Here is a 50,143-nt window from a genome sequence, read left to right as displayed (position 1 = left end):
CCTCTATTTCACCTCGAAGGGCCAAATTCGACAAAATAACGCCTCAAAAAGCCCTTATCCACCCGCCCGGCTTCTAAGGGAGACGGTTACGGCCATTAGACCCTTCGAATTAATGCAACGCGAGTGCTTAAAAGCCCCTTATTCACCTGCCCTACCTCCAAACGGAGTTGGCCGCTGACAAATTTGCTCGAGTTGAATGCAACGCGAGTGGGTTATTTCACACTGATAAGCCGAATTCGACGATATCGCGCCCCAAAAGGCCGTTATTCACCTGCCCAGCTGTCCCAAAGGGAACGGGGCTCAAAGAAAACACCCCGAAACAAGTCGGGGCGTTCCTTTGGTAAACTTAGCGCCGGGGCCGAAACGTTACTTCTCCGTCTGCTCTTTCCCCGTCTGCGCTGCTCTCTTCATGTAATCGTCATACCGCCCGTCGACTTCCTTGGCCATACTCCGGTACTTTCGGGTTTCCTCCACAATCGGGTCTAAATTCGTCTGGATGCGAATCTCGTATCTGGGCGACAACCTTCTCCGCTCTTCCCTTTTGCGTTCTTCCTCGCTCCCGATTTCTTGTTCCGTCAGCATCTCGCTAAGCTCTCTTTCCAGTTCTTTGTTATCGCTCATCAGATGACACTCCTTCCGGAAAATAGAGTATAGAGTATGGGAACCGGGTTCCTGCTACAATCCCGTTGCCCCCGCAGCCGAAACGACATCAAGCAGCTGCTGCTGAATTTTACCGTTGCTGGCGATCAGATTGCGGACTCCAATGTCATAAGGGTTGCCCGCGGTATCCGTCACTATTCCTCCCGACTCGGTGACGAGCAGCGCGCCGGCCGCCGTATCCCAGGCGTTGAGGTTTACCTCGTAATAGCCGCTCAGCCGGCCGGCCGCGACATAGGCCAGGTGCAGGGCGGCCGATCCTCCGGCCCGCAGGCTCCGTGCCCGGTCGGCCAGCGCCGTGATCCCCTTCAGATTGATGGGGGCGGCCACTTCGCGGTCCGGATTGAAGCCGATCGCGATGACGCTGTCGGCCAGGAGCGCCTCCTTCGAGACTCGTGTGGGATTGCCGTGCATATAAGCGCCCTTGCCTTTTTCGGCCACAAACATTTCGTCCCGCATCGGGTCGTATATGACCCCGATAATGACCTCACCCTTGTATGCCAATGCGATGGATACGCAAAAAAACGGGAATCCCTGCACGAAATTGGTCGTTCCGTCCACAGGGTCGATAATCCATAAGTACTCGGATTTCTTCGCTGCCGTTACAGCGGCAGCCGAAGCCTCCGCTCCGGGGGCCACGCCTTCTTCCCCCAGAATGTCATGGTCCGGAAAATGGGTCAGGATCAGCTTGCGGATCATCGTTTCCGCGCCCTTGTCCACATCGGTGACCAAATCCTGCGGCGAATATTTCGTGCTCAGATCCTTCACCGAACCGACACGGCTTTTGATCCATTCCCCCGCTTTCGCGGCGCTATTGATCGCCACCGCCATCGGACTTTTGCTGCCTACAACATAAGGAATACTAGGTTTCGATTCCAATGGTTTCACACTACTTTCTTCAATAATCTATAAGACCGGTGCAACGACTCTATAAATCTTCTAAAATTTCCCTTTTTAAAAATATACGCCGGTAGGGTTGCAAAGTTGCGCCTTTTTCCGACCTTCCGCCATAAAAGGGCCATGTCCGAAGTGTCTTCCATTATATAAAAAGTCCGCCCCGGCAAGGCTGGCCTCAGCCGCCCGGGAACGAACTTCTTGTCATTTTAAAGTCTCGGTTAAGCCCCTACGATATTATACCCGCCATCCACGTAAATCACTTCACCGGTTATACCGCGGGACAAGTGGCTGAGCAGGAACATCGCGGTATCCCCGACTTCCGCGGCGTCCGTCGTCTTGCGGAGCGGCGCCTTCTCTTCCACCTGTTTCAAAATAGAGTTGAAATCGCTGATGCCTTTTGCCGCCAGCGTACGGATCGGACCGGCGGAAATGGCGTTTACCCGGATGTTCCGGGGGCCCAGGTCGTTGGCCAAATAGCGGACGGAGGACTCCAATGCCGCCTTCGCGACGCCCATGACATTATAATTGCGCATCACGCGCTCCGAGCCCATATAGGTCATCGTCATAACGCTTCCGCCTTCGGTCATAAGCGGAGACAGCCGCTTCGACACGGCGACCAGGGAATAGACGCTGATATCGTTGGCGAGGGCAAACCCTTCGCGCGAAGTGTCCTGAAACTCGCCCGCCAAATCCTCCGCTTTGGCGAACGCGATGCTGTGAACCAGCCCGTGCAGTACCCCGAATTCCGTACGCAGCGTGTCGGCCAGTTTATCGATATCCTCGTCGGCCGTCACGTTGCAGGGCAGGATCAGCGAATTCGGTATGCTTTCCGCCAGCTTGCGCACCCGTCCTTCCACGCGTTCGCTCTCATATGTAAAGGCGAGGCGAGCCCCCTGCTCCGCCAGGCTCTGGGCGATCGCCCAGGCAATGCTGCGGTCATTGGCCACGCCCATGACGACGATATTTTTTCCCGCCAACAATTCTCCCATGAATAAAAGACCTCCTCATCAAAATACGTCCGGCTTCTTTGTGTCCAACTTACCTTATTTGCCCAACATTTTCAAGGCCGTAAGCTAAAGACTTACGGCCTGATTCGTACGCTGGCTCCATTCAGAATTTCCACCCCGTCGCCTTCATGGCGGGCCAGCTCCTCCATTAGAGCGAACAAAGCCCCGTCCTTGAGCTTCGCTTCAAGCATGACGTCGACGCGGTCCGTGCCGCTCGCGATCTTGCGCAGAAAATCCAGCAGCGGCCCGACAGCCACATGATCCGCGTGTCCCCGCGGATCGCTCACACTCTTGGGGCTGGAGGCGTGGATCTTCGGGGGCAGCGGATCGTCCTCGGGTGAGCCCGCCTGCGCGTAAGAACTTGTCCAAGTCCGCTTGATTCGAGGCCACAGCTCCGCCGGATCCTCCCCCTCGTTGTTCACCCACTGGTGGTGGATATCCAGAACCATCGGCAGTCCCAGCGCTTCCGCTATGGCCAGCGTCTCCGGGGCGTTGAAGGTTTTGTCGTCGTTTTCGAGCGTCAACCTTTCCTTCATTCGATCCGGCAGGGCCGCCGCGTTCTCCTTGAACCGCTCTCCCGCGGACAACTTGTCCCCGTAAGCGCCCCCGACGTGAATGTTGTTCTTGGCCCGCCCGTCCAGGCCCATCGCTTCCAGCATGCCGACATGGTACGCCATATCGCGAAGCGAGCTAGCCAGCACTTCCGGCCGAGGGGTGCTGAACACCGTGAAATGATCGGGATGGAAAGAGACGCGGATGCCGTGCTTTTTTACAAACTCCCCCACCTCGGCGAAGGATTGCTCCAATGCCGGAAAGGGATCCCAATCCGCAAGCGCCTCATGCGTCGCCAACGGAATGAGCTTGGAGGAAAAACGGTACACCATGATATCGTGGGCCACGTTATGACGCAACAGCCGCAGCGTGTTGTGCAGATTTTCCGCAGCAATCGACTCGAGCTTGCGAACGGCGGCCTCACGGTCCAGCAGGTTGCTAAACGTTTTGAACGTCATCGTCTTGGAGGGAGAAGCATTCGCTACGACCGTGGACATCGCGACATAACCGAACCGTACGATCACCGCGATTCGGCTTCCCCGAAGAACATTTCGTAAGCCAGCGCCGTCTGGACGGCGGACTCCTCTTCCGTCAGCGGTCTGATGAGCTGCAGCTCCACCGAAGTGACTTCTTCCCCGTTGAAATTGATCTCGGCCACACAGGCCGTTATCTTAACGATCGCCACCGCCTTGTTGGCGGGAGTGTAGGCGATCACCTTTTGCCCGGTGGGAAATACGCGCAAACCTTGCTTTAGCATTTTGCCGCGGCCGTACTCCAGCAGTTCGTATAGCTCCTGCTCGCTCTTAAACTTGCACACCGAGTTGAATTCCGTTTGAAAACCCATCGTCTATTCATCCTTTCGCTTTGGGAGTCTGACGTGGTGATTTAGTTTGTCGCCTATACGACCCCGTTCTCGAAGTCGAGGTTCTGCCGCATCTCGTACCGTTCCAGCGCGAGTCCGATCAAGCGGTCAAGCAGCGCTTCGTAGGAGACCCCGGTTTCGCGCCAAAGCAGCGGATACATGCTGAACGGGGTAAATCCGGGCATCGTATTCACTTCATTGACCAACAGACGGTTGCCGGATTTCGTCAGGAAAAAATCCGCCCGGCACAGTCCGTTTCCGGCGATCGCCTTGAACGCTTTGACGGCGAGGTCGCGGACGCGTTCCGCGATCTCCGTATCCAATGGAGCGGGAATCAGCATCTGCGATTTGCCGTCGAGATACTTCGCCTGGTAATCGTAGTATTCACCGGAGGAGACGATTTCTCCCGGTACGGAAGCGATCGGCTCGTCATTGCCCAGTACGCCGACCTCCACCTCGCGGGCGTCCACGAACTCTTCGACAATAACCTTGACGTCGTAACGGAAGGCATTCGCAACGGCCCCCAGCAGTTCTTCCCGCGTTCTTGCCTTGGAAATCCCGACGCTGGAACCGAGATTTGCCGGTTTGACAAAGCAAGGGTACCCCAGCTTCTCTTCCATGCCCTGGAGGAGGACATGACTGCTGCGTTCCCATTCGGCAGCGGTGAAGTAACAGTACTTACACTGCTCGAGCCCCGCCTCGGCGAACAGCTTCTTCATGATGACTTTGTCCATCCCCGCCGCCGAAGCGAGCACGCCGGCTCCAACATAAGGAAGGTTCGCCATCTCGAACAATCCCTGGATCGTACCGTCTTCCCCGTTGGTTCCGTGCAGCAGCGGAAAAGCGACGTCGATCGCCGGCTTCCCCTCGGCCAGCCCGCTAAACAATAAATTGATCGCTTCCGCCGTACCCCCGGCGGCCCGCTCCAGCTTCAGCTCTTCGAGCGCGGCAAAAGGAGCGTCCAGCTTGCCGCCGACTCTCCACTCGCCCCGCTTCGTAATATAAAAAGGAAGCAATTCGTATTTCGCGTAATCAAACGCTTTGGAAACCGCGAACGCCGTTTGCAGCGAAACTTCATGCTCCCCCGATTTTCCGCCGTAAATCAGCCCTACGGTCAATTTTTCCTGTCCCATGTGCAACCTCTTTTCAAATATGGTAAGGGTCGTTTACCTCACCCCTTAGTATGGTCAGAACCTGTCGGCAATATGGAAAAAACGATAAACGGTATTCTCGGTCCAGGCGTAGGAATCCCGATAATCCCAATACCTGTGCTTGCTTGGCACGGTGTGGGCGTTCACCAGCGGCATTCCCCCCGCGTCAAAGGCGGTGACGATAGTGCTGTGCTGATAAGCTCCGTCGCCGTCCCAATCGTAAATGATCACGTCGCCAAGCTGGAGCTGCTCCGGCCTGCTTACGAGCTCCGCCCGAAGTCCGGCGTCGCTGTGCGTCAAATAACGTTCCAGGGCATTGGCCACCGACCAGCTGTAGCTCCAGGCCTCCCGGCCCCCGAGATATCCCTTGTACCACCAGCCCGATTCTCTTTTTCCAGTATAGTTTATCGGGGCTCCCCCTGCAAAGAGGCACTGGGAGATGTAATTGGTGCAATCGACTTCGAACGCGGCAAATTCGGGGTTAAAACCGTCCCACCAGCGATCCGCATACAAAACTGCGTCCTCGCGCCGATAGGGATTGCTCCGAAGCCCTCCGCCGCCAAGGATGTCCCGGTTCAAAAAAGGCCTCGGCGAACGGCCCGCCTCCCCCTGCTGCCGGTAGTTCCTCCCCTCTTCCGCACCGGGTAAAACCGGAGGCGCGCTCCTTTCGGGTACGGGTTGAAAGACCCGCGTAACGCTCCAGCTCTCCCCTTCCCGCTGCAAGGTTAGCCGCTGTTTGACGATCCGTTCCTCCTGATGGCGGGCGCCGCCTTTTTCGTAATCCATTTTACGGGCCAGGAGCAGCTCGACTTCCATCTCCCCCTCACGGCGCTCGATTTCGCGAAGCAGCCGGGCCCGGGTTTCGCACCGGAGCGGCACGGCGCCGCGAGCCCGGTACCATTCGTCCAATTTTCGCTTCTGCTCCCCGCGGCGGAGCAAATAATCCAGGTCCGTAATCAAGGTGTGATCCGCCCGCATCCGGTAATCCACCTCATCCTGGTTGCTTTGATTCACATAAAGGGACAATGTTTTTTTCCAATCCTCCGCCATGGTCCGGTCTCCTCCTCGGATCTATTGCTATCAAAATACAGACTCCCTTGTCCTGCTTCCATTTCCCTGCGGATTTCCCACTACGGAAAGTATATGACCCCCGGGGGCCGAGTATGTGCTGAAAGCCTATACACGCGCACCGCTGCGCCAAATCGGCAGCTTGAATGGGAACAAAAAGTTCTTTACTCGTCGGCAGGAGGACGGTATACTTAATGTAGTGAGTTTTTGAAATTGTGTTTCATCTAGTGAAACAAGGAGGTCCAACCATGCCAAAGAATGATTTTTTCTCCAGCAGCCGGACGCTTGAAGTCGGCGGCAAGAGCTACCGCTATTATGACCTGCAAGCGTTGGAGCAGCAAGGACTCGGAAAGATCGGCAAACTGCCGTTTTCCATTAAAGTGCTGCTTGAGGCTGCCGTCCGTCAGTTTGACGGAAGAGCCATCACGGAAGAACATGTTAAGCAAATCGCCGGCTGGAGCGAAGGCCGAGATGAGAATAAGGAGATTCCGTTCATTCCCGCGCGTATCGTCCTGCAGGACTTCACGGGGGTTCCGGTCGTCGTCGATCTTGCCGCCATGCGCGACACCGTGAAGAAAGCCGGCGGGGATCCGAAACAGATCAACCCGCTCGTTCCCGTAGACCTGGTCATCGACCACTCGGTGATGGTCGACGCTTTCGGTACGCCGGAAGCGCTGGAATACAATATGAACGTTGAATTCGAACGCAATGAGGAACGCTACCGGTTTTTGCGCTGGGCGCAAACCGCGTTCAACAACTTCCGCGCCGTTCCGCCGGCAACCGGGATCGTACACCAGGTTAACCTGGAGTATCTCGCTTCCGTTGCCGCAACCAAGACGGTCGACGGTGAAACGGTCGTCTTCCCGGACTCTCTCGTCGGAACGGATTCCCATACGACGATGATCAACGGCCTCGGCGTCGTCGGCTGGGGGGTCGGCGGTATCGAAGCCGAAGCGGGCATGCTGGGACAGCCGCTGTATTTCGTTACGCCGGAAGTTATCGGCTTCAAGCTGACCGGCAGCCTGACGGAAGGCGCTACGGCGACCGACCTCGCCCTTACCGTTACACAAATGCTGCGCAAGAAGGGCGTTGTCGGCAAGTTCGTCGAATTCTACGGGCCGGGGCTGGCCAACATCAGCCTGGCGGACCGCGCAACGGTAGCCAACATGGCCCCGGAATACGGCGCGACGATCGGTTATTTCCCCGTCGATCAGGAAACGCTGGCTTACCTGCGCAGCACGGGCCGCTCCGAGGAACAAATCGCGCTGGTTGAAGCTTATTACAAAGCGCAGGGCATGTTCCGCACGAGCGAAACCGAAGATCCGGAATTCAGCGATCTCATCGAGCTGGATCTGGCCTCCGTCGTACCAAGCTTGGCTGGACCGAAGCGGCCGCAGGACCGGATTGAGCTGACCGAGATGAAGGACAGCTTCAACAGCATCATCCGGACGCCGGTGGACAAGGGCGGATACGGACTGAGCGACGAGAAGATCGAGCAGAAAGTGCCCGTGAAGCATCCGAACGGCGAGACCAGCGTGCTGTCGACGGGCGCCGTTGTTATTGCGGCGATTACGAGCTGTACGAACACCTCGAACCCGAGCGTTATGCTGGGAGCCGGCCTGCTGGCGAAAAAAGCCGTGGAACGCGGTCTCAAGAAGCCGGGCTACGTCAAGAGCAGCTTGACGCCGGGCTCCCTGGTCGTTACCGAATACCTGGCGAAAGCCGGGCTCATCGAGCCGCTGGAAGCGCTCGGGTTCCACGTCGCCGGCTACGGCTGCGCCACCTGTATCGGCAACTCGGGTCCGCTGCCGGACGAAGTCAGCGCGGCCATCGCCGAAAACGATATGACCGTGGCGGCCGTCCTGTCCGGGAACCGCAACTTTGAAGGCCGCGTTCATGCGCAGGTCAAAGCGAACTATCTCGCTTCGCCGCCGCTCGTTGTGGCCTACGCCCTGGCCGGTACGGTCAATATCGACCTGCAAAACGATCCGCTGGGCTATGACCAGAACGATCAGCCGGTATATCTGAAGGACATCTGGCCTTCTTCCGCGGAAATCAAGGAAGCGATCGGCCTGTCCGTCAGCCCGGAAATGTTCCGCGCCAAATACGAGAACGTATTTACGCAGAACGAGCGCTGGAACGCCATTCCGGTACCGGAAGGCGAACTGTACGAATGGGACGGGAAATCAACGTACATTCAGAATCCGCCATTCTTTGAGAAGCTCGGAGACGGCCTGCAGGATATCGCCGATATCCGCAGCGCTCGCGTGCTGGCCTTGCTCGGCGATTCCGTCACGACGGACCATATCTCGCCGGCAGGCAACATCTCGCCGACCAGTCCGGCCGGCATCTACCTGAGCGACCGCGGCGTCGCCCGCAAGGACTTCAACTCCTACGGCTCGCGCCGGGGGAACCATGAAGTCATGATGCGCGGCACGTTCGCCAACATCCGGATCCGCAACCAGGTGGCTCCGGGAACGGAAGGCGGCGTGACGAAGCATCTGCCGACGGACAGCGTTATGTCCATCTACGACGCTTCGATGAACTATCAAGCCGACGGACAGAACCTGGTCGTAATCGCCGGCAAAGAATACGGCACCGGCAGCTCCCGCGACTGGGCGGCCAAAGGCACCTATCTGCTCGGCGTCAAAGCCGTCATCGCCGAAAGCTTCGAGCGGATTCACCGCAGCAACCTGGTCGGCATGGGCGTTCTGCCGCTGCAGTTCCAGGAAGGCCACGGCTGGAAGACCCTCGGTATCGACGGAACCGAAGTGTTCGATATCGTCGGCCTCAGCAATGAAGTGAAGCCGGGGCAGCAGCTCACCGTCATCGCTACGCGCCAGGACGGCACGCAGTTCGAGTTCCCGGTCACCGCGCGTCTGGATAGCATGGTCGACGTGGACTACTACCATAACGGCGGCATTCTGCAAACCGTATTGCGCCAGATGATTCAAGGGAATAACTAAGCCGCGGTTCTGCGGTTCGCACCGCCCCTGAATTCTCTTTGTAACCTGAAAAGGCTGCCCTAAGGGCAGCCTTTTCTTTTACTTTAAAGAGCCTATGTGTACATGACAGGATGTCATACGGCGTCTCCCACCAGCATATCCCGACCTCCATCAGCATTGAATTCTCGACATGATCGAGGACTACTCATGGACGTTAAATGTCTTTTAATGTTTAGGCGTAATCCACCGGAATTGCTCCACCGACAATCCGAACTGGCGCAGCGTTTTAATGCTTACATGAAGACGGTCGAATACGATCTCACTGTTGCTCTCGTTAAGCGTATATTTTTTTCCGCCGACATCAAATTGAAATCCGGATGACTTCTCCTTCTCTACCTTTCCCCCCAAGGCCTCCGCTAGCGGAGTCAACGGAAGCCATGTGTTGTTATTCACGTCGGTGTAACCATAAGGGAGCAAAATGGTGCGGCCATCCACCGTTATGCTCGCTTCATAAACCGTTTCTTCTTGTACCTCAATAGCCGGAATCTCCGCGGGATCGATATTCGGTTCACGTTTTGCCGGGACGACCGTCTTCGTCACAGGAAGAGGTTCCGTATTCTTGTAAAACGATTCGATTTCCGCTTGCCCCGCCTTGTGTACTCGTCGGTCGGCCAAATTCAAGACATAGGATTTTCGTGTAGGCTCGTTATAGGAAATAAGCAGCCGGTTTCCTTTGGCGTCGTAAGCCTCCATCTTGGCCAAGGCAACCCGCTCCACCTTGTCCGTAGCCGGATTGAGGATCACGATTTCGCTTTGCTTCTCCGATTCACTGTACCATTGCACCAACAACCGGTTATCGGGAAGCCATAGGTACCACATGGACTTCGAGGTTTCATGCCATTTTCGCGACTCTCCGGTTTGCATATTTTTAATATAAAGCGTGTAGTTATTTCTTAGCTGGCTGCTGAGGTAGGACTTTTCCAAAGAAATACCGTACTTGCCGTCCGGGGAAGATTCGTATACACGCTGACGGGTCACCCGATCGGTAGAAGGGTCATAGAAATTCGTTATCAAGCCCTTTTGCACCTGATTTTGTCCCAAATACAACCTGCCGGATCGCTCATCGGGAAAAATATCCACGTACTTTTCAGGCAAAGCGCGCCAGCTTCCTTCCTTATCAACAAACAGTACCCGGCCTTCCATCGAACCGTTTCTCCAGGTTCTAGCGTTATAGTAGTCCCGTCCCGTTTGTTTATCGGTAAAGACCGGCTCAATCTGCCAGCCTTCATCGGACGCCGCGGAAGCGGAAACCGTAAATAAGCTGGCGGCCGAGGACAGGACCAGCCCAAACAGTAGCAAACATTTTAAATACAGTTTGTTTTGCATTGACTCTCATCCCTTACTTTCCCCTGAGAATTTTTTACAGTCTACTTCCTATAGACGGATTTCACCAGGGGAAAGTTTCAAAACGAGCCATGAAACCAAAAATCTAACGGACGCTATAGCCGCTATATCGGCAAAAAGCGCTCTTTCCGCAATCTAACGGACGTATTAGCGCCTATTCCCCTCCATTTCCATCAAAATGGTCGATGATCGCTTAAATAGCGGCTGCTATTTCCGTTAGATTTTAAAACCGGCCTTTTGTGCGGGAATAGCGGCTATTATTTCCCTTAGACATGATCCTCGGGCCGCTTAAGCCTTGCTATTAATTTTCACAAATAAAGCTCCCTCATGCACCAGGCTCCGCAACGGCCACCCAATGCCCGGGAACGATCTCCTGCAAGCGGGCACGCTCCACCTTGTAGAGGTCTTCTCCCGAGAACTCCCGCAGAGGGTCTCTTCTCTTCAGAGCCTCGGATTTAGGGTCGGGAAGGGGGATGGCCGAAAGCAGCGACTTCGTATAAGCATGCAGCGGATTGGAGTACAGCTCCTCGCTCTCCGCCAGCTCCACGATTCTCCCCCGGTACATCACGGCAACGCGATCACTGATATGCTTGACCATGGACAGATCGTGTGCGATGAACAAATACGTCAGCCCGAGCCGCCGCTGAAGCTCCTCCAGCAGTTGTACGATCTGCGACTGAATCGAAACGTCGAGCGCGGAGAGGGGTTCATCGCAGACAATAAACTTGGGATTCACAGCCAGCGCCCGGGCAATCCCAATCCTTTGCCTCTGTCCCCCGGAGAATTCGTGGGGATAGCGTTCCGCACTGGAAGGATTCAGACCGACCTGATCCAGAAGCTCCTCCACCCGCTTTCTCCGTTCTGCCCGGCTCCCGGCCAGCTTATGTACGTCCAGCGCCTCCCCGATAATGTCCAATACCTTAAGACGAGGATTCAAAGAAGCGTACGGATCCTGAAAAATAATCTGCATATCGCGCCGCAGCGTCTTCATCTCCGCCCGCGTCATCCGGTTTATCGCCATTCCGCGGTAAAGGATCTCCCCGCCCGTCGGCTGGTGAAGGCGGAGGATGGCGCGCCCGGTCGTGGATTTACCGCTGCCGGACTCACCCACCACCCCCAACGTTTCCCCCTCTCGGATGGAGAAACTGATATCGTCGACCGCCTTCAGCACCCTGCCGCGCCCAAGATCGAAATACTGCTTGAGCGATTTCACCTCGATCAGCGGTACGTCCGGCTCCGCGTTTTCCCGGCGGATCGGGGCGGGTTTCGCCTTCTTCGGCTCATTCAGGCGGGGCAAAGCATGGAGCAGCTTCCGGGTGTACGGATGGGACGGATGCTCAAAAATGCGCTCCGTTGTTCCCGTCTCGACCACCACCCCCTCCTTCATGACCACGACGCGGTCGCACATCCCGGCGACCACCCCGAAGTCATGCGTAATCAGGATGATCGAGGTACCCAAACGCTGCTGCATGTTCTTCATCAGGTCGAGGATTTGCGCTTGGATCGTCACATCGAGGGCCGTGGTCGGCTCGTCCGCGATCAGCAATGCCGGGCGGCAGGCCAGGGCGATCGCAATCATGACGCGCTGGCGCATCCCCCCGGAGAATTCATGGGGATATTGATCAAACCTCGTCTCACTGTCCCCGATTCCCACCCAATTCAGCATTTCGAGCGCCTGTTGTCTGGCTTCTTTCGCCGACAGATTCCGGTGTTTTATCAAGCTTTCGGAAATCTGTTCACCGATTTTCATCGTCGGATTCAACGAAGTCATCGGATCCTGGAAGATCATGCCCATATCCCGTCCCCGGATGCTCTCCATCTCTTTTTCCGAGTACTCGGCCAAATTTTTCCCCATAAACAGAATCTGTCCCTCTTTAATTTCCGAATTTGCGGAGGATAACAACCGCATAATCGCCCGGGCGGTCACGCTCTTGCCGCTCCCGGATTCGCCCACGATCCCCAACGTCTCTCCCTTCCCCACTTCAAAGCTGACGCCCCGGACGGCTTCCGTTTCTTGATGCCGGTTTCGGAAGGATACGGATAACCCTCGAACTTGCAATAACGGTTCCATGGTCACACCTGCCAATTCTACAATTCTATAATTTTGAAGCAAATTTAGTAATTGACATAAAAAACACCCTAAAATAATATATACTATATCGATCGGAATAATGCAATTATTGACAAATGAGGAGGCCTGTAAGCCTTGGAAATCGCGAAAGAACCCCAAATTCCCATTCGAAAAAATTCCAGGTTATCGCGCCGTGCCGGCACCGCCTTCAAAAAAATGACCCTGACTCCCGCGTCCAAATACCTGTTGCTGGTGCTGGGCGCTCCGGTTGCTCTTTATGTGCTCGGCTTATTCTTATACCGCAGGCGCCGTGATCCCTATAATGCGCTGCGAAAAGAGACCGAAAACGAGCTGCTTGCCTTGGGGCTCAAAGCCAAACTTAAAGCGGAGGCCGTCGATCAACTGGAACGGAAACATCGTTTCTTCGGACGGACGGTCAGCCGGGATCGGACGATGCGGGAAGCCGAGAAGATTTCCCATGAGCTGTTTCTCCAACAGGTCCGGGAAGAAACCGAAGCTAGGCTTGCGAGGAAGAACCTGACGCGAGAGGGTTATTTTCACACTTTTCAAAGCCTGTTGAATAACCCGGTATTTCTGGTCCTTACGTTAATTCCCGGGATTCTGATGTACATATGGATCTTTTTGCACAGTCAGCCTTATCTCAAATTCGTATTTGACCGATTGGTTATGAGCCTGTTCGTCATCTTGGGGGTTTCGGTACTGGTGTTTACCCTGCTTCACCTTTCGCCCATGAACCCCGCCGCGAACATTCTCGGAGAGACGGCCACGGAGGAACAAATCCGGCATTTCAACGAAATATACGGTCTCGATCAATCGTACCTTGCCCAACTTTGGAACACCTTGAAGGGTATCGTTACCTTCGATCTGGGCAAATCGTTCTCGGGCAACGAGCAGGTCACGGCGACCATCGCGCGCAAGTTTCCCGTTACGCTTACGCTGACGCTTATTTCGCTGGTCTTCGCCGTATTGATCGCCGTACCCGCCGGGATCCTGGCGGCGGCCAAACGAAATTCCTTCTGGGACTACTCCTTCATGTTTATCGCGTTGATCGGCTTATCGATCCCGAATTTCTGGCAGGGGCTCATCTTTATTTTGAATTTCTCGATCAAGCTCGATTGGCTCCCGGCCACCTTCAATCCGCAAAACGCGCTGTCTTATATCATGCCGACCATCGTGCTTGGAACGGGGCTCACCGCCGCGGTCGCCCGCATGACCCGCTCCTCCATGCTTGAGGTCATTCATGAGGACTATATTCTTACGGCCAAGGCTAAGGGTCTCGGCAGGCGGCAAGTTCTGTTAAAACATGCGGCACGCAATGGCGTCATCCCCGTCGTCACCGTGATCGGCCTGCAGTTCGGGGGGATGCTGGGCGGCTCGGCCGTGACGGAAAAAGTATTCAATATCAGCGGGATCGGCAGCTATATCGTGGACAAACAGTTCATCCCCGATATTCCCAGTATTTTGGGCGGCGTGATATACACGGCCATTACGATTTCACTGGTCAATGTCATCGTCGATATCTTGTACGCCTTTACCGATCCGCGTATCCGAACCAAGATGAAACAACAGTAAAGCAGGTGAAACCATGACCAATACAAGCTTGAAACTATCTCCGGAGTACAGGGATGCGGTCTTCTCCGGCATAGCGTCCTTGATCTTGACGGGGATACTGCTGGCAAACAGCTATGATGTTTCGAACCGGAGCCTTAAATTGCCGGGACTTATCCTATCCTTGGCCTACTTGTTCTTCACTGCGCTTCAGGCTGTCATCATTTTGTGCATCCGAAGGGATCTTCTGCGGCGGGGGAGCCTGCGTCGATCGACGCGAGCGCTCGGGTTTATTCAGCTGATCAGCCTGCTCGGGGGGAATTTGTTTACCGCCGTAACGGCCTTTCATTTGGTGAAGGAGCGCAAAAACACGGAATACACGCTGGCCGTCTATTCCTTTTTGACCGGCTTGTTCGTGATCGCGATCTCCGCCCTGAACCTGTTTAAGCCCTACGTATCGGACACCTTTCTTCCCGCCATGATCGGCTTGGTCGCGGTGTCCCTGGTTCACTTCGCGTCTCTGCTGATCGTCGCCAAGTACGCCGGCGGCGAGCAATCGCCCGCGTGGCTTGTATGGCCCGCCGGCCTGCTCATGCTGAGCTCCCTGACGGGCAATTTGTTCGCTCTTCTGCTCGGGGTGCAGCTCCTGCTTCGAGTCCGCAACGCCGGAGGCTTTTCACGGGGCAAATGGGAGGAAATCTGGGAAAAGCTCGTCGCCAATTCAACCGCGATGCTCGGCATGTTCTTCATCGTATTTCTGTTCTCCCTGTCGATTTGCAGCTATTTTACGTTTGACTACGCCATGGCGACGGAGAACAATTACGCCGCGATACTGCAGCATCCGAGTTTGACTTACCCGCTCGGGACGGATAATTTCGGCCGGTGTCTCTTCTCCCGGATTGTATTCGGAGCGAGGATCTCCTTGATCGTCGGCCTGATTTCCACCGCCATCCCCGTCGTGGTCGGCGGGATTTTAGGGGCCGTCTCCGGGTATTACGGGCGGCATACGGACAATATCATCATGCGCTGTCTGGATGTGCTGTACTCTATTCCGGGCATTCTGCTCGCCATTGCGATTATCGCCGCTTTTGGAGCCAACACGGTCAACCTGATTCTGGCCCTGAGCATCGGCTCGATTCCGACCTATGCCAGGACGATGCGCGCCAACGTCATGCTCGTCTCCACTCTGGAATATGTCGAAGCGGCGAGGGCTCTGGGCACCGGCGACCGGGTGATCATCTTTAAGCATATCGTTCCCAACTCCCTCGCCCCCATGATCGTCAAGGCTACCCTGACCATCGGGTCCGCCGTCATTTCAACCAGCAGTCTCAGCTTTCTGGGGCTCGGCGTTGAACCGCATATTCCGGAATGGGGCCACATTCTGAAACTCGGCAGCACTTATCTGGAGTCCCACTCCTATCTGGCGGTTTATCCCGGGCTGGCGATCATCGGCCTGGTTCTGGCCTTCAACTTTTTCGGAGACGGCCTAAGGGACGCACTGGATCCAAAACTCGGCTGAAGCCGGGTTATCGACATCGACCGCCTAGTTTAACTTGATTTAGCTCGATCCGTCCGGATGCTTTTCATTTTTCCCCATGAAAAATGAATTCATATAAAAATTAGAAGTGTGAGGAGGAACCACCGCTTATGAAGAAAAATCTGATGTTAGCCTTATTGATGACCGTCGCCCTGATCGCCGGCGGATGCTCGGTCCAAACCAAGTCCGATGTCGCAAACAAACCGAAAGACGCGGAAACGGAGGCGGTCACCGACTCGTCCCCCGTTGACATTGAGCTGCTGGGCATGAGCTCCAATGAATCGGATCTGAATATCATCCGGGATCAGTTAACCAAAAACGGATTTAACGTCAAACTCAACATTCAGCCGGACTACGGCAGTTATAAGGCTCAGCAGGACGCCGGAAATTTCGATATCGCCCATTCGAGCTGGACGACGGTAACGGGGAATCCCGATTACGCGGTCAGATCCCTGTTCAAAACCGGGGGGGACTACAGCATTTTATCCGATCCCGAAATCGATAAGCTAATTGACAAGGCCGCAACGGAAACGCCCGAACAGTACAAAGAGACCTATAAGCAGTTGGAACAGCGCCTCGTGTTCGATAAAGCTTATATCGCACCGCTCTACATTTCCTTGAAAAGCCAAGCCGTGAACAAGGACATTTTGAATCCCGATACCGTCCGACTGTCCAAATCGCGGGCGTTGGCTTGGGAGAGCATCGATTTTAACGATACGTCCAAACGGGATAAGGACCCTCTCATCCTGACCCAATCGGCCTCGGTCTTGACGTCCCTCGATCCGATCAAGGGGAACGACGGGTCGATCAATCAGTTGAACACCAACATGTACGTCAGGTTAATCAACCTGACCGATGACGACAAGATCACTTCGGACGGATCACTGTCCCATAATTACAGCATCGCCGAGGGGAATTCGGAGTACTATTTTCTCCTGCGGGACGATATCAACTTCGCCAAGATCGAAAATAAAAAGGCCGTCGACACCGGCGAACGGGTAGGAGCGGACGATGTGATCTTCTCCCTCAACCGGGCCAAGGACAAAAATTCCGTACCGGATCACCGCACGTACAGTTTGCATGAACACATTAAAACCGTGGAGCTGGTCACGGACCCGGCGGCTTTGGAAGCCATCAAGCCGGCCGGGGGCGGCGGAACCGTCAAAGAAGCGCTGGAAGCCGGGCTGGAAACGAAGATCAAGCAGCTCGTCGCCGACAAACGGGAGGCCGATAACAAAGCCGGGAAATACCAGGTGATCAAATTGACGACCACCGAGCCGTTCCCGCAGGTGCTGAACTATCTGGCCCACCAGTCCGCCGGAATCGTGTCGAAGAAACAGGTGGAGAGCATCAACACCTACGATGTGGCCACGTTTGACGTGAACAAAGATATCCCTTACGGAGATCAGAATACCGTCACGGAGGGAAGCCAGTACAACAATACGCTGTACGCAAGCGGCCCTTATATTCTGTCCTACAAGAACGATTATGAAGGCGTGTTTTACAAAAATCCCGGATACAGAAAAGGGAGCGATTACGCACCGAAAATTTCGACGGTGAAAGTCCGCTTTATCGCGGAGGCCGACAGCGCTTTGTCCGCGTTACGGAGCAGCGAAATCCATCTTTACTACGGTGTGCCGGAAACCAAGTATGATCTGGTCAAGGGCGACAGCAAGCTCAAACTGCAAACCATAGAAAGCAACGGTGTCAGCTACCTGCTCTTTAACACTGGGAACCGCGAGGTTGCCAAAAGCGAGGATTTGCGAAAAGCGGTGCTGTATTCCATTAATCAAGACGAAATTTTGGCCTTCTACAACGGCAATAAAATCAAGGCCGTATCGACCGTCAGCCCGCTCGTGAAAACCGGAAACGAAGTGACCGCCGATCCGGCGAAAGTGAAAGAGTTCCTGGGCAAATATAAAGCGGGCAAGTAACGCAAAAGACTGCTCCTCCATCCTCGTTGGTGGAAGAGCAGTCTTTACTGTTTTTTTAAGAAAACCTTAGATCCTGTCGACTTTGAACGCCGGCGCGGCCTCGGTGACGAAGCCCTCCCGCGAAAATGGGCCGTCCTGTCCCAGTTCCAAAACAGCGACGAGGCGCTCTTTTTCCCCAACACCGTAATCCCGGCTTAATTGCGAATCATAGAACCATTCGCGCATCGTCCATTGGACGCCGAACCCTTTCTCCGCGGCGAGCAGCACGAAGTTTTGAACCAGGCAGCACACGGCGGCGAAGTCCTCTTTCCGTTTATGCGGGTCCGCGTCCTCCTTCATGACGACAAGCAGATACGCGGAGGCCGGATTCTGCAATTCGCCATGGAGTCTTCCGGGTTTGCGGTCCGCATAGATAAATCGCCAGGGCTCCCGAAGCCCGTCATTAGGGGCCCAGACTGCATCGTTCAGCAGTTCCAGCACCCGATCCCGGGAAATGGCTTCAAGCTCATTAATTCGCTTCGGCGCCGATAATGGAAACCAATTCATTGCCACCCTCCTTCGCCCTATGCAGGGCATGCTGTTCAACCTTCAAATACGGACCATTTTTGTTCGGCAGGCGTGCGGGGCCGGGCTTTGGGGGCCTTGTCGAAATAGCCGATGTGCAGAATCCCCGCTACCCGCTCATGTTCCCCGAGGCCGATCCTGCGAAAGAAAGTCTCATTATGAAGCATCGGCTCCGTATCCCAAAGCATGCCCAGGCGTTTCTCCCAGCCCAGCAATTGTAAGGTCTGCATCAATCCGCAAACCGCGGCGTAATTGCGCTCGCTGCCGATTCTGTCGGCGGGATCGATCCGGTAGATCACGACCAAATGGGCGGGAATGGAAACGAATCTTTTTTTCAGGCTCTCCTTCAACCGGGCGGGCAGCAGTCTCCCCCAACCGTTCCCTGTCATCTGCTCCAGCAGCGCGTCGACGAGCCGCTGATTTGACCCCGGATTATCGGCGAGCAGGCATCTCCAGGTTACCGGAACACCCAACGGGTTCCATCGAGCCGCCGTTTCCAGCAGTTCCAGGATCAAATCGCCGGATACCGGTTCGCTATTAAACTTCCGAATACTTCTCCGTTCCCGAATCAGTCGGGAGATGCTTGCGGTACCGGAACTTTCCCGTTCTTCCGTCATGGGTTCGCCCCCTCCTCCATCCTTTGCTCCAATTCCATGCTGTAATCCAGCAAAAAATGCTGTATAGTTCGCAATTCTTCCTCGGAATACTGGTCCAAAAAGCGAAAAAACCGCTCTTTCTCCTCTTCATGCAGCCGCAGGTGCAAACGAAAAATTTCCTTCCCGGCCGGAGTAATGCGAAAATAGCTCTCCTTCTTGTTGTCATTCAGTTGGGTTCGTGTCACCCAACCCACTTCCAGCAGCTTGCCCGTTATTTTAGTGATGCTCGCTTTCGACAGCTCCATCATCTCCGCAATCGCCGTGCTGTTGATCGGCTCGTGGCGTCCAATGCAATCCAGGACATGAACGGCGGTGAGATTGAGATCAAATCCCTTGATGTTTTCCAGTTGGCAAAGCTTTTGGAAATGGACGATTTCCGTTCCGGACAAGCGTTCATGCTGATGAACGAACTTCAAATAACCTTCATGGAGCTGTGATTTAATCCTTACGTTTGGACCCACAGATATGTTCTCCTTTCAAATCGACATAAAATAATTTACTAGTAAACATGATTAAAACAAGAAAATCCTCTATTTATTAACGTTTATAATTTACGTGTAAACAATATTACCTTATTTGATGGGGTACTTCAACTCTTCCGCTTTACTTCTACATATCTATCTGTTATATTATTTGTATAACAGTTATAACAATGAAACGAAAGAAGGAGGAGCCTCTTGATCATTGAGCTTGATTTACAGTCGGAGATCCCCATTTACACCCAACTGGTGAATCGGATCATCGAAGGAATCGCCAGCGGCCGGCTTCTGCCGGGAGAACCGCTGCCGTCCGTTCGGAACCTGGCCTCCGATATCGGGATCAATCTCCACACCGTCAATAAAGCCTACACCTTGCTTAAGCAGGACGGCTATATCCAGGTCCACCGCCAGCGCGGTGTAGTCGTTCATCCCGACGGCATGCCTCCGGTCACGCCGGAATTTGCGGAGAAACAGCAAAGCACCTTGCGGCCTATCGTCGCCGAAGCGATCTGCCGCGGGATGAAGCTGGATGACCTGCTTCTGCTCGTCAGCACGTTATATCATGAAATCAAACAACCCGATGAGGTGAATTAACTATGCAAACTCTGTCCGTCATCCTGCTCGTACTTATGCTGCTGCCGGTTGTGCTCTCGCTCTCGTTCATGCCTTATTTGACCCGAGAGACGATCAGCTTTGGCGTTACCGTCAGCGAAGAAACCTACCGCAGCGAACCGCTGCGCCGGATGCGTCGGTCTTATGCTGCGGTCAGTCTCATCCTGCACGGCATCCTGCTTATCGCGGGTCTCGTCATCCTGCTGCAGCCGGGAGGAGCCGCAGCCCAAGGCACGGTATTTGCGGTTGGAATCGGCCTTATGGTGGCGATTTCGATCGTGCTCAACCTCGTTTTTCACCTGAACATGAAGAAACGCCAACCGTCACTGCCTTCGGCTCCGGCTGAAAAAAGCAAAATCATCATCGATACCGAATTCCGCCGGAACAAACTGATCTGGTCCAACACCTGGTTTCTCGTTCATGCCGCGATTATTGCGGGAAGCGTCCTGCTCACGCTGGCCAATTACGATGCCATTCCCGATCAAATCGCCATGAAATTCGATTTTGCGGGAAATGTGACCCGGTTTGCCGATAAATCGGTGCAGACCGTCCTTTTTCCAAACTTTATGCAAGTGGTTATGACGCTTCTGTTTCTGTTCATTAATTGGAGTATTCACCACAGTAAGCAGCAAACTTATGCCGGGGATCCCGAGCGGTCCGTACGCCAAAGCACGCTGTTTCGCCGCAGCTGGTCGCTGTACACCTTGATTTCCGGGCTGGCTATGGTCCTGCTGTTCTCCTTCATTCAGCTTAATATGCTGCATCCGATGGACACGGATCTCATTATGCTGATTAGCTTGGCGGTGCCCGTCTTTGTCGTCCTGTTTGCAGCCGTGCTCTCCTTTGTCACGGGGCAAGGCGGCAGCCGGATCGGCCGCAAACGGGACGCTTCCGCGGTACAACCGGCCAATGACGACCGCTACTGGAAGCTGGGCGGTGTTTACTATAATCCGCAGGACCCTTCCATCTTTGTGGAAAAAAGAATGGGTATCGGCTGGACGCTCAACTTTGCCCATCCGGCCGGCTGGATTATTTTGGGCGGCTTGCTGATCGTCATTGCGGTAGCCGCCCTGATCTCGGGTTAATCCTTTACGGATTCACTTATATAACATTGGATTCATTCTTAAGGAGGAGGAACAATTCATGTCGAAAAAAAATACCTCGGTAAAAACGGCGGCTTCCATCGCGCTGGCGCTTAGTTTGACCCTTCCTGCGGCATCGGCCTTCGCCGACGCTTCGGCCGGGTCTTCCCAGAGCGGGACCGCTCTGGTTCCCGTAAGAGAAACGGCTTCCCGCCTCGGCGCGGCAGTCGATTGGAATCAAGCCGAACAAACCGTAACGGTTACCAAAGGAAGCCATACCCTGATTCTCCGGATCGGCCAGAAGGAGGCCCTGCTTGACGGAAAGCCGCTCGTTTTGCGCGAACCCGTCCGGGTCGTCTCCGGTCAAACCTTGGTCGACGCCGCCTCCCTGGCCGAAGCGTTCCAGGATACGAAGGAAACGACCGAGGGACCGGCCGACGCTTTCATCGCGAAACTCCAAGCCGGCCAAGGGGCCGAAGCCGCCAAGCTGCTCAGTCCCAATCTGGCTCCGGCTTTACCGGCCGAACTCCTGAACCAAGTATGGGGCAGCTATGAAAAATTGTTCGGACCGGTGAAGCCGAACCCATCCCGCTCCGAAAGCTCCAATGCGGTGCATCGCAATGTCGCCTATACCTTCCAGGCGACCATCCCGTTCAGTCTGACCGTCCGTCTGAATGCGGCGGGCCAGGTGGACGACTTCTATGTGGCGGGCGTGACGCCTTCCACCTACCGGAAGCCGGCCTATGACAACGCCGCCCTATACACCGAGCGGGAAGTCAAAGTCGGCGAAGGGGCCATGGCCCTTCCCGGCACATTGACGCTTCCGGCCGGCGGTGAAGGCCCGTTCCCGGCCGTGGTACTGGTGCACGGCTCCGGTCCCCATGACCGTGATTCCACGATGGGCGGAGCCAAGCCTTTCCGCGACCTGGCCGTAGGGCTGGCTGCACAGGGCATCGCCGTCCTCCGGTACGACAAAGTCACCTATGAGCATACCGCCAAGTTGTCAACGGACGCGAAATTTACGCTGAAGCGGGAGAGCGTGGATGACGCCATTTCCGCGGTTAAGCTGCTGAAGAACACCGCAGGTATCGACGCTTCACGCATCTATGTGGCCGGGCACAGCCAAGGAGCGTTTGCGATGCCGATGATCATAGATGCGGACAAGGACGGCAGCATCGCCGGCGCGATCCTGTTGTCCGGGCCAAGCGGCAAGTTCGCCGATCTGCTTGCGCTGCAGCAAAAGGAGCTAGTCTCCCGCGTGAAGCAATCCGGCATGGACGCCGCACCTTACGAACAGCAGGCGGCCCAATACACCGCGATCGCGGATATGGTGAACGACCCGAAATACACGGTCGACAACATGCCCAGCCAATTCCCGCTGCAGCCGGCTTACTGGTGGTTCGAGCAGAAAAACTACGTTCCGGCCGAACTGGCGAAAAAGCAGACCGGCCCGCTGCTGATCCTGCAAGGGGAAAACGACTGGCAAGTTCCGGTCAGCCAACTGGAAGGCTGGAAACAGGCGCTCAAAAACCGCGGCGACGTCGAGTACAAATCCTATCCGAAGGTCAATCACCTGTTGACCGAGTTTGACGGGATTTCCACCGGAGCGGAATATGTTCAACCTAACAATGTAACGAAAGCTATCATCGATGATATGGCGAGCTGGATCAAGAAAACCAAATAGATAGCGAAAAAAATAAACAAGGCTGCCTTACGGTTACGGCGGCCTTGTTTATTTACATAGGTTGAACTATTGATTTGCATATTAGACAGCGGTGTAAAGGGCTCTTTCACACTCTTGATCTGCAACTAAGGGGTGGGTTCGAATTAGCGGGAATCCTTCCCGTTAATTTGGCACGTATGCGGCTGCAGAGGCGAATTAGCTGGAAAACCTCCCGCTAATTCGTCTGAAATGTTGTATATCGGCAAAAAGGCCGCGAAATAGCTGGAGTTTTTCCAGCTAAATCCGATCGAGGGGCCAAAAGCGGTACATTAACGGGATATTTTCCCGTTAATGGTGTAGACTCAGACGCCCAACGCCAATTCTTTAGTTCAACCTAATATAGCAGGTTTTTATGGCAGTTAAGCCTTGAAGCAAACCGCAATCTCCTCAGCCAGAGCCGCCGGGGCCATCACGACGGCCGAGTGGTCCTGACCGGCCATTACGCGATATTCCGCGTTCGCCAGCAGTTCGACGAGCGCTTTGGCAGAACTGTGCAAAAACGAAGGGGATTTTTCACCGCAAAGCACATGAACGGGAACATCCACGCTCCAACGTCCCTTAGGCAAAGGCTGCCCCGATTGAGTATCGCCCATCACCATTCCATCATAAGCCAGCGTATGGGCAAGCTGCTCCATGGCCTTCCAGGAAGGGTCGGCTTTCATATACTCCACAAATTCGCTCGGCACGCCTAACGCCTGTGTTAAAAAATACTCCACCGCCCCGCTCCGATCACCGGCATCCACCAATCGATTCAGGTGCTGCACATAGTCGCTAGGCACCGGGGATCGGCCGTCATCGACAATAAACGGCGGTTCGTATAAACAGACTCCGTCGATCCCCTCCTTCAATCGGCTTGCCGCCTCAAGGGCCAATACGGCGCCTGACGAGCTGCCGAAAAGCAGGGCCGATCCACCCGACTCCGCAATCAATGCCTGAATGTCCTCCACTTCACGTTCAACCGTATAGGAAGCCGCATCCGTACTGGCGCCTCTTCCCCTCCGATCATAGTTGTAAACCGTAAAGTGTTCTCCCAACCGTTCCGCCAGCTGTCCCGCATCCCGGTGATCCGCGGCTGCGGAGGCCACCAGAATAAGAGCCGGTCCTTTCCCTTGCTTGTCATAGGCGATTTGGATACCGTCTTTCGAAATAACATGGTTCATCTTTAAATTCCTCCTTATTTTTACTTTCCGCTAAAATGATCCTCAAGACGGTTTATCGTCTCCTGGTAACCTTCGATCATGCCCATGGCTTCCGCCTTTTCCAGTTCCTCGGCTTTTGAAAATTGCGTAGTTATCGTAAGCCGCGTTCCCCCGGTCTCTTCTTCAAACGTAACGAGGGTAGGCATTTCGCTCCCCTTCACGACATTCCATTCCCGGTCGGTGAAGGAATCGATATAGGCAAGCCGGATCGGCTCGCTTATTTCGCTATATGTAGCCAGACAATAAGCGGTATCCCCGTTTCCGTCCACGGGAGACAGACTATAACGCCATACCCCTCCCGGCCTTACATCCATCTCATAAACCCGGGCAGCGAAGTTGCCGGGGCCCCACCAATGGACGATATGCTCGGGTCTAGTCCAGCCCAGCCAGACCAATTCCCGCTTCACAGGCAAGAAACGTTCGATAATCAGCCTCCTTCGCTTCTTGTCTTTAATGACCACGGTCTTTCTCCTTCTCAAGTACACTTCCTCCTTAAAGGTTGTTAAGCAAAAATCACGCTACTCCTTTCCTTGAATTCCGGTTAAGTAATCCTCCAGATGGTCGAGACGTTCTTCCCACAAGCTGCGATACGAATCGAGCCAAGTGTCCAGCTCCTTAAACGGCTGCGCTTCCAGACTATAAATCCGCTGCTGCGCCTGCCGACGGACACTTACGAGGCCCGCTTCGCTTAAAATCCGCAAATGGCGGGATACCTGAGGCTGGCCCATCTTTAGCTCCTCTACGATGTCGGTAACCGAACACGGGCCGTTCTTCAGCAGTTCTATGATGTTAAAACGGTTAGGCTCGGCAAGAGTCATCAAAGTAAGTTGCATTGTAGAAGTGTTCATAACACAAATATACACTAAAACATATATACATGTAAATATATATACTTGCAAAAAAATATCCCCCTCCGACAGCGCTAACCTTACTATCGAAGCGGGATACCCCAATTCAACTTTCTAAGGAATTTAAGTATGAATCATCATGCCCATCTCCCGGGCCGCCTCGATCAGCACCGGAGCCATCTTCTCCAGCGTTTGGGGGGAAAGGCGGCTGACCGGCCCCGAGACCGACAAAGCGGCCGCGACCCGGCCGTTTCGGTCAAAAATCGGCGCAGCGACCGCAGCCGCTCCAGGTTCGCGCTCCTCGTAGCTGGTCGCATATCCGGCGCGTCGAATCTCCTCCAGTTGGGACATATATGCCTCGCGGTCGACCGCGGTCGGCCAGTCCGGGCTGTCCAGCACGGCCCTCAGAACCGCGTCCTCGGCGTAGGCGACCAGCACCTTGCTGGAGGCGCCGACGAAGAGCGGCAGCCGGGCGCCGACCTGGGCCACCCGGCGGATGGCCTGGTTGCTCTGCACCGCCTGAATCCGCAGCCGGTCCGTGCCGTCCCGCAAGTAAAGGCTGACCGTCTCCCCGAGCCGGTCGCGCAGCTGTTCCATCTGCGGCAGCAGCAAAACCGCCGGGTCGTCATTGTGGGACAAATGCGCGGACAGCTCCCAGATTTTCAATCCGAGCCGGTATTTGTCCGTCGCCGGATTACGGATGACGAAGCCTCGCTCCTCCAACGTCGTGAGCAGCCGGTGCACCGTGCTTTTGTGCAGTCCGATCGCTCCCGCAATCTCGCTTAATCCGAGGTCGCTGTCCTTCGTAAAGCACATTAATATATCAAGCGCCCTCTCTACGGCGCGAACCGTCAATTTACGGTCCTCCATCGGGACCACCCTCCTTACGTTTCACTCCATGAAACACGGTTACATAAATTATAATGAAGCGAATGGGAATCCGTCAACGCGTTCAAAGCCAAATATCCCCGTCGCATTGACACAAAGAAAAACACGACTTACGATATTTTTATGTTATTCGTCCCTATTCGACATTTTCCGATTGTCCGAAAGGACATCGGGTTATGTATTTTATTGAGGTTTTCCATGCATAGAAATAAAAAAACGCGATTCGACGAGGAGGGGAGAACATGAGCCAAAGCAGCCGCGGCGATCTTCCCGTGCAATCGGGATTCAAAGAGAACCCGAAAAAAGAAGCCCCTACGCTCGAACTCAAACCTATCCGGTTAAAGCACGTGATCGTCGCATTGCTCCTGTCGATATTATTTTTCCTGATATTCTGTTTCATTTCCCTTCACGGCTATATCGCCTGGGTGCTTTCGAACCCTACGGTCGCTCCGCTGTATTCGAATCCGAAGCTCTCCAAAAATCTGGACTACGAGGACGTATCCTTCCCAGCGGCCGATGGCAGCCGAATGATGCAGGGATGGTATATTCCCGCCGGCGGCGACTCCGCCAAGACGATCGTGTTCAGCCACGGCTACGGGGCGAACCGGGAAGAAGCCTGGATCCCGATGTATGACCTGGCCCACTACGCGCATAGTCTGAACTTCAATGTACTGATGTTCGACTATGGCTTTGCCGCTCAAAGCAACAGGGAAGTCGCCACGGGAGGCAAAAAAGAAGCCCAGCAGCTGCTCGGCGCGATCCGGTTCGTCAAGCAGCGCGGGAATGAGGAGGTGATCGTCTGGGGCTTCTCCATGGGGGCGGGCACCGCCCTGCAGGCGGCCTTGACCAGCAAAGACATCGACGGCATGATCTTGGACAGTACGTTCCTTCTGGAGCCGGATACGATGTATCATAACATCCGTCAGCATATCGATCTGCCCCGCCACCCTTCGCTGGAGATCATCGGGCTGCTGCTGCCGGTGCTGAACGGCACGAGCCTGCATCAAATTCCGTATACGGACGTCAAGTCGGCGGACTATCCTTTTCCCACGCTGTTTATCCATGGAACCAAGGATGAGAAAGCCCCTTACCCGATTGCGGAAAAATTGGCGGAAAACCAGTCCAATCCCGCTTCCGGCGTATGGATCGTGGAAGGCTCGCATCATGAGCTTATTTTCCGTGAGCATCCGAAAGAATATCTGCGCCTGGTATCCACCTTCCTTAGCCGGGTAAGCCGGGATCAAGACCCGGCCAAAACCGAGCCCGTTACAAAATAGCATAGGCCAAACCTCCCGCGGAATAGACTGGTTACAACGATATTACCGAGGAGGTTTATCCTGATGCTGTTCGTATACGGGCCTTATTTGCCTGTCCGGATTCTCGAAGAGATCCGCTTTTGGAAAGAGCAGGAAAACGAGCACACCGATGTCATCAAAGCCATCATTCCCGGTCTGGAGCCGATGTTCGTCAAGCTGCTGGACGAGTGGAAACAAGTTTTCGCGGCAACCCAGGAAGCGGCGGACCGCCTTCTCCAACATGCCCTGGCCTCCAAAGAGGCGGCATGCGATCCCCGGTTGATCCGGGAAACGGAGCGGATTCTGGAGGTGTCCTTCCGCCAATCCCAAGAATTTATCCGGCAGCTGTACTATCTTCTCGATCAAAGCGCCGCCGCCAAAGCCGCCCCTCTGGCCAAAACGGTGCTGCTGCATATTATCCGCGAATCGGAATATTTCCTCGGCGTATTGGAAACGCTGAACCGCCCGGGACAAATCGCGAGCAGCATGGCCGGCGCTCCGCCGTTCCTCGACCCTTACCGCCAGGGCGAAGCGGACCAGAATCCCGCCGGGTCTTTTTCGGCCGCCGACGCTTCCCCATCGGCGGGCATCAGCTTTTCCTCCCCAACCCCGGCCACTCGCGACGAACCGGCCGACCGCAAAGAGCCGGCGGGAGAAGCGGGTAACGTTGAAGGGACACTGCGCCCGAAGGCCAATCCCGTCCCGATCGGCAAACACACCCTCCCCCCGCTCCCGTACCCGTACAACGCGCTTGAACCTTATATCGATGAAGCCACGATGCGAATCCATCATGACAAACACCACAAAACCTATGTCGACGATCTGAACAAGGCGGAGCTGAAGCTCCAGGAAGCCCGCAAAACCGGCAATTTTGATCTGGTTAAGCATTGGGAACGCGAGCTGGCGTTTAACGGAGCCGGCCACTATCTTCACACGATTTTTTGGGAGACGATGAATCCGCAGGGCGGCGGCCGGCCGGAAGGTCCGCTGCTCGAACAGATCAAACGCGACTTCGGCAGCTATGACGCCTTCCACAAGCAATTCTCCAACGCGGCCGAAAAGGTCGAAGGCGGAGGCTGGGCCATCTTGGTGTGGAGCCCGCGCAGCCACCGCCTGGAGATTCTGACCGCGGAGAAGCACCAGAACCTGTCGCAGTGGGATATCGTCCCCCTTCTTCCGCTGGATGTCTGGGAACACGCCTATTATCTGAAACATCAAAACCGGCGCAAAGACTACATCACCGATTGGTGGAACGTCGTCTACTGGCCCGCTGTGGCGGAACGTTACGAACAGGCCAGAACCTTGATGTGGCCGCCTTATTGAGCCGTGTCGAATTGCCCTTCGGTTTCTGGCAAAAAAGGGTTGTCCCCCACGGCCGTATGCGCCTGGGAACAACCCTTTTTTATAAACGAACTGGAACTACTCTTTGATGAGGGACAGAAATTCCGCTCTGGAAGCGGCATCACTCCGAAATGTACCGCGCACGGCCGAAGTTACCGTTTTGCTGCCCGGCTTCTTCACGCCCCGAGCGCACATGCAAAGATGCTCGCCTTCCACGACGACCATGACCCCTTGCGGCTTCAGCACCTCGTCGATAATGTCGGCGATCTGCGAAGTGATTCGCTCCTGTACCTGCAAACGGCGGGTAACCGCCTCCACCAAGCGGGCCAGCTTGCTGAGCCCGGCGATCTTGCCGCTCGGAATGTATCCAATATGCGCTTTGCCGAAGAAAGGCGCCATATGGTGCTCGCATTGGCTGTAATAGACGATATCCTTGACGATCACGAGCTCTTCATGATTCTCATCGAACGTCACTCCCAGCACATCGCGGGGATCCACCTCATAACCGCCGAAAATCTCCTCGTACATCCGGGTCACCCGGGCCGGTGTTTCCAGCAGCCCCTCCCGTTCGACGTCCTCTCCGATGAGCTTGAGAATCTCGCGGACATGATGTTCAATCTGCTCACGGTTGCTTTCTACCCGGGTATTGACGTAATCTTTAACTCCAGACATTTAGCGCCTCCTCCTTTCCGTCCAGCCGATTTCCAGAATGGCCCGCTTATTTCTTTCTGCGTTTCCCGCCAGCAGGCGGTATTTGGCCTTGATTCTTCATCATTTGCTGGGCACGCTGCATCTGCTTGCTGTTTAAATTATATCCCATCTGTTTCGCCATTTTCTGCAGCATCTCCGGATCGCTTTGCATCTTCGTCAGCTGTCTGCGCAAATAAAAGACTCCGATGAGAAAGCCGCCGACCAAACCGACGATAAGCGTAATAATAGGAATTACGATATCCATATTGTTAGCCACCCCTGTGTCAAAAAATCATGCGTCAAGCCATTCAGCCAGCACACTCAACATATCATAGCATTCAAAACCAGGCTATTCAAGCAAGAACCGCCTCGATAAACACGGTCGTTTCCGTGGCCAGATCCACTTCTTTGACTTCCATCTCATCGCCGGCTCCCCTGACGATCCGGACGGCAGGCCGCCCGGGAAGGCCGCGGTGCTGGCGCACCACAACGCCGGTTTCTTTCGTGGACAGCCGTACCGCGGTGCCGGTCGGATAGACCGAGACAATACGGGTAAACTCCACGAGGACATCCCTGTCCAACAGTTGTTCGGAACAGGCCATCAACTCCTCGCAGGCCTCATGCGGCAGCATCGGCCGCCCTTTCGCGTCCCCGCCGCCGATCAGGTTGTCGTACATATTGGCGGCGGCGACGATTTTGGCAAACAGATGAATCTCTTCCCGCTCCAAGCCTCTCGGAGCCCCCGTCCCGTTCAGGCGTTCATGATGCTGGAGCGCCGTATGGGCGATAAGCAAATTAAACTCGCGCTTTTGCTTTAAAATTTCGTATCCCCGCCAGGTGTGATGATTTTTGGGATCCTCGGGATCGGCGTGATCCGGAAGCGGTTTTCCTTTGCCGATATCATGCAGGAGGGCACCGATCGACAGGTCCTTCAGCTGCCCTTGATTCAGACCGAGGTTAAGCCCGATCATCGCCGAAACCAGACATACGTTCACCGCGTGCAAATATGCCGCATTGTCCGCCGTCCGAATCTCCGTTAACTGAAGCAGGACATCCTTGTGATTCAGAATATCCCGAAGAAGCTGATCCACGGAAGCGCTGATCTTCCGCGGGTTCCAATCTTTGCCCGAACGAACGGCGTGCAGCGTTTCGCTCATATCCTTAAACACCGCTTGTTTCGTCGACTCGCTGAGCACATCCTCGATCTCGATATCCTCAAAGGCGGAATCTTTAATATACAGCATCGTAACGCCGATTCTCTTCAGGGTGTTAATCATGTAAACCGTCAATTGAATTCCCGCGGACAGAAGCACTGTCCCGTTGGCCGAATACACGGTTTTCCCCAACAGTTGACCCGGTTCGATATCCTCCACGCTGATAAATCTCATGTCTTGTCCTCCCAGGCCTAGATCACGATTCCTCCAGTTTGGCGCGAGCGGTTTCCAAACGCTCCAGCACCTCGGGGTCGGTTTCCCTTTCGGCCGCGCGTTTGATCCCCAGCAGCGCCTCTTCCCCGCCAATCCGGCTTAACGCCCAGGCGGCGGTTCCCCGCAGAACCGGTCTCGGATCGTGTATCATTATATCTATTAATTTCGGCACGGAGGAGCTATCTTTGAAGTTCCCGAGCGCAATCACCGCGTTTCGTTGAATCGGCTTCTTCCCCCGCCAGGCGGCGGCGCTGTTGCCGAACCGCTCCTTGAATTCCCGGTTGCTTATATCGAGCAGCGGCAGCAGCAAAGGTTTTGCCGTTTCGGGATCCGGCTGCAGCTCGGGACGGTGGTTCCAGGACATTCCTTTGTTTTTCGGGCATACCACCTGGCAGGTATCGCAGCCGTACAGGCGGTTCCCGATTTTCAACATAAATTCCTCTTCCACAAAACCTTTGGTCTGCGTCAAAAAAGAGATGCACCGCTGCGCATTAAGCACCCCCGGCTCCACCAACGCACCTGTCGGACAAGCGTCCAGACATTTGGTGCAGTCGCCGCAATCCTCCGTTACCGGGGTGTCCGGGCGGAACGGGATATTGGTGATCAGCTCCCCCAAGTAAATCCAGGAGCCGAATTCCGGCGAAATGATCGCGCAGTTTTTGCCATAAAATCCGATTCCCGCGCGTTGGGCCACCGCGCGGTCCGAAAGTGCTCCCGTATCGACCATACTTTCGATCCGCGCATCCGGCACCCGCTCGGCGATGAACGCCTGCAATTTGGCCATCGCCTGCCTCAGGACCTGATGATAATCCTGTCCCCAGGCCGATCTGGCCAGGATTCCCCGGCGTTGCCCCGGCTCCGACTTAGGCGGGTTTTCCATCTTGGACGGATAAGCCACCGCGATCGCAATCAGCGAAGCCGGCTGCTCCAGCGAGAGCTCCGGATAAACACGCTTGTCGATATCCGGTTCCTCAAAACCGGATTCGTATCCTTTTTCGCGCCGGTCCAGCAGGATCGATTTCAGCGACAAAAAAGGGTCTGCCGACGCAAACCCGATCGTATCGATCCCCAGCGATGGCGCGGCCTCCTGAATCTCGCGCTTCAACGCGTCCCAGCGGGCATAACCCGCTCCGGCACCGCCGGCGCTTGTCCCGTTTTCGGTCATCGCCATCTTCAAGCCTCCTTCTGCTTAAATCATGCTGTTCCTTTATTTTGCTTGTCGTCCCGTTATTTCGAGGCCAGCCGCTTGATCGCCTCTCTGGCCAACAGATCGCAATGGTTATTGAGTTCGTTGTCGCTGTGGCCTTTAACCTTGACGTACTCCACCTCATGAATCCCCATGAGCCGCCATAATTCCTGCCACAGCTCCTTATTCTCCACAGGCTGGTTCTTGCTGTTCTTCCAGCCGTTCTTTAGCCAGCCGCGAATCCACCCCTGCTGAAAGCAGTTAACGACATAGGCCGAATCGCTGTACACCTTAACCCGGCAAGGCTCCTTCAATTGGCTGAGCGCCGAAATGACCGCCTGGATTTCCATCCGGTTGTTGGTGGTCATCGGTTCTCCTCCCGACATCTCCTTCCGATGCCCGTTGTATAAGAGAACCGCTCCCCAACCGCCGGGACCGGGGTTGCCCGAACAGGCTCCATCGGTATAAATCATAATCTCTTTCAATCCAACAACCTCCAACATTTCGCGTTTCGAACTATAAACCGCGTATTTTGGTGATGGGCCAGAACACAAACTCCGCCCGGCCGACGATCCAGCTTTTCTTGACGCTCCCGAAATACCGGCTGTCCTTGCTCTCCCCGGCATGACGGTTATCCCCCATTACGAAGTATTCTTCCTCGCCCAAAGTAACGGGAGGCATTCCTTCCCCTTCGATCACCGTATCGGTGTAAGGCTCATTCTGCACCTGTCCGTCAACGTACAGCCGCCGGTCGCGGATTTCTACCGTTTGTCCCGGCACGGCCACGACTCGCTTAACCAAAAATGGTTTTTTGTCCGGGTCGGAACTCGGATCTTTCAGTACAACCACTTCACCGTGCTTGGGATCCGTAAAGCGGTAGACGATCTTATCGACGAAAAGCCGCTCCCGTTCCTCCAGCGTAGGTTCCATCGATTCTCCCCGAACCAGGGACAGGTTAAACACGAATATATTCAAAACCACCATGACCGCAAAAGCGATCAGCACGGTCTTCGTCCAATCCCATAACTCGGCCATCCAGCCCTCCGGAGCTTTTTTATTCTTGGCGGAATACATTCCCTTGCCCGCCTTTGGCCGGTTCGTATCCTGATGGCTAGGTTCCATTGGGCACACCTCAAATTTCATGATAAGCGGGGTTCATCCCCTACATAATAGAAAAGCATATCGCGCACCCTTTTGCAACGGGCGGGAGATATGCTAAATTTCTGCAAAATATGACAGAACGTTATATTCTCTTCTTTATCTGGATCCCGACAGGGAGCTTACCGCAGCAATGCCCAGCTTTTGAAATGCCTCCAGGAATTTACTCGCGCCATAACCCATAGCCTCGTAAAGAGGCGCGATCGCTTTATTGTGAGGATCTCCAGCGATCATGATTTGACGTACGTTGCGTTGTTGGAACTTTTGTTCCATCGCTGTGACGAGATTTTTGCCCACGCCTTGACGGCGGTAGTCCGGATGAACGGCGGTCCGGTAAATGAAGCCCGTATTTTGATCAATCGTGCCGATCAGCGTGCCTACAATTTCCCCATCCACTTCCGCGATCATGATCAATTCCGAATCCCAGGACAACTGTCTGGCAAACGCCCGCTTTGTGTCTTCATAGCAGTCTTCCATTAAAGCCACCTGCAAAAGCTCCATCACCTGATTAACATCACTCAACTGGAAGGAACGAATACGCATGCAATGATCTCCCTTTTCTCTGCATATGATAGATTCATGTAAAAAAAGAGCGGTGCCTTTTTACATCAACCAAATAATTAAAACAAGACAAAAAACGAGAAAATACTGCTTCCTTGTCCATTAAACCATATAAATCTACGAAATACATCAATTTTCTTCTGAAAGCGCTTTATATGAAGCGTTTACATTGATTTATTAATAATATATTTCTAGTAATGGAAATGAAAATGCTATTAATGTAATTGTATACCAGTTGTGAAAATGTTGTTTTCAATTTTACAATTCGTTTGTATTTACCGGAAAAGGGTAAGTGGTAAACAAAGGGAAAAGGGCGCTCTGCGGGGGGGGGGGCGATGCATATTCATTAAAATTGGCACCATAATACACATGGAACCCATCCGCACTTCCAGCGTTCGAACGCCCCTTTTCGTTGATTAGCGTGATGTAGGTGACTGGCGAAACCATCAGGATCAGGAGGGATTTTCATGTCCGACAAGTCCAGCGACAAGCAAAACGGGTTGACCAACGACCCGCAGGAACTGCTCCAGGCCAAGCATGCGGCCGACAAGCAGAAGCAGCAATTCACCAACTTCGCCCGTAGCGTCAGCGGCGACACCCCGACCGACCAAGGGCAAGTTTCGGCGGACAGCCACCATGAGCCCGATCAGCAGAACCATATGAAAGACCAGGAAAACCGGATGATGTAACCTGCCTTAGTGGTGCGAGTGCGAACGCCTGCAAATCTGCAGGCTTTTTTTCGTATCCGGACGCCGCTCCCCGTCCCGGGGGCTCTAGCTGATATCGTAGGCGGGGCCCCGGGCTCTCACGGGGCTCTAACGGGCAGAGTAAATTGCGGTGCGATCGACGGGGCTCTAACGGGCAGAGTAATGTGATTGCGATGCGATCGACGGGGCTCTAGCGGGCAGAGTAATGTGATTGCGATGCGATCGACCGTTACTCTAACGGGCTAAGTAGCGCGATGCGATCGACGACGTTGCTCTAACGGACATAATAGCCGCTATTTCGCCAAAACTGCCCCTTTCTAAATTCTAACGGAAATAGTAGCGCCTATTTGCGGGTTTCACCGCCAAACGGAGCTCTTTTTGCCGAAATAGCCGCTACTGCGTCCGTTAGAATCTCCATTCGTCCCGAAAGGACGAAATAGCCGCTATGGCTTCCGTTAGAATTTGTTCGTCGGGCCTTCTGGTTAGGGCATGATGCTCACGACAGTTTACAGTAACGGAGATAGTCGATGCGGCGCTCTCAATGGTTACTCTAGCGGACAGAGTAAATGCGGTGCTCTCAATGGTTACTCTAACAGACAGAGTAAATACGGTGCTCTCAATGGTTACTCTAACGGACAGAGTAGATACGGTTGCTCTCAATGGTTACTCTAACGGACAGAGTAAATGCGGCGCTCTCAATGGTTACTCTAACGGACAGAGTAAATACGGTGCTCTCAATGGTTACTCTAACGGACAGAGTAAATACGGTGCTCTCAATGGTTACTCTAACGGGCTAAGTAGCGCGATGCGATCGACGACGTTGCTCTAACGGACATAATAGCCGCTATTTCGCCAAAACTGCCCCTTTCTAAATTCTAACGGAAATAGTAGCGCCTACTTGCGGGTTTCATCGCCAAACGGAGCTCTTTTTGCCGAATTAGCCGCTACTGCGTCCGTTAGAATTTCCATTCGTCCCGAAAGGACGAAATAGCCGCTATGGCTTCCGTTAGATTTTTCGTCAGGCCTTCTGAATGGGGCATGGCGCTCACGACAGTTACAGTAACGGACATAATAGCCGCTATTTCGCCAAAACTGCCCCTTTCTAAATTCTAACGGAAATAGTAGCGCCTATTTGCGGGTTTCATCGCCAAACGGAGCTCTTTTTGCCGAAATAGCCGCTATGGCTTCCGTTAGAATTTGTTCGTCGGGCCTTCTGGATAGGACATGGCCCTCACGACAGTTACAGTAACGGAGAAATCGATGCAGCACCCACGGCGGCTGCTCTAATGGACATCACCGACTTTATGGATTTCGAGCCGCTCCCGTTTGTTTAATACAGCCTCCCCCAGGGATGCCGCCCCCTCTTGCACCGCCTCTTCTCACCTTACTCTCCTATCTGGTTACATCGAGGCGCGCAGCCGCAGTCGATGAATTTGTATAAATACAACTCCAGTTAAACCTGAAAAAGAAAAAAACCGCAACACGCGGTTTTCAACGTACCTATTTAGTATTATATGTCACATGTAAACAACTTCGCGCGGCCGGTTGCCTTAGTTAAAAACACCGCTTAGAATCCGCAAAAACACATTGGGAAACGCCAGGCCTTCCATATCCGCTTTACTGATCCAGCGGTACTCTTCAAGCTCGCCCCGCGATGAGTCCGGCGAATCCGACACCTGCGAAAGGGGCAATACGCCTTCCTCCATCGCTGCGCCCGCTTCGGCCACGAACGCCAGGTCCGTGGCACCGCCGTAAGTTGCGGGCGACGGCGTATATGCGGCCGGGAAAGCCGAATCCGCCGCGGCCGAAAAGCGGTAGACGCGCAGATTCCAGTGGATGTGACTGAACGTATGCTCCGCGTTCATCACGAATCCTGCCGGCTGCGCGGGAAAGCCCGCCGCCGCCAGGGCCGCGGCGAGCCGATCCATCGCCGGCCCGTCCGGCAGGCCGGCGCCTTCGCCGGCGTCCGCGGCGGCGGGGATGTGGGGCAGCTCCCACATCCGCGCAAGCAGCCCCGACGCCGGACGCCGGCGGACGAGCACGCGGCCGGCGTGCTCCCCGACGCCCTCGACGAGGGCGACGAGCCGGTACTCCGGCCGCGGCGGCTTCGCCTTGCTCTTCACCGGCAAGGCATCCTCCGCGCCTTCCAGGCGCGCGGCACAGCGGGCCATCACCGGGCAGACCAGGCAGCTCGGCGACTTCGGCGTGCAGATCAACGCGCCGAGCTCCATGAGCGCCTGGTTGAAATCCGCGGCCCGCCCCCGGGGGATAAGGCTCGCGGCCAGCTCTTCCATCCGCGTGCGGGTTCCCGTCTTCATGATATCCTCCCGGATCAGGAAGTACCGCGACAGCACCCGCATGACGTTTCCGTCGACCGCCGGCTCCGGCTGGTTGAAGGCGATGCTCAAAATCGCACCGGTCGTGTACGGTCCGACGCCTTTAAGCGCGGCGACCTCCGCCTTCACGGACGGCACCGTGCCGCCGTGCCGCTCCACCACCTGGCGCGCGGCGGCCTGCAGATTGCGGGCCCGGGAGTAGTAACCGAGCCCTTCCCAGCATTTCAGAACATCTTCCTCCGGCGCTTCGGCCAAATCCTTCAGCGTAGGGAACCGTTCGATAAACCGTTGAAAATAAGGGATGACGGTATCCACCCGGGTCTGCTGCAGCATAATTTCCGAGACCCAAATGTAGTAAGGGTCCCGATGTCTCCGCCAAGGCAAGTCCCGTTTGGATCGTTCGTACCACTTCAACAGCTCCGTACCGAAATATTGTTTGTTCTCCGTATTCTCCGTATTCTCTGTAATCTCCGTGCTCTCCTTACTTACCTTGTTTTCTATGTTTTCTTGCATGATGGTCTCCTTTTATGTCAATCGTTCCACTACGGCAAAGGCGGAAGCGAGCTGCCGCTCGTGCGTAATGCTAAGATGGACGGCGTACTCCGCGGCGGATAACCCGAGCCGCGTCCAGGCCCCGTCCGAAAGCTTTACGGCCGGTTTCCCCCCCGCATCCGGCAGGATTTCCATATCGCCGAAGCTCAGCACCTTCCCGATGCCGCAGCCGAACGCTTTGCTCACCGCTTCTTTCGCGGCAAACCGTCCGGACAGAAACTCCGCGGGCCGGGCCGAACATCCGGGAAGCGCAAGTTCCCCGGGCGTGAGGATGCGGCTCTTCAGCTTCCCGCCGGCCGGGCCCGCAAGCATGCGCTGCAGACGGCCGATTTCCACCACATCATGTCCAATGCCATAAATCAAGGGCAGTTCCCTCTCTTCCACCATCATGGGATTAAAATTAAACAATCTGCATTGCCAATCACATTGTAACAGGGATACTCCCGGGATGCGAGTCCCGCCAGGCTATCCTGTAGCTTCGCGCCTGCCCGCGCGCCTTTGACTCGGGTTCTACCGGACCGTTCCCGGAAAGGAGTATGGTATAATCAGGAAAGTGGAACAAACCTTCTTTTGATGAAAGGACGGATTGCGATGCCTATCGATTTTCAAATCCCGCTGGAAGACGGTCATACGCTCCAATGCACCCGGTTTCCGGCTCAGGAACGAAACGAAAATACCGCGCTGCTCATCATGGCTCACGGCTATAAAGGCTTTAAGGACTGGGGCATGTTCCCTCCGGCAGCCGAGTACCTCAGCCGCTTTCATGAAGTGGTGACCTTCAACTTTTCGCATAACGGGATTGGAAACGTCAAGGACGAGTTTACCGAACTGGACAAATTCGCCATGAATACCTATGATCGCGAGCTTGCGGATTTAAGCGCCCTTGTCGCACGGTTGACCGCTGAAGCGGAGTTCGCCGGATTGCCGCTTTTTTTGCTGGGACACAGCCGGGGAGCCGGCGTATGCCTGATCCATGCTTTGGATCATCCGGGGCAGATGCGGGGCGTCATTTCCTGGAACGGGATTACGAATCTGGACCTTTTCAGCGATGAGCAGAAAAAAGAAATGAGGGAGAACGGACGCAGTTATGTCGTAAACGGTCGTACGGGGCAGCGCATGCCGCTGGACGCGGCTATTTTGGAGGACCTGGAGCGGCAGCGGGACCGCTACGATCTTTTGGGCCGGATGGCTCGGGCGAATGCTGCGGAGTTCAAAACCATCCTGATTCAAGGGTCGGAGGATGGCGCTCATTTACGAAAAGGTTCGGCCGAACTGGTCAAGCTCCGTCCCGATATTCCGTGGGTGCAAATCCCCGGGGGAAATCACACCTTTGGAACGGTACATCCTTACGCGGGCATGACCGGGCCTTTGGAAGGCGCTCTCCGGGCTACGCTCGCTTTTATGACCGATACAATCGCCGAATCCCCACGCTTCAATCCCCGTGAACCGGAAAGCAAGAATGATCAAATTTAATAAATTTCCATCCTCTATACTTAATCCATAGACCGGTCTGGAGGAAGTTCATGAACCATTTGGATGTCATTCGCAACAGCATCGATTATATTGAAACGCGGCTTGATGAGGATTTGACTTTAAAAGGAGTGGCTTCGGCCATGCATTATTCGGAGTACCATTTTCATCGTACCTTTCTCTATGTGGTCGGTGAAACGGTGACCTCGTATATCCGCAAACGCCGTCTGTCCAAAGCCGCCGAGCTATTGGCCGGCAGCGATTCGAAACTGCTCGATATCGCCCTGGAGTGCGGGTTTCATTCCCACGCGGCCTTTACGAGGGCATTCCGGAAAATGTACGGCATCTTGCCGACAGCCTGCCGGCGGCTCGGCCAGCCTCCGTATTTGTATCCCAAAGCCGAATTGACTAATATCGATGCCCAAAACTTTGGAAAATGGGGAGATTATGCTATGGAATATCGGATTGAGACTTGCCCGGAAATGAGAATTATCGGTTACTCCATCAAGACAACCACCGTCGAGGGACAAAACAGCCGCGAAATTCCGACATTTTGGCAAAAGTATATGGAAGAGCGTCTAGGTGAGAACATTCCCGGCAAAAAGTGCCCGGATGTCGAGATCGGACTATGCACTACCTATGAAGAGGACGGTTCTTTCCACTATATCATCGGATTTGAAGTGGATGAAGCGACCGCCGTTCCGGAAGGGATGGTCGAATACCGCGTGCCCGAAGCCCAATACGCCATCTTCACCACGCCGCCGGCCAGCCAAGCGGACTTCACGGCGTCCATTCAAGAAACCTGGAACAGAATTTTCGCCGAATGGTTCCAAAGCTCGGGTTACGAGCAAGCGTACGGCCCCGACTTTGAATGGTATGATCAACGCTGTTGGCCGACGGAGGGCAAACAGATAGATATATATATCCCCGTTCAGCCCGCCGCATCCGTTTAAAAAGTTTTTGAAAACCCGACCCTCTTGATAAATGAGGGGCGGGTTTTCTTTTTACGAAAATTAACGGGATCTCCTTCAGGTAATGCTCGGTTAACCGGCCGAACCAGCCAATTTACCTGGAGCTTTTCCCGTTAACCGGTCTGCGGACGGCGCGGCGTTGGCTCCAACGCCCCCTCCTCAACAAGCCAAAGGGCCTCTCCCGAATGCAGTCCTGTCTGCAACGGAAGAAGCCCTCGATTTTATTATTCATAGCGAAGCGATTCGATCGGGTGCAGCTTGGACGCTTTATTCGCGGGGTAAAGCCCGAAAAAGATGCCGACCGCGGCCGAGAAGCCGAAGGCGAGCAAAATCGCCCAAACCGAGACCACAAAGGGCCAGCCGGATATAAGTGCGAACGCGTATGCCGCGAGCAAGCCGAGCAGCGCCCCCACCGTACCGCCCAAAAATGAAAGGATGACGGCCTCGATCATAAACTGGAGCATGATCGTGCCCGGCGTGGCTCCGATGGCTTTGCGGATCCCGATTTCCCTCGTCCGCTCGGTCACCGAAACCAGCATGATGTTCATGACGCCGATCCCGCCGACCAGCAGGGAAATTCCCGCGATCGAACCGATGATCGTCTGCAGTATGGAGAAGGTGCTGGACACCATCTTTTCCGCGTCCTTGCCCGTTTCGGCCAGGTAGGAGTCCGGCTCCACGTTTTTCCGGTCGGCCAGCCATTTTTTGAGCATATCGATGGTTTCATGCATATTGTCGGGCGACGTTGCGACGATCTCCAGCGATCCGAGACGGTCGCTATCCCCCGTCTTCTCATCGCCGAAGGAAATCGCTGTGATCGGCGCATAACCGGTGTAGAGTTCGCCCTGCATGCCGCTCATGATGTTCTCCTCCGGCTTATAGACACCGACGATGCGAAACCTGTCGTTCCCCAAAACAAACTTGCGTCCGACGGCTCCTCTGGCCGAACCGAACGCCTTCTCCGCAAACTTCAAGTCAACCACCATCACTTTCTGGCGGCCTCTTTCTTCCTGCGCGTTAAAAAATCTCCCGGCCTCCAGCTCAACCTTTTGCATTTTCGGCATAACCGAGGTCGTGGCCGTCACATCGAAGCGGAGCTTCTCCTGCTTCAGCTTGGTCGTCGAACCGTAGCCCAGCGAAGCCGACACGTAACGGATCCCCGGGAGTTTGCGAATTTCCCCCATATCGCGCTGGCGGAACTGGGCTTTCTCCACATTGCTCTCGTCGCTGTAATTCGGATAGATGACAAAGTACCCGTCCTCAAAGTTGGAAACCATCGAGATAATGGAGGTCTGCCCCGCCTGACCGATCGAAACGACGGTAACCACCGCGGCGACCCCGAATACGATGCCGATCATCGTCAGAAAAGACCGCAGCTTGTTCATTCGCAAATTATCCAGGGCGACCAGGATGCTCTCCCAAATACTCATGCTCGGTCACTTCCTTTACGGGTGTCCTTGAGCAGCTTGCCGTCACCGAACAGCAGCACGCGATCCGCGTGCTCCGCGATATCCGGCTCGTGCGTGACAAGAACGATCGTTGTCCCTTCCCGGTGGATCTCCTTAAACAAAGCCATAATTTCGTGAGACGATTTCGTATCGAGATTCCCGGTCGGCTCGTCCGCCAGCAGAATCGGGGCTTCCATCGTCAGCGCCCTGGCGATGGCCACCCGCTGCTTCTGACCGCCGGACAGCTCGGTCGGACGATGCTTGACCCTTTCCTTTAGGCCGACCTTTTCCAGCAGCTCCAAAGCCCGCGTCTGGCGCTTCTCCCGGGGAATGCCGGCGTACATCATCGGCAGCGTCACATTTTGCAGCACGGTCTGCCGGCCGAGAAGGTTAAAGCTCTGGAACACGAAGCCGATCTTCCGGTTGCGCACCCGGGCCAAGTCGTCCTCGTTCAGGGTATGGACCTCTTCCCCGTCGAGGATGTAACTTCCCGTGGTCGGCACATCCAGACAGCCGATAATGTTCATCAAGGTGGATTTCCCCGAACCGGAAGTCCCCATAATCGCCACGAATTCACCGCGGTTCACCTGTAAACTGATCTTGCTCAGCGCTTCGACTTCCAGCGGACCGTTCTTATAAACTTTGCTGATATCTTTGAGCGTAATCATCGAACAGTCACCTTATCGCCATCCTTCAGCGATTCGAAGCCTTCCACGACAACCAGTTCCCCCTTGGCTACGCCCTTCGTGATCTCGATCTGTTCATCGCCTTCCTTGCCGGTCTGAACCGGAACCTTCACCGCCTTGCCTTCCTCCACCGTGAAAACATAAGCCTGCTCCCCTTCGTACTGCACCGCACCGATCGGGACGAGCAGCCGGGGCTTGTCCGGAACTTTCATCGCCACCGTCACGGTGTAGCCGGGCCGCAGCTCTGCGGCCGTGCTCGATAAACGCACGACCATTTCCACGGTGGCGTCCTTGGACGTCGAGTCCACGATTTTGGCGGTCGGCGCCAGATAGTCCACGACGCCCTCATAAGTGCCGGAGATCGATTCACCGGTGACCACCGCCTTCATGCCCACCGCGGCTTTGCCGGCATCCAGCTCGTTTAAATTGGCGCGAACCTTAAAGCCGGAAAGATCCGAAATTTGGGCGATCTCGCTTCCCTCCGCGATCATTTGTCCGGCATCCGCCGTCAACGAAGTGACCACGCCGCCCGCCGTAGCGTACACCGCGCTGTTCGCCAGCTTGTCCTCCAGGGAGGCGATCGTCAGCTTGCTGCTCTTGATGCGCAGATCAAACGAGGTCAAATCCGGTTCCTCAACGTCCAGGCTTGGATCCTCGCTGACGGATTTCTTGAAGGCTTCGAAATGCTGTTTCTTTGCCTGCAGCCGCTCCGCTTCGGCTTGCTCCAGACTTAACCGCTCCTTGGCCAACTGCTCCCGGATACCGTCCTGCTTCAAGGTCAGCAACACCTGGCCTTTCGTGACGGTATCCCCGGCCTTGATTCGCAGTTCTCCGACAATCCCGCTCACCGGCGAATACAGCTTGGTCGTTGCCTCAGGTTCCAATTTGCCGTTCGTATAGATCTCCTCGGCGATCTCTCCCTCAGTCACTTCCGCGGTTTTGACGGCGAGTGCCCGGTTCATATTCATAAGATTTACGCCGACGAGAACCACTACGACGATTCCCAGCAATATTCCGATCAACCATTTCTTCTTTGACACTTTCCATCACCTATTCCTGTTAACTTGGTCGTTTAAACGAACAACAGCGAACCCAGAGAAAAGACCAGCCAAGCCCCGACAATCCAGATGCCGACCTTTTTCCGCGGGCGTTTCATCATGACCGAAGCCCCGATCACGTAAAGAACAAGTCCCCAGATACTGAACGGATTCGCCAGTGACAAAAGATAATACAAAATCCCCGTTTTTTCCGGAACAAAGGCGGCAAGGCTCAGCGTAAAAGCCGTGATTGACTGTGCGCCCGTGGCCGTCAACATGATGCCGGTAATCAGTCCGCCCAGCAAGCCGGGCAAGGCCGAAAACGAAGCGACCGTAACCAACTGCATAAACTTGGCTTCTCCGCGAACGATCAGATTCAACAATACGAACAGCAGCGCCACGATAAACACGCCGGCGGCCGCGGTAATCGGAGTAATGATTAGCGTGGTGGACTTGCTGCCCGCTACCAAAGCATCGTACGTACTCGGGTCTATCCCCTGAACTTTGCGCAGACTTTCGTACATCGCGGCCTCCATCGCCGGAAGTTGCAAGTAAACGACCACGGCCGACAAAACAATCAGCAGAACAAACGGAAAAATCCAGGCCGTTTTGCTCTCCCGGGCCCTCTGGAACGTAGCCTCCGGAGAAACAAAAATGGTGAACAGGTTTTTCAAACCGATCTCCCTCCCAATTTTTCAATCTCGAGCTCTAACTCTATCCACACCTATGTAAAAAAAATAGCAGTCATTATATATACGGCATTGCATGTGGAAAGATTCACTAAACTTTTGTCGTTTTCACGAAACCTCCTGTCTCAAAAAAAACAAAACGCCCCAGCCGGTAAGAACAACTCTAACCAACAGGGACGTTTGTCTACAATCGCTTATTTAATTTCACATCAAGCAGATTAACGGCAAAAACGGTCGAATGCGCTGGTCAGATCCGCGGCGATCTCCTCGGCGGAACGATCCTCAATTTGATGGCGCTCGATAAAGTGAACGAGCTCTCCGTCCTTCATCAGGGCGATCGACGGCGAAGATGGCGGATATGGTGCAAAATACTCACGCGCTTTGGCTGTAGCTTCCTTATCCTGACCGGCAAAGACGGTATACAGATGATCCGGCGTCAAATCGTGCTGAAGCGCTTTGGCTACGCCCGGACGGCATTGGCCGGCGGCGCATCCGCATACCGAATTGACGACGACAAGCGCCGTTCCTTTGGCCGTCGGCAGGGCGTTCTCCACTTCCTCCGGCGTGCGCAGCTCCTGAATCCCGAGGGAAGTTAACTCATCGCGCATCGGTTGAATCATGTCTCTCATATATTGATCAAATGACATGGACATCGTTTGGCTCACTCCTTATGTTTAAAAACTTGGCTTAGCGGCGGAAGCTAGCCTTCCGTCTCAGCTTTACGCTATGTTTAATTATACATTCATAAGAAAAAGGAAAGCAAATGATTCCGGCAGCCGGTTATTCGGCAACGGCCGGAATCCCCTCCTGCCTTTGCAGATGTTCATTAAAAGGAAAGAACACCGTAAAGGTCGTCCCTTTTCCCTCCTCCGACTGGACGCTGATTTTTCCGCTATGGCGTTCCATAATGCTTAAACATAAGGAAAGGCCGAGCCCCGTCCCCTGCGCCTTGGTGGTGAAGAACGGTTCAAACAGCCGTTCCTGCTGAGCCGGCGGGATTCCCGGGCCCGTATCCCTGACGTACAAGGCAACGCCGTCGGCAACACACCGGGTTTCCAGCACAAGCTGGCCTTTCTCCGGCATCGCCTCCATCCCGTTTCGCCCCAAATTCAGAATGAGCTGCTTGATTTCCTTCGGGTTCAGCATAAGCCGGGGAACGGCTTCGTCCAGCTTGACTTCAATGCTCTGCCCCCTGAGATTGGCATCCGCCCAAAGCAGCGGGCTCAGCTCCCGTATGATATCGTGGAGATCGCAGAGCTCCATCTGTACCGGGCGGTTCTGAGCGAGCGCCAGGAAGTCGTTGATAATACTGTTCGCCCGGTCCAGTTCCTCCATCACAATCCGGTAATAATGGTCCAGCGACGAAGGGCTCTTCTCCCGCATCAGCTGCAAAAATCCGCGGACCACCGCCATGGGATTGCGGATTTCATGAGTGATCCCCGCCGCCATCTGCCCGACGAGACTTAGCCGCTCAACGTGATTTAGTTCCTTTCGGAATGTCTCGAGCTCCGTAATGTCCTGAATGACCAAAACCGCTCCGATCGGTTCTTCGGTGCGGCCTTTTTTGATCGGGGCCGTACTGGTAAAATAGATCTGATCCCCGCTTTGCAGCAGTTCGCCGGAGCTCTTGTTTCCTTTCAAGGCTTGAGCCGCCCGGGGCAGCAGCATCTCAAGCCGGATGTCGGACAGCACCTTGTCCAGTTTGAGCTTGACGAGGTCCTCGCGGCTTTCGGCGGGATAACGCCGGCGGTATAATTGAAGGAACGATTCATTGACCGCCGTAATATCTCCCTCCCGGTCGAGCAGAATAATGCTGAGCGGAGCGGCATCCAGGCTTTGCTGAAGCTTTTCCGCCTCGCTGAAATAACTGCGGGACAACTGGAGAACCTGAAGGCGCAGCTTTTCTTTTTCAAGCGTATGTTCGATCATGTATACAAATAAAGCTCCGATCAACAGCGTTGCCAAGATGTTCATTAAGGCGGCCGACAAGGAAAACGGATCGGCCGGAAACGTTTCAGCCCCGCTGATAAACGGTGACGAGGTAATCATCAATTCGCCGGCGACGAAAAAAAAGGAGAGTATGGCGATCTTCCCGCGGCGGTCGGTCTTTGTAAAGCGTTTCGAACTTAAGAGAACCAATGGGTACAGAAGAAGGCCTGTCTCGAGCATTAACTTAGGCCATGTGAAGTTTAATGCAAATAAAGGATACAAGATCAGGTGAAGCAACCCCAAAGCCGCACCGTCGCGCAGCCTGCCGTAAAGCATCAGGGCGAACAACGGAAGAATTCCGTAGTGGAGCGGGATATTCCCCCATAAGCGGGTGGAAAATATCAAGCACAGCAGCATACTTAACGTACAAGTGTACAGGAGTTCGGCGGCATAGGGATATTTGCGGATTTCCCCCTCCGCATCGCCCGTGGACGGACCTCTTTTCCCGTAGGTCAGCGGGAACAAAAAGGCCGGCAAACCGGCGATCAGCATCTGCAGCAAAACTTCCTTTATCTCCCCCATCTTCTCCCTCCTCTGGCGGAAGAAATCGTTCTCATTCTCGATTAAATCACAGGCGACAAAGTTTTACAATATTTCTTATTTTAGAGAGGCCACAAAGTTCTTTATTGTAATAAAGTGCAAATCATTTTTTGACACGAAGGAGGAGTCCATCATGAAAAATTACGATGTCATCGTAATCGGAGGCGGACCTTCGGGCCTAATGGCCTCGATTGCCGCCGCGGAGCAAGGAGCACGGACGGCCTTGCTCGACAAAGGGGACAAGCTGGGACGAAAGCTGGGGATATCCGGCGGGGGGCGCTGCAATGTGACCAATGCCAAAGAGATCGATGAGCTGATTACCTACATTCCGGGGGGAGGGCGATTTCTTCACAGCGCCTTCTCCTTGTTCAGCAACCGGGATATTATCGAATTTTTCGAGAACCTGGGGATCGCCTTAAAAGAGGAGGACAACGGAAGAATGTTTCCGGTGTCCGATAAAGCCAAAACGGTGGTCGACGCTCTGGTCGGCAAGGCCCGGTCGCTGGGCGTACAGTTGTTGACGCATCACCCCGTTCAGGAACTGGTTTACGGACCGGAGGGCGTGGAGGGTGTAAAGCTGGCAGACGGAGAACGATTCGGCGCCAAGTCGATTATCGTGGCGACCGGCGGCAAATCGGTGCCGCATACGGGGTCCACCGGGGACGGGTATCCTTGGGCCCAGGCGGCCGGCCATACGATTACCGAGCTGTACCCGACCGAGGTTCCCTTGATATCCAAAGAACCGTTCATCACCAGCCGGGAACTGCAGGGACTTTCCTTGCGCGACGTCAAATTGTCCGTGCTTGACCCGAAGGGGAAAACCGTGGTGTCTCACCGGGGGGATATGATCTTCACCCACTTCGGACTGTCGGGCCCGATCGCGCTCAGATGCAGCGGTTTTATCCGCACCGTCAAAAAGAAGCACGGCGTCGCCGAAGTTACGATGTCGTTGAACCTTTTTCCCGACAAATCCCCGGGAAGCCTGGACGAGCACCTGCGCCGCTTGGCGGCGGCCGAGCCGAAAAAGGCGCTGAAGAACGTGCTGAAAGGCACGATCCCCGAGCGCCTGCTGCCGCTTCTGTTCGAAAAGTCCGGACTCTCCGGCGATACGACCTATGAACATCTTCCCAAGGAACTTTGGCTGGCGTTTGTGGCGACGGCGCTGAACTTTCAGATCCGGGTGACGGGGACACGTCCGTTCGAGGAAGCTTTCGTCACCGGCGGAGGCGTTCACCTTAAGGAGATTCATCCGAAATCGATGGAATCGAAGCTGATGCCGGGGCTGTTTTTTTGCGGCGAGGTATTGGATATCCACGGCTACACCGGGGGGTATAATATCACCGCCGCCTTTGCCACCGGCTATACGGCCGGCCATCATGCCGGCTTGTCCGCGCTCGGAGAGCGGCGGAGCTAGCCCTTGCCGGAATGACGCCGCCGGCCGAGCGTGAACAGCCCCGACAGCGAGGCGGCGGCCCGGGTCAGGAGCAGGCCCGCCGGAATTCCGGCGATGACGCCCCACCTGTACAGTTGCACTTTTTTTCTGTTCCTCCTTCGGAGATTTACTCCAAACTTTAACAGCGGCGTGGCAAATTAGGGCTGGCACCCGTAACTTCTCGAATCGCCCAGCGAAATAACGGCCTTTAGGACCGCTATTTCGGCCAAAATCGACTCCGCGGGAAAAATAAAGGTCAAAAAGGACCCTATTGCCACTAGCATTGCATTAACCCGAAGGGTCTAATGGCCGTAACCGCCTCCCTTTGAAACCCGGCGGGTGGATAACGGCCGTTTGCGGCGCTATTTTGTCGAATTTGGCTCTTTGCTGTGAAATAGCGGTCTTTTGGGGCCTTATTTTAGAGTAAGTTGGGCAAAAACCGGATTTTTGGGCTCGCACCAGAGAAATAGGGCCCTTTTTAGCCGCTATTTTTCCCGAAAAAGCAAATCTGGGCGAAATAGCGGCCCAAAAGGCCGTTATTTGCTTGAGAGGGCAATTGCGGGGCGCCGGATTCAGCCTGCTACGCCGAGGCGAAGAGAATTCTACTACGGATGGCGGATGAGGCCCTAGCCCTTACCGGAATGACGCCGTCGGCCGAGCGTGAACAACCCCGACAGCGAGGCGGCGGCCCGGGTCAGGAGCAGGCCCGCCGGAATTCCGGCGATGACGACCCACCAGGCGTGAAACAAAGAGGCGCCCAGCACGCAGGTCAGCAGCAGCGTCCCGGGGTAAAGAAGCAGCCGCAAAGAGAGCGGAGCCGCCCTGTACTCCGTCCCTTCGGGCAGCGGCAGCAGGGGCATCAGCCCTTTGGCGAAAAACGCCTGCCTATGCCCGTTAAGCCAATAGGCGAACAGCAGCAGCAAGGCAGCGAATACGATCAGGTTGGCGGGGTAGGCCGGAAACCAGACCGCCGCGGCGCCGTACAAGACGAATTGCGCATACAGCCTCCATTCCGGCCCCCGGAAAAAGGCTTTAACGATCGATTCGGCGATCACGGCCTCCGGCCGGTTCGAGCGCAGCAAACGCTCCCCTCGGCGGAACAGCCAGGGCCGGGTTCGGACCGCCGGCGGCCTGTCCATCGTCCCCGCCAACAGCAGTCCCGTAAGCACCGTCCGCTGGCGCTCTTCCTCCCGTACTTCCGCCTCGAATCTGCCGCGCAGGCGGAAGCGGATTTCGGCAAGGAGAACGGTCAGCAGGACGCAGGCGGCGAGCATCGCGGCAGACGCGAACGCGTGAACTTGCCCCCCTTCTATGACCAGCCAGGAAACAAAGCCTGTGCCGAGCAGGATAAACGCCGCCGAGCGATAGAGGACGCGCCGCCACCCCGTCCGCATGATCTGAATCAGGTTCTGCAGAAACAAATGGACGGCTTTTACCCCGCAGGCGACGGCAAAAATCCGGAAAACCTCCCCCGTCTCCAGGCCGTGAACCCGGACGAGGACGGGAGCGGCCAAAGCCACGGCCGCCCCGATCACCGCGAAATGGCCGGGGAGAGACACCAAAGCTGCTCTCCGCATCACAGCGCGAATCCATTCCGGCCGCTGTTTCAGGAAGAGCACGTCCGCCGCTTCAATGAAAAGAATCAGGCCTCCCGTTGCATATATAACGAGCAGCAAATATGCGGGGAACACGGTAAATGGAAGGTGAAGGAGCCAGGCCGGGAGCGCTTCGCGCCATAGGCCGTAATAAACGCGTCCCACCAGCAGCAAGCCGGGAATTCCGATATACAGCAGCACGATGCCGTCAAACACGGACCGGAGCATGACGATCTGCTTTTTCCAGTGGTCCGCCCACCTGCGAAGAAACAGACGTCCCGCCGTCATGTTCGAGGTCATTTCCATCATGGATCCCCGCTCCCTCATGTCAGCACATCGAAGCAGTCGAATAACGGAGCTTCGGGCAATCCGGCGGCAAGGCGGATATCGTGCAGCGTCCCCTTGGCGGCCACTCGGCCGTCCGCCATCAGAATGAAGTCGTCGCAAATCCGCTCGGCCGTGTCGAGCACGTGCGTGCACATCAATACCCCGGCCCCTCTGCTTCGCTCTTCCTCCAACAGGCCGAGGAAATCCTTCGTCGCTCGCGGATCCAGCCCGATAAAGGGCTCATCGACGATGTACACCTCCGGTTTCAGCAGGAATCCGATCATCAGCATCATCTTCTGCCGCATCCCTTTGGAGAATCCCCCGGGCAAATGGTTCCGCACCCCGGTCATTCTGAATTTCTCGAGCAGCTCGCCGCCGCTCCGCTGGAATTCCGCATCGTCTATTCCGTAAACCGCGGCCGCCAGGCTCATATGTTCCCATAAGGTCAACGTATCATAGAAAACGGGATGCTCCGGCACATACGCGTATTTGCCGTGTCCGTCGGCAAACCGCACGTCCGCCTTAATCTCGGGGATCAGACCGAGAATCGCCTTCAAGGTCGTGCTCTTCCCCGCCCCGTTCGGCCCGATCAGCCCGGTCAGTTTGCCGGGCATCACCTCCAGGGACACCTGCTTGATCTTTGGCTTCCCCGCTTCGTAGCCGGCTTCCTCAATTTCTACCCGCAACAATGGCTCCATGCTGTTCCCCGCTCTTTCTTCATAAGTTGTCTTTACTAATACGTTCGGGGCGCCCGCCGGGTTTCATTAAAGCCCGGCCGCCTGCTGTTGCTGGAGAGAAGTCCGATCCCGTTTCATAATCATAGATTTGAAGAAGAGTAGTAGAAGAGCCAGCAAGACCATGAGCCCTCCCGACAAAATCATAACCACCCGTCCAACGGGTGGTTTGCTCTTGGGGTATAACCCCCTGTTGCCAAACTGCGCCTAAAGACGCTAGCCTGACAATAAAATTGTTCAGGCTCAGTGTTTTTGTCACTTTCACTT

General features: G+C 55.0%; 47 protein-coding genes and 1 pseudogene. 13 read left to right on the top strand and 35 right to left on the bottom strand.

Annotated elements, in window-relative coordinates:
• Nucleotides 1-366: 366 nt before the first annotated feature.
• The 7 genes from LBW89_RS26120 to LBW89_RS26090 form a co-directional block, all read right to left on the bottom strand.
• On the bottom strand, nt 367-621 hold the full coding sequence (locus LBW89_RS26120; RefSeq protein ID WP_148455798.1) for a hypothetical protein: 255 nt from the start codon (nt 619-621) through the stop codon (nt 367-369).
• Nucleotides 622-675: 54 nt separating this feature from the next.
• The gene (locus LBW89_RS26115) at nt 676-1,536 is read right to left on the bottom strand and encodes an inositol monophosphatase family protein (RefSeq protein WP_412067031.1); all 861 of its coding nucleotides are present in this window, start codon (nt 1,534-1,536) and stop codon (nt 676-678) included.
• 236 nt (nt 1,537-1,772) lie between these two features.
• Nucleotides 1,773-2,543 (bottom strand): enoyl-ACP reductase FabI, encoded by a 771-nt coding sequence (fabI, locus tag LBW89_RS26110; RefSeq protein WP_148455797.1) that lies wholly within the window; start codon nt 2,541-2,543, stop codon nt 1,773-1,775.
• A 92-nt stretch (nt 2,544-2,635) separates the two neighbouring features.
• Nucleotides 2,636-3,637 carry a UV DNA damage repair endonuclease UvsE gene (gene uvsE / locus LBW89_RS26105; protein ID WP_148455796.1) on the bottom strand — a complete coding sequence of 334 codons (1,002 nt, stop codon included), beginning with the start codon at nt 3,635-3,637 and terminating at the stop codon, nt 2,636-2,638.
• Nucleotides 3,634-3,957: a hypothetical protein gene (locus tag LBW89_RS26100; protein WP_148455795.1), complete on the bottom strand. Its 324-nt coding sequence runs from the start codon at nt 3,955-3,957 to the stop codon at nt 3,634-3,636. Before LBW89_RS26100 ends, uvsE begins: the two co-directional genes overlap by 4 nt.
• Before the next feature lie 53 nt (nt 3,958-4,010).
• A complete protein-coding gene (locus LBW89_RS26095) occupies nt 4,011-5,108 on the bottom strand; it encodes a D-alanine--D-alanine ligase (protein ID WP_148455794.1) in 1,098 nt (365 codons plus the stop codon).
• A gap of 54 nt (nt 5,109-5,162) precedes the next feature.
• Entirely contained in the window at nt 5,163-6,176 is a 1,014-nt protein-coding gene (locus LBW89_RS26090; protein ID WP_148455793.1) for an amidase domain-containing protein, read from the bottom strand.
• A gap of 266 nt (nt 6,177-6,442) precedes the next feature.
• On the opposite strand from LBW89_RS26090, the gene acnA reads away from it, so the two are divergent.
• Nucleotides 6,443-9,160, top strand: coding sequence for an aconitate hydratase AcnA (acnA, locus tag LBW89_RS26085; RefSeq protein ID WP_148455792.1), 2,718 nt, complete (start codon nt 6,443-6,445; stop codon nt 9,158-9,160).
• Between the two features lie 204 nt (nt 9,161-9,364).
• Here the strand turns inward: acnA and LBW89_RS26080 are convergent, their stop codons facing one another.
• Nucleotides 9,365-10,525 (bottom strand): hypothetical protein, encoded by a 1,161-nt coding sequence (locus LBW89_RS26080; protein ID WP_148455791.1) that lies wholly within the window; start codon nt 10,523-10,525, stop codon nt 9,365-9,367.
• A gap of 343 nt (nt 10,526-10,868) precedes the next feature.
• The gene (locus LBW89_RS27800) at nt 10,869-12,614 is read right to left on the bottom strand and encodes an ABC transporter ATP-binding protein (protein ID WP_148455790.1); all 1,746 of its coding nucleotides are present in this window, start codon (nt 12,612-12,614) and stop codon (nt 10,869-10,871) included.
• A gap of 216 nt (nt 12,615-12,830) precedes the next feature.
• Here LBW89_RS27800 and LBW89_RS26065 point away from each other — a divergent pair, with 216 nt between their 5' ends.
• The 3 genes from LBW89_RS26065 (at nt 12,831) to LBW89_RS26055 (ending at nt 17,654) form a co-directional block, all read left to right on the top strand.
• Nucleotides 12,831-14,207 carry an ABC transporter permease gene (locus tag LBW89_RS26065; RefSeq protein WP_148455972.1) on the top strand — a complete coding sequence of 459 codons (1,377 nt, stop codon included), beginning with the start codon at nt 12,831-12,833 and terminating at the stop codon, nt 14,205-14,207.
• Between the two features lie 13 nt (nt 14,208-14,220).
• Complete coding sequence (locus LBW89_RS26060; protein ID WP_148455788.1) at nt 14,221-15,702, top strand: ABC transporter permease; 1,482 nt, start codon at nt 14,221-14,223, stop codon at nt 15,700-15,702.
• 128 nt (nt 15,703-15,830) lie between these two features.
• On the top strand, nt 15,831-17,654 hold the full coding sequence (locus LBW89_RS26055) for an ABC transporter substrate-binding protein (protein WP_148455786.1): 1,824 nt from the start codon (nt 15,831-15,833) through the stop codon (nt 17,652-17,654).
• Nucleotides 17,655-17,720: 66 nt separating this feature from the next.
• On the opposite strand, the gene LBW89_RS26050 is transcribed toward LBW89_RS26055, so the two are convergent.
• From LBW89_RS26050 to LBW89_RS26040, 3 genes are read right to left on the bottom strand one after another with little or no spacing between them, the layout of a single operon-like run.
• Complete coding sequence (locus LBW89_RS26050) at nt 17,721-18,200, bottom strand: nitroreductase family protein (RefSeq protein ID WP_225040825.1); 480 nt, start codon at nt 18,198-18,200, stop codon at nt 17,721-17,723.
• Between the two features lie 35 nt (nt 18,201-18,235).
• Nucleotides 18,236-18,835, bottom strand: coding sequence for a nitroreductase family protein (locus LBW89_RS26045; RefSeq protein ID WP_225040824.1), 600 nt, complete (start codon nt 18,833-18,835; stop codon nt 18,236-18,238).
• Nucleotides 18,832-19,335: a MarR family transcriptional regulator gene (locus LBW89_RS26040; protein ID WP_148455784.1), complete on the bottom strand. Its 504-nt coding sequence runs from the start codon at nt 19,333-19,335 to the stop codon at nt 18,832-18,834. The genes LBW89_RS26045 and LBW89_RS26040 overlap by 4 nt, the downstream gene beginning before the upstream one ends.
• Nucleotides 19,336-19,551: 216 nt before the next feature.
• On the opposite strand from LBW89_RS26040, the gene LBW89_RS26035 reads away from it, so the two are divergent.
• From LBW89_RS26035 to LBW89_RS26025, 3 genes are read left to right on the top strand one after another with little or no spacing between them, the layout of a single operon-like run.
• Nucleotides 19,552-19,947: a GntR family transcriptional regulator gene (locus tag LBW89_RS26035; protein WP_148455782.1), complete on the top strand. Its 396-nt coding sequence runs from the start codon at nt 19,552-19,554 to the stop codon at nt 19,945-19,947.
• Nucleotides 19,948-19,949: 2 nt separating this feature from the next.
• A complete protein-coding gene (locus LBW89_RS26030; RefSeq protein ID WP_148455780.1) occupies nt 19,950-21,050 on the top strand; it encodes a DUF1648 domain-containing protein in 1,101 nt (366 codons plus the stop codon).
• A 58-nt stretch (nt 21,051-21,108) separates the two neighbouring features.
• On the top strand, nt 21,109-22,731 hold the full coding sequence (locus LBW89_RS26025; RefSeq protein ID WP_148455778.1) for an alpha/beta fold hydrolase: 1,623 nt from the start codon (nt 21,109-21,111) through the stop codon (nt 22,729-22,731).
• A 398-nt stretch (nt 22,732-23,129) separates the two neighbouring features.
• On the opposite strand, the gene LBW89_RS26020 is transcribed toward LBW89_RS26025, so the two are convergent.
• The 4 genes from LBW89_RS26020 to LBW89_RS26005 form a co-directional block, all read right to left on the bottom strand.
• Nucleotides 23,130-23,930, bottom strand: coding sequence for an alpha/beta fold hydrolase (locus tag LBW89_RS26020; RefSeq protein WP_148455776.1), 801 nt, complete (start codon nt 23,928-23,930; stop codon nt 23,130-23,132).
• Between the two features lie 20 nt (nt 23,931-23,950).
• Nucleotides 23,951-24,448 (bottom strand): SRPBCC family protein, encoded by a 498-nt coding sequence (locus LBW89_RS26015; protein ID WP_148455774.1) that lies wholly within the window; start codon nt 24,446-24,448, stop codon nt 23,951-23,953.
• A gap of 39 nt (nt 24,449-24,487) precedes the next feature.
• Complete coding sequence (locus LBW89_RS26010; RefSeq protein WP_148455772.1) at nt 24,488-24,802, bottom strand: ArsR/SmtB family transcription factor; 315 nt, start codon at nt 24,800-24,802, stop codon at nt 24,488-24,490.
• 138 nt (nt 24,803-24,940) lie between these two features.
• Nucleotides 24,941-25,687 (bottom strand): IclR family transcriptional regulator, encoded by a 747-nt coding sequence (locus LBW89_RS26005; RefSeq protein ID WP_148455770.1) that lies wholly within the window; start codon nt 25,685-25,687, stop codon nt 24,941-24,943.
• Nucleotides 25,688-25,947: 260 nt separating this feature from the next.
• Here LBW89_RS26005 and LBW89_RS26000 point away from each other — a divergent pair, with 260 nt between their 5' ends.
• Both LBW89_RS26000 and LBW89_RS25995 read left to right on the top strand, forming a co-directional pair.
• Nucleotides 25,948-26,982 carry an alpha/beta hydrolase gene (locus tag LBW89_RS26000; RefSeq protein WP_225040823.1) on the top strand — a complete coding sequence of 345 codons (1,035 nt, stop codon included), beginning with the start codon at nt 25,948-25,950 and terminating at the stop codon, nt 26,980-26,982.
• 63 nt (nt 26,983-27,045) lie between these two features.
• Entirely contained in the window at nt 27,046-28,323 is a 1,278-nt protein-coding gene (locus LBW89_RS25995) for a Fe-Mn family superoxide dismutase (RefSeq protein WP_148455766.1), read from the top strand.
• 96 nt (nt 28,324-28,419) lie between these two features.
• On the opposite strand, the gene folE is transcribed toward LBW89_RS25995, so the two are convergent.
• The 7 genes and pseudogenes from folE to LBW89_RS25960 all read right to left on the bottom strand — a co-directional run bounded on the left by folE (nt 28,420) and on the right by LBW89_RS25960 (nt 33,345).
• Nucleotides 28,420-29,013, bottom strand: a complete 594-nt coding sequence (gene folE / locus LBW89_RS25990; RefSeq protein WP_148455764.1) for a GTP cyclohydrolase I FolE — start codon at nt 29,011-29,013, stop codon at nt 28,420-28,422.
• 46 nt (nt 29,014-29,059) lie between these two features.
• A complete protein-coding gene (locus LBW89_RS25985) occupies nt 29,060-29,296 on the bottom strand; it encodes a YneF family protein (RefSeq protein WP_225040822.1) in 237 nt (78 codons plus the stop codon).
• An 88-nt stretch (nt 29,297-29,384) separates the two neighbouring features.
• Nucleotides 29,385-30,419 carry an HD-GYP domain-containing protein gene (locus LBW89_RS25980; RefSeq protein WP_148455760.1) on the bottom strand — a complete coding sequence of 345 codons (1,035 nt, stop codon included), beginning with the start codon at nt 30,417-30,419 and terminating at the stop codon, nt 29,385-29,387.
• A gap of 28 nt (nt 30,420-30,447) precedes the next feature.
• Nucleotides 30,448-31,623, bottom strand: a pseudogene (gene queG / locus LBW89_RS25975) (tRNA epoxyqueuosine(34) reductase QueG); the annotation flags it as partial.
• A gap of 62 nt (nt 31,624-31,685) precedes the next feature.
• Nucleotides 31,686-32,129, bottom strand: coding sequence for a ribonuclease HI (gene rnhA, locus LBW89_RS25970; RefSeq protein ID WP_213508480.1), 444 nt, complete (start codon nt 32,127-32,129; stop codon nt 31,686-31,688).
• Between the two features lie 31 nt (nt 32,130-32,160).
• Nucleotides 32,161-32,718 carry a signal peptidase I gene (lepB, locus tag LBW89_RS25965; protein ID WP_373317756.1) on the bottom strand — a complete coding sequence of 186 codons (558 nt, stop codon included), beginning with the start codon at nt 32,716-32,718 and terminating at the stop codon, nt 32,161-32,163.
• A gap of 183 nt (nt 32,719-32,901) precedes the next feature.
• A complete protein-coding gene (locus LBW89_RS25960; RefSeq protein WP_148455754.1) occupies nt 32,902-33,345 on the bottom strand; it encodes a GNAT family N-acetyltransferase in 444 nt (147 codons plus the stop codon).
• 485 nt (nt 33,346-33,830) lie between these two features.
• Between LBW89_RS25960 and LBW89_RS25955 the strand changes: the two genes are divergently transcribed.
• A complete protein-coding gene (locus LBW89_RS25955; RefSeq protein ID WP_148455752.1) occupies nt 33,831-34,052 on the top strand; it encodes a hypothetical protein in 222 nt (73 codons plus the stop codon).
• Between the two features lie 1,568 nt (nt 34,053-35,620).
• On the opposite strand, the gene mutY is transcribed toward LBW89_RS25955, so the two are convergent.
• Entirely contained in the window at nt 35,621-36,919 is a 1,299-nt protein-coding gene (gene mutY / locus LBW89_RS25950) for an A/G-specific adenine glycosylase (RefSeq protein WP_225040821.1), read from the bottom strand.
• Between the two features lie 12 nt (nt 36,920-36,931).
• Nucleotides 36,932-37,321, bottom strand: a complete 390-nt coding sequence (gene acpS, locus LBW89_RS25945) for a holo-ACP synthase (protein ID WP_148455748.1) — start codon at nt 37,319-37,321, stop codon at nt 36,932-36,934.
• A gap of 228 nt (nt 37,322-37,549) precedes the next feature.
• Here acpS and LBW89_RS25940 point away from each other — a divergent pair, with 228 nt between their 5' ends.
• Nucleotides 37,550-38,431, top strand: coding sequence for an alpha/beta hydrolase family protein (locus LBW89_RS25940; protein WP_225040820.1), 882 nt, complete (start codon nt 37,550-37,552; stop codon nt 38,429-38,431).
• A 50-nt stretch (nt 38,432-38,481) separates the two neighbouring features.
• On the top strand, nt 38,482-39,381 hold the full coding sequence (locus LBW89_RS25935) for an AraC family transcriptional regulator (RefSeq protein WP_225040819.1): 900 nt from the start codon (nt 38,482-38,484) through the stop codon (nt 39,379-39,381).
• Between the two features lie 242 nt (nt 39,382-39,623).
• Here LBW89_RS25935 and LBW89_RS25930 read toward each other — a convergent pair whose 3' ends face one another.
• The 6 genes from LBW89_RS25930 to LBW89_RS25905 all read right to left on the bottom strand — a co-directional run bounded on the left by LBW89_RS25930 (nt 39,624) and on the right by LBW89_RS25905 (nt 45,770).
• Nucleotides 39,624-40,829 carry an ABC transporter permease gene (locus LBW89_RS25930; protein ID WP_225040818.1) on the bottom strand — a complete coding sequence of 402 codons (1,206 nt, stop codon included), beginning with the start codon at nt 40,827-40,829 and terminating at the stop codon, nt 39,624-39,626.
• The gene (locus LBW89_RS25925; protein WP_148455740.1) at nt 40,826-41,515 is read right to left on the bottom strand and encodes an ABC transporter ATP-binding protein; all 690 of its coding nucleotides are present in this window, start codon (nt 41,513-41,515) and stop codon (nt 40,826-40,828) included. Before LBW89_RS25925 ends, LBW89_RS25930 begins: the two co-directional genes overlap by 4 nt.
• Entirely contained in the window at nt 41,512-42,573 is a 1,062-nt protein-coding gene (locus tag LBW89_RS25920; RefSeq protein ID WP_225040817.1) for an efflux RND transporter periplasmic adaptor subunit, read from the bottom strand. Before LBW89_RS25920 ends, LBW89_RS25925 begins: the two co-directional genes overlap by 4 nt.
• 32 nt (nt 42,574-42,605) lie before the next feature.
• Nucleotides 42,606-43,244 carry a YIP1 family protein gene (locus LBW89_RS25915; RefSeq protein ID WP_225040816.1) on the bottom strand — a complete coding sequence of 213 codons (639 nt, stop codon included), beginning with the start codon at nt 43,242-43,244 and terminating at the stop codon, nt 42,606-42,608.
• Nucleotides 43,245-43,477: 233 nt separating this feature from the next.
• Nucleotides 43,478-43,912, bottom strand: coding sequence for a BrxA/BrxB family bacilliredoxin (locus LBW89_RS25910; protein ID WP_148455736.1), 435 nt, complete (start codon nt 43,910-43,912; stop codon nt 43,478-43,480).
• A gap of 127 nt (nt 43,913-44,039) precedes the next feature.
• Nucleotides 44,040-45,770, bottom strand: coding sequence for a two-component system sensor histidine kinase NtrB (locus LBW89_RS25905; protein WP_148455734.1), 1,731 nt, complete (start codon nt 45,768-45,770; stop codon nt 44,040-44,042).
• Nucleotides 45,771-45,921: 151 nt separating this feature from the next.
• Between LBW89_RS25905 and LBW89_RS25900 the strand changes: the two genes are divergently transcribed.
• Nucleotides 45,922-47,202, top strand: coding sequence for an NAD(P)/FAD-dependent oxidoreductase (locus LBW89_RS25900; protein WP_148455732.1), 1,281 nt, complete (start codon nt 45,922-45,924; stop codon nt 47,200-47,202).
• On the opposite strand, the gene LBW89_RS27635 is transcribed toward LBW89_RS25900, so the two are convergent.
• The 4 genes from LBW89_RS27635 to LBW89_RS25885 all read right to left on the bottom strand — a co-directional run.
• Complete coding sequence (locus LBW89_RS27635) at nt 47,199-47,321, bottom strand: hypothetical protein (RefSeq protein WP_263639319.1); 123 nt, start codon at nt 47,319-47,321, stop codon at nt 47,199-47,201. The genes LBW89_RS25900 and LBW89_RS27635 overlap by 4 nt on opposite strands.
• A 525-nt stretch (nt 47,322-47,846) precedes the next feature.
• Complete coding sequence (locus tag LBW89_RS25895; RefSeq protein WP_225040815.1) at nt 47,847-49,124, bottom strand: ABC transporter permease; 1,278 nt, start codon at nt 49,122-49,124, stop codon at nt 47,847-47,849.
• A gap of 14 nt (nt 49,125-49,138) precedes the next feature.
• On the bottom strand, nt 49,139-49,840 hold the full coding sequence (locus tag LBW89_RS25890; protein WP_148455726.1) for an ABC transporter ATP-binding protein: 702 nt from the start codon (nt 49,838-49,840) through the stop codon (nt 49,139-49,141).
• Nucleotides 49,841-49,859: 19 nt separating this feature from the next.
• Nucleotides 49,860-50,143: hypothetical protein (locus LBW89_RS25885; protein ID WP_225040814.1), on the bottom strand; the 284-nt coding region annotated here is incomplete at its 5' end.

Origin of the sequence: Paenibacillus sp. alder61, from assembly GCF_020179875.1 — a bacterium.
GTDB lineage: Bacteria > Bacillota > Bacilli > Paenibacillales > Paenibacillaceae > Fontibacillus > Fontibacillus faecis.
Note: the sequence above shows the minus strand (reverse complement) of the source record. Positions and strands in the feature narration are given on the sequence as shown.

Excerpts from the sequence above, each read along its gene's own strand:
- LBW89_RS25940 (WP_225040820.1), top strand. The coding sequence starts at position 37,550 with ATGCCTATCGATTTTCAAATCCCGCTGGAAGACGGTCATACGCTCCAA.
- LBW89_RS25910 (WP_148455736.1), bottom strand. The coding sequence starts at position 43,912 with ATGTCCATGTCATTTGATCAATATATGAGAGACATGATTCAACCGATG.
- LBW89_RS25905 (WP_148455734.1), bottom strand. The coding sequence starts at position 45,770 with ATGGGGGAGATAAAGGAAGTTTTGCTGCAGATGCTGATCGCCGGTTTG.
- acnA (WP_148455792.1), top strand. The coding sequence starts at position 6,443 with ATGCCAAAGAATGATTTTTTCTCCAGCAGCCGGACGCTTGAAGTCGGC.
- LBW89_RS26090 (WP_148455793.1), bottom strand. The coding sequence starts at position 6,176 with ATGGCGGAGGATTGGAAAAAAACATTGTCCCTTTATGTGAATCAAAGC.
- LBW89_RS25900 (WP_148455732.1), top strand. The coding sequence starts at position 45,922 with ATGAAAAATTACGATGTCATCGTAATCGGAGGCGGACCTTCGGGCCTA.
- LBW89_RS25930 (WP_225040818.1), bottom strand. The coding sequence starts at position 40,829 with ATGAGTATTTGGGAGAGCATCCTGGTCGCCCTGGATAATTTGCGAATG.
- LBW89_RS26120 (WP_148455798.1), bottom strand. The coding sequence starts at position 621 with ATGAGCGATAACAAAGAACTGGAAAGAGAGCTTAGCGAGATGCTGACG.
- LBW89_RS25925 (WP_148455740.1), bottom strand. The coding sequence starts at position 41,515 with ATGATTACGCTCAAAGATATCAGCAAAGTTTATAAGAACGGTCCGCTG.
- LBW89_RS26010 (WP_148455772.1), bottom strand. The coding sequence starts at position 24,802 with ATGCAACTTACTTTGATGACTCTTGCCGAGCCTAACCGTTTTAACATC.
- LBW89_RS26005 (WP_148455770.1), bottom strand. The coding sequence starts at position 25,687 with ATGGAGGACCGTAAATTGACGGTTCGCGCCGTAGAGAGGGCGCTTGAT.
- LBW89_RS25995 (WP_148455766.1), top strand. The coding sequence starts at position 27,046 with ATGCTGTTCGTATACGGGCCTTATTTGCCTGTCCGGATTCTCGAAGAG.
- folE (WP_148455764.1), bottom strand. The coding sequence starts at position 29,013 with ATGTCTGGAGTTAAAGATTACGTCAATACCCGGGTAGAAAGCAACCGT.
- LBW89_RS26020 (WP_148455776.1), bottom strand. The coding sequence starts at position 23,930 with ATGAACCATGTTATTTCGAAAGACGGTATCCAAATCGCCTATGACAAG.
- LBW89_RS25985 (WP_225040822.1), bottom strand. The coding sequence starts at position 29,296 with ATGGATATCGTAATTCCTATTATTACGCTTATCGTCGGTTTGGTCGGC.
- mutY (WP_225040821.1), bottom strand. The coding sequence starts at position 36,919 with ATGCAAGAAAACATAGAAAACAAGGTAAGTAAGGAGAGCACGGAGATT.
- LBW89_RS26060 (WP_148455788.1), top strand. The coding sequence starts at position 14,221 with ATGACCAATACAAGCTTGAAACTATCTCCGGAGTACAGGGATGCGGTC.
- LBW89_RS25960 (WP_148455754.1), bottom strand. The coding sequence starts at position 33,345 with ATGCGTATTCGTTCCTTCCAGTTGAGTGATGTTAATCAGGTGATGGAG.
- LBW89_RS26095 (WP_148455794.1), bottom strand. The coding sequence starts at position 5,108 with ATGGGACAGGAAAAATTGACCGTAGGGCTGATTTACGGCGGAAAATCG.
- LBW89_RS25955 (WP_148455752.1), top strand. The coding sequence starts at position 33,831 with ATGTCCGACAAGTCCAGCGACAAGCAAAACGGGTTGACCAACGACCCG.
- LBW89_RS26045 (WP_225040824.1), bottom strand. The coding sequence starts at position 18,835 with ATGACGGAAGAACGGGAAAGTTCCGGTACCGCAAGCATCTCCCGACTG.
- LBW89_RS26055 (WP_148455786.1), top strand. The coding sequence starts at position 15,831 with ATGAAGAAAAATCTGATGTTAGCCTTATTGATGACCGTCGCCCTGATC.
- LBW89_RS26025 (WP_148455778.1), top strand. The coding sequence starts at position 21,109 with ATGTCGAAAAAAAATACCTCGGTAAAAACGGCGGCTTCCATCGCGCTG.
- LBW89_RS25935 (WP_225040819.1), top strand. The coding sequence starts at position 38,482 with ATGAACCATTTGGATGTCATTCGCAACAGCATCGATTATATTGAAACG.
- LBW89_RS26000 (WP_225040823.1), top strand. The coding sequence starts at position 25,948 with ATGAGCCAAAGCAGCCGCGGCGATCTTCCCGTGCAATCGGGATTCAAA.
- fabI (WP_148455797.1), bottom strand. The coding sequence starts at position 2,543 with ATGGGAGAATTGTTGGCGGGAAAAAATATCGTCGTCATGGGCGTGGCC.
- LBW89_RS25895 (WP_225040815.1), bottom strand. The coding sequence starts at position 49,124 with ATGATGGAAATGACCTCGAACATGACGGCGGGACGTCTGTTTCTTCGC.
- LBW89_RS26080 (WP_148455791.1), bottom strand. The coding sequence starts at position 10,525 with ATGCAAAACAAACTGTATTTAAAATGTTTGCTACTGTTTGGGCTGGTC.
- LBW89_RS26030 (WP_148455780.1), top strand. The coding sequence starts at position 19,950 with ATGCAAACTCTGTCCGTCATCCTGCTCGTACTTATGCTGCTGCCGGTT.
- LBW89_RS25980 (WP_148455760.1), bottom strand. The coding sequence starts at position 30,419 with ATGAGATTTATCAGCGTGGAGGATATCGAACCGGGTCAACTGTTGGGG.
- LBW89_RS26065 (WP_148455972.1), top strand. The coding sequence starts at position 12,831 with ATGACCCTGACTCCCGCGTCCAAATACCTGTTGCTGGTGCTGGGCGCT.
- LBW89_RS26100 (WP_148455795.1), bottom strand. The coding sequence starts at position 3,957 with ATGGGTTTTCAAACGGAATTCAACTCGGTGTGCAAGTTTAAGAGCGAG.
- LBW89_RS27800 (WP_148455790.1), bottom strand. The coding sequence starts at position 12,614 with ATGGAACCGTTATTGCAAGTTCGAGGGTTATCCGTATCCTTCCGAAAC.
- LBW89_RS26050 (WP_225040825.1), bottom strand. The coding sequence starts at position 18,200 with ATGAATTGGTTTCCATTATCGGCGCCGAAGCGAATTAATGAGCTTGAA.
- LBW89_RS25890 (WP_148455726.1), bottom strand. The coding sequence starts at position 49,840 with ATGGAGCCATTGTTGCGGGTAGAAATTGAGGAAGCCGGCTACGAAGCG.
- lepB (WP_373317756.1), bottom strand. The coding sequence starts at position 32,718 with ATGTATTCCGCCAAGAATAAAAAAGCTCCGGAGGGCTGGATGGCCGAG.